The organism is Sphingobium trunci (assembly GCF_022664535.1).
Lineage (GTDB): Bacteria > Pseudomonadota > Alphaproteobacteria > Sphingomonadales > Sphingomonadaceae > Sphingobium.
In genome coordinates this window covers 1-44,798 of the sequence record NZ_JAKUJY010000030.1, presented here as the reverse complement: position 1 = coordinate 44,798, position 44,798 = coordinate 1, and the positions used below count along the sequence as shown (strand labels likewise).

41 protein-coding genes, 1 pseudogene and 1 riboswitch are annotated in these 44,798 nt (G+C 67.1%); of the genes and pseudogenes, 30 read left to right on the top strand and 12 right to left on the bottom strand.

All coding sequences use genetic code 11. The features are described 5' to 3' along the window. The coding region (locus MJ601_RS19190; RefSeq protein WP_242129396.1) for a transposase at positions 1 to 903 on the top strand (903 nt) is incomplete at its 5' end. Between the two features lie 97 nt (positions 904 to 1,000). On the opposite strand, the gene MJ601_RS19185 is transcribed toward MJ601_RS19190, so the two are convergent. The 3 genes from MJ601_RS19185 to MJ601_RS19175 form a co-directional block, all read right to left on the bottom strand. Next, positions 1,001 to 1,417 carry a RidA family protein gene (locus tag MJ601_RS19185; protein WP_242129394.1) on the bottom strand — a complete coding sequence of 139 codons (417 nt, stop codon included), beginning with the start codon at positions 1,415 to 1,417 and terminating at the stop codon, positions 1,001 to 1,003. Between the two features lie 72 nt (positions 1,418 to 1,489). Continuing rightward, positions 1,490 to 4,114 (bottom strand): TonB-dependent receptor plug domain-containing protein, encoded by a 2,625-nt coding sequence (locus MJ601_RS19180; protein ID WP_242129392.1) that lies wholly within the window; start codon positions 4,112 to 4,114, stop codon positions 1,490 to 1,492. Between the two features lie 284 nt (positions 4,115 to 4,398). Beyond that, entirely contained in the window at positions 4,399 to 4,980 is a 582-nt protein-coding gene (locus tag MJ601_RS19175) for a TlpA family protein disulfide reductase (protein ID WP_242129390.1), read from the bottom strand. Positions 4,981 to 5,038: 58 nt separating this feature from the next. Between MJ601_RS19175 and argH the strand changes: the two genes are divergently transcribed. From argH to MJ601_RS19150, 5 genes are read left to right on the top strand one after another with little or no spacing between them, the layout of a single operon-like run. Continuing rightward, positions 5,039 to 6,403, top strand: a complete 1,365-nt coding sequence (argH, locus tag MJ601_RS19170; RefSeq protein ID WP_242129388.1) for an argininosuccinate lyase — start codon at positions 5,039 to 5,041, stop codon at positions 6,401 to 6,403. Next, a complete protein-coding gene (locus MJ601_RS19165; RefSeq protein WP_242129407.1) occupies positions 6,403 to 6,666 on the top strand; it encodes a hypothetical protein in 264 nt (87 codons plus the stop codon). The genes argH and MJ601_RS19165 overlap by 1 nt, the downstream gene beginning before the upstream one ends. A gap of 21 nt (positions 6,667 to 6,687) precedes the next feature. Beyond that, positions 6,688 to 7,968 (top strand): diaminopimelate decarboxylase, encoded by a 1,281-nt coding sequence (gene lysA / locus MJ601_RS19160; protein WP_242129386.1) that lies wholly within the window; start codon positions 6,688 to 6,690, stop codon positions 7,966 to 7,968. Next, complete coding sequence (locus MJ601_RS19155) at positions 7,968 to 8,726, top strand: precorrin-2 dehydrogenase/sirohydrochlorin ferrochelatase family protein (RefSeq protein WP_242129384.1); 759 nt, start codon at positions 7,968 to 7,970, stop codon at positions 8,724 to 8,726. Before lysA ends, MJ601_RS19155 begins: the two co-directional genes overlap by 1 nt. Next, positions 8,723 to 9,676: a zinc transporter ZntB gene (locus MJ601_RS19150; protein ID WP_348635605.1), complete on the top strand. Its 954-nt coding sequence runs from the start codon at positions 8,723 to 8,725 to the stop codon at positions 9,674 to 9,676. The genes MJ601_RS19155 and MJ601_RS19150 overlap by 4 nt, the downstream gene beginning before the upstream one ends. A gap of 18 nt (positions 9,677 to 9,694) precedes the next feature. On the opposite strand, the gene MJ601_RS19145 is transcribed toward MJ601_RS19150, so the two are convergent. Beyond that, complete coding sequence (locus MJ601_RS19145; RefSeq protein ID WP_491572937.1) at positions 9,695 to 10,318, bottom strand: response regulator transcription factor; 624 nt, start codon at positions 10,316 to 10,318, stop codon at positions 9,695 to 9,697. 54 nt (positions 10,319 to 10,372) lie between these two features. After that, a complete protein-coding gene (locus MJ601_RS19140) occupies positions 10,373 to 11,026 on the bottom strand; it encodes a TetR/AcrR family transcriptional regulator (protein ID WP_242129380.1) in 654 nt (217 codons plus the stop codon). An 89-nt stretch (positions 11,027 to 11,115) separates the two neighbouring features. Here MJ601_RS19140 and MJ601_RS19135 point away from each other — a divergent pair, with 89 nt between their 5' ends. The 10 genes from MJ601_RS19135 to cobA all read left to right on the top strand — a co-directional run bounded on the left by MJ601_RS19135 (position 11,116) and on the right by cobA (position 25,322). Further along, entirely contained in the window at positions 11,116 to 12,648 is a 1,533-nt protein-coding gene (locus MJ601_RS19135; protein ID WP_491572936.1) for an efflux transporter outer membrane subunit, read from the top strand. Continuing rightward, the gene (locus tag MJ601_RS19130; protein ID WP_242129377.1) at positions 12,641 to 13,795 is read left to right on the top strand and encodes an EmrA/EmrK family multidrug efflux transporter periplasmic adaptor subunit; all 1,155 of its coding nucleotides are present in this window, start codon (positions 12,641 to 12,643) and stop codon (positions 13,793 to 13,795) included. The genes MJ601_RS19135 and MJ601_RS19130 overlap by 8 nt, the downstream gene beginning before the upstream one ends. Positions 13,796 to 13,805: 10 nt before the next feature. Further along, positions 13,806 to 15,329, top strand: a complete 1,524-nt coding sequence (locus MJ601_RS19125) for a DHA2 family efflux MFS transporter permease subunit (RefSeq protein ID WP_242129375.1) — start codon at positions 13,806 to 13,808, stop codon at positions 15,327 to 15,329. A gap of 55 nt (positions 15,330 to 15,384) precedes the next feature. Continuing rightward, the gene (locus MJ601_RS19120) at positions 15,385 to 15,966 is read left to right on the top strand and encodes an ANTAR domain-containing response regulator (protein ID WP_242129373.1); all 582 of its coding nucleotides are present in this window, start codon (positions 15,385 to 15,387) and stop codon (positions 15,964 to 15,966) included. Further along, the gene (locus MJ601_RS19115) at positions 15,963 to 17,162 is read left to right on the top strand and encodes an ABC transporter substrate-binding protein (RefSeq protein ID WP_242129371.1); all 1,200 of its coding nucleotides are present in this window, start codon (positions 15,963 to 15,965) and stop codon (positions 17,160 to 17,162) included. The genes MJ601_RS19120 and MJ601_RS19115 overlap by 4 nt, the downstream gene beginning before the upstream one ends. A gap of 246 nt (positions 17,163 to 17,408) precedes the next feature. Continuing rightward, positions 17,409 to 18,653, top strand: a complete 1,245-nt coding sequence (locus MJ601_RS19110) for a nitrate/nitrite transporter (RefSeq protein ID WP_242129369.1) — start codon at positions 17,409 to 17,411, stop codon at positions 18,651 to 18,653. A 305-nt stretch (positions 18,654 to 18,958) separates the two neighbouring features. Next, a complete protein-coding gene (gene nirB / locus MJ601_RS19105; protein WP_242129367.1) occupies positions 18,959 to 21,475 on the top strand; it encodes a nitrite reductase large subunit NirB in 2,517 nt (838 codons plus the stop codon). Between the two features lie 5 nt (positions 21,476 to 21,480). Next, the gene (gene nirD / locus MJ601_RS19100) at positions 21,481 to 21,831 is read left to right on the top strand and encodes a nitrite reductase small subunit NirD (RefSeq protein WP_242129365.1); all 351 of its coding nucleotides are present in this window, start codon (positions 21,481 to 21,483) and stop codon (positions 21,829 to 21,831) included. Positions 21,832 to 21,940: 109 nt separating this feature from the next. After that, entirely contained in the window at positions 21,941 to 24,553 is a 2,613-nt protein-coding gene (locus tag MJ601_RS19095) for a nitrate reductase (protein WP_242129363.1), read from the top strand. After that, positions 24,540 to 25,322 carry a uroporphyrinogen-III C-methyltransferase gene (cobA, locus tag MJ601_RS19090; protein WP_242129361.1) on the top strand — a complete coding sequence of 261 codons (783 nt, stop codon included), beginning with the start codon at positions 24,540 to 24,542 and terminating at the stop codon, positions 25,320 to 25,322. The genes MJ601_RS19095 and cobA overlap by 14 nt, the downstream gene beginning before the upstream one ends. Before the next feature lie 3 nt (positions 25,323 to 25,325). On the opposite strand, the gene mobA is transcribed toward cobA, so the two are convergent. Beyond that, positions 25,326 to 25,847, bottom strand: a complete 522-nt coding sequence (gene mobA, locus MJ601_RS19085; RefSeq protein WP_242129404.1) for a molybdenum cofactor guanylyltransferase — start codon at positions 25,845 to 25,847, stop codon at positions 25,326 to 25,328. Beyond that, positions 25,847 to 26,836 carry a threonine ammonia-lyase gene (locus tag MJ601_RS19080; protein ID WP_242129359.1) on the bottom strand — a complete coding sequence of 330 codons (990 nt, stop codon included), beginning with the start codon at positions 26,834 to 26,836 and terminating at the stop codon, positions 25,847 to 25,849. Before MJ601_RS19080 ends, mobA begins: the two co-directional genes overlap by 1 nt. A 127-nt stretch (positions 26,837 to 26,963) precedes the next feature. Beyond that, a riboswitch (cobalamin riboswitch) is annotated at positions 26,964 to 27,160 on the top strand. 173 nt (positions 27,161 to 27,333) lie between these two features. On the opposite strand from MJ601_RS19080, the pseudogene MJ601_RS19075 reads away from it, so the two are divergent. After that, a pseudogene (locus tag MJ601_RS19075) lies at positions 27,334 to 29,189 on the top strand (TonB-dependent receptor plug domain-containing protein). A 4-nt stretch (positions 29,190 to 29,193) separates the two neighbouring features. On the opposite strand, the gene MJ601_RS19070 reads toward MJ601_RS19075, so the two are convergent. Further along, positions 29,194 to 30,009 (bottom strand): ABC transporter substrate-binding protein, encoded by an 816-nt coding sequence (locus MJ601_RS19070; RefSeq protein WP_242129357.1) that lies wholly within the window; start codon positions 30,007 to 30,009, stop codon positions 29,194 to 29,196. Positions 30,010 to 30,113: 104 nt separating this feature from the next. Between MJ601_RS19070 and MJ601_RS19065 the strand changes: the two genes are divergently transcribed. Both MJ601_RS19065 and MJ601_RS19060 read left to right on the top strand, forming a co-directional pair. Beyond that, the gene (locus tag MJ601_RS19065) at positions 30,114 to 31,109 is read left to right on the top strand and encodes a FecCD family ABC transporter permease (RefSeq protein ID WP_242129355.1); all 996 of its coding nucleotides are present in this window, start codon (positions 30,114 to 30,116) and stop codon (positions 31,107 to 31,109) included. Continuing rightward, positions 31,103 to 31,882, top strand: coding sequence for an ABC transporter ATP-binding protein (locus MJ601_RS19060; RefSeq protein WP_242129353.1), 780 nt, complete (start codon positions 31,103 to 31,105; stop codon positions 31,880 to 31,882). The genes MJ601_RS19065 and MJ601_RS19060 overlap by 7 nt, the downstream gene beginning before the upstream one ends. Before the next feature lie 5 nt (positions 31,883 to 31,887). On the opposite strand, the gene MJ601_RS19055 is transcribed toward MJ601_RS19060, so the two are convergent. Next, on the bottom strand, positions 31,888 to 33,090 hold the full coding sequence (locus MJ601_RS19055) for a penicillin-binding protein activator (RefSeq protein ID WP_491572935.1): 1,203 nt from the start codon (positions 33,088 to 33,090) through the stop codon (positions 31,888 to 31,890). Between the two features lie 11 nt (positions 33,091 to 33,101). On the opposite strand from MJ601_RS19055, the gene rsmI reads away from it, so the two are divergent. Genes rsmI through MJ601_RS19035 form a run of 4 tightly spaced genes read left to right on the top strand, consistent with a single transcriptional unit; the run spans position 33,102 to position 35,920 of the window. Then, on the top strand, positions 33,102 to 33,944 hold the full coding sequence (gene rsmI / locus MJ601_RS19050) for a 16S rRNA (cytidine(1402)-2'-O)-methyltransferase (RefSeq protein ID WP_242129352.1): 843 nt from the start codon (positions 33,102 to 33,104) through the stop codon (positions 33,942 to 33,944). After that, entirely contained in the window at positions 33,941 to 34,294 is a 354-nt protein-coding gene (locus tag MJ601_RS19045; RefSeq protein WP_242129350.1) for a YraN family protein, read from the top strand. The genes rsmI and MJ601_RS19045 overlap by 4 nt, the downstream gene beginning before the upstream one ends. A 35-nt stretch (positions 34,295 to 34,329) precedes the next feature. After that, positions 34,330 to 35,304, top strand: coding sequence for a glutathione synthase (gene gshB / locus MJ601_RS19040; protein ID WP_242129348.1), 975 nt, complete (start codon positions 34,330 to 34,332; stop codon positions 35,302 to 35,304). Positions 35,305 to 35,320: 16 nt separating this feature from the next. Then, positions 35,321 to 35,920: a DedA family protein gene (locus tag MJ601_RS19035; RefSeq protein WP_242129346.1), complete on the top strand. Its 600-nt coding sequence runs from the start codon at positions 35,321 to 35,323 to the stop codon at positions 35,918 to 35,920. Here the strand turns inward: MJ601_RS19035 and MJ601_RS19030 are convergent. Beyond that, positions 35,917 to 36,813 (bottom strand): tyrosine recombinase XerC, encoded by an 897-nt coding sequence (locus MJ601_RS19030; RefSeq protein ID WP_242129400.1) that lies wholly within the window; start codon positions 36,811 to 36,813, stop codon positions 35,917 to 35,919. The two genes, MJ601_RS19035 and MJ601_RS19030, sit on opposite strands and share 4 nt — an antisense overlap. A 62-nt stretch (positions 36,814 to 36,875) precedes the next feature. Between MJ601_RS19030 and MJ601_RS19025 the strand changes: the two genes are divergently transcribed. The 5 genes from MJ601_RS19025 to MJ601_RS19005 are packed head-to-tail and all read left to right on the top strand — an operon-like array spanning position 36,876 to position 41,103. Further along, a complete protein-coding gene (locus tag MJ601_RS19025) occupies positions 36,876 to 37,754 on the top strand; it encodes an MBL fold metallo-hydrolase (RefSeq protein ID WP_491572934.1) in 879 nt (292 codons plus the stop codon). Beyond that, entirely contained in the window at positions 37,739 to 38,440 is a 702-nt protein-coding gene (locus MJ601_RS19020; RefSeq protein ID WP_242129342.1) for a DUF4230 domain-containing protein, read from the top strand. Before MJ601_RS19025 ends, MJ601_RS19020 begins: the two co-directional genes overlap by 16 nt. A gap of 33 nt (positions 38,441 to 38,473) precedes the next feature. Beyond that, positions 38,474 to 39,460, top strand: a complete 987-nt coding sequence (nadA, locus tag MJ601_RS19015; protein WP_242129341.1) for a quinolinate synthase NadA — start codon at positions 38,474 to 38,476, stop codon at positions 39,458 to 39,460. Positions 39,461 to 39,464: 4 nt separating this feature from the next. Then, entirely contained in the window at positions 39,465 to 40,313 is an 849-nt protein-coding gene (nadC, locus tag MJ601_RS19010) for a carboxylating nicotinate-nucleotide diphosphorylase (RefSeq protein WP_242129339.1), read from the top strand. Beyond that, positions 40,306 to 41,103, top strand: coding sequence for a ribonuclease T2 family protein (locus tag MJ601_RS19005; RefSeq protein WP_242129337.1), 798 nt, complete (start codon positions 40,306 to 40,308; stop codon positions 41,101 to 41,103). Before nadC ends, MJ601_RS19005 begins: the two co-directional genes overlap by 8 nt. Here the strand turns inward: MJ601_RS19005 and MJ601_RS19000 are convergent. Continuing rightward, positions 41,100 to 41,522, bottom strand: a complete 423-nt coding sequence (locus tag MJ601_RS19000) for a DUF4112 domain-containing protein (protein WP_242129335.1) — start codon at positions 41,520 to 41,522, stop codon at positions 41,100 to 41,102. The two genes, MJ601_RS19005 and MJ601_RS19000, sit on opposite strands and share 4 nt — an antisense overlap. Before the next feature lie 18 nt (positions 41,523 to 41,540). Further along, positions 41,541 to 43,031 carry an ABC transporter substrate-binding protein gene (locus MJ601_RS18995; protein WP_242129333.1) on the bottom strand — a complete coding sequence of 497 codons (1,491 nt, stop codon included), beginning with the start codon at positions 43,029 to 43,031 and terminating at the stop codon, positions 41,541 to 41,543. 179 nt (positions 43,032 to 43,210) lie between these two features. Between MJ601_RS18995 and MJ601_RS18990 the strand changes: the two genes are divergently transcribed. Next, entirely contained in the window at positions 43,211 to 44,149 is a 939-nt protein-coding gene (locus MJ601_RS18990; protein ID WP_242129398.1) for a right-handed parallel beta-helix repeat-containing protein, read from the top strand. 182 nt (positions 44,150 to 44,331) lie between these two features. Next, on the top strand, positions 44,332 to 44,769 hold the full coding sequence (locus MJ601_RS18985) for a hypothetical protein (RefSeq protein ID WP_242129331.1): 438 nt from the start codon (positions 44,332 to 44,334) through the stop codon (positions 44,767 to 44,769). Positions 44,770 to 44,798: the final 29 nt, after the last annotated feature.

Here is a 44,798-nt window from a genome sequence, read left to right as displayed (position 1 = left end):
GGCGTCCCTGGCGATGAAGGGCTGCCACCGGACATCGTCAATCATGCTGCCCGGGAGTATCTGGAGGTCCTTGACGAAGCAGCTTTCGGCGCAGCTTCGCCCGTCACGCCCAAATATCTGTCGCCTGCCGATCCTGCTGCCCGCTGGACCGGCGCCCATGGCGGGCAAGCCTTCTTCGCCTATAGCACCAACTATCTCATTGATCTGGCTCATGCCGTGATCGTCGATGTGGAGGCCAGCACCGCTATCCGTCAGGCCGAGGTGACGGCGCAGCGAACGATGATCGACAGGACGCAGGAACGCTTCGGCATCTGGCCCCAGCGGTTGGCGGCCGACACAGGCTATGGCGATGCGGCCAATCTTGCCTGGCTCGTCCATGAGCGGGGCATCGAGCCGCATATTCCCGTCTTCGACCATGCGGGTCGCCGCACCGATAGCTTCCATCGCACAGCGTTCCGCTATGACCATCAGCGCGACGTCTATATCTGCCCCGGCGGCAAGCAGTTGGTGCAGCATCGCCGGAACTATGCCGACCCCAGACCAAGCGTCGATAAGGACGGCTTCATGCGCTATCGCGCCAGCAAGCATGACTGTGACGCCTGCACCCTCAAGCCCCAATGCTGCCCGGGACAGCCCATGCGCAAGGTCGCACGGTCAATCCATGAAGGCGCGCGAGACCTGGCAAGGGATCTGTCCCAGACCGACGCCTATGTCACATCCCGGCGCGAACGAAAGAAGGTCGAAATGCTCTTCGCCCATCTCAAGCGTATCCTGAAGCTTGATCGCTTGCGCCTACGAGGACCAAATGGCGCAAAAGATGAGTTCCACCTCGCAGCCACAGCCCAGAACCTACGCAAGCTCGCGAAACTCATTCCGATCCAGTCGGCTATTGCCCCAGCGTGACACGGGGAGCCGACTTCGCCCCAACGTTAGAGACTGACAATTACGGACTTCTTCAACACTATCGGCCGATTCCCGACGACTCAACCAAGCCGCGGCATCATCGGAAGCTGGCGATGCATTCGATCTCCAGCGGAGCGCCCATCGCCAGCCCGTCCGCGCCGAAGGCGCTGCGGGCGGGGAGCCGCTGGCCTTCGAAATAGCGCAGGTACCGGCCGTTGAAGCGCGGCCAGTCGGCCATGTCGTCCAGCATCACCGTGCATTTGACGACATGGCCGAAGTCCAGCCCATTATCCTTCAATATCCTGCCGATGCTGCCCATCGCGCCGTCGACGGCGGCATCGAAGCCCTCCTTGTGCGGGTCCATGCCCGCCGGAACCTGTCCGATCTGGCCGGAGATGAAGAGCAGATCGCCCGCGCGCACCGCAGGAGAGAAGGGGAGCCGGGCGGGCGCGGGCGACTGGGCGAGAGCGGGGGCGGCGCTCAGGAGCAGGGCGAGGACGGCAGCTTTCTTCATGGGGCCACTCCGGCAGTTCAGACATGGAAAAGGGCCGGTCCCTTGCAGAACCGGCCCTTCCTTCGTGACGCTTCAGAACTTGAAGTCGAGGCGGGCGTAATAATAGCCGCCCGAAGTGCCGTAGGGACCATGCCCATAATAGGCGTTATAGGCGCCCGCCCCGTTGACATAGGGCGAGACGCCCGCCGCCGGTGTGACGCCCTGCATCAGCGCGGGCACCTCCGGCCGCTTGTTGAACAGGTTGTTCGCCCCCACGGAGAAGGTCACTGCATCGGTGAACTCGTAGCCCAACTCCAGATCGGTCAGCGCGGTCGCCTTAACCACGCCGTTGAAATAGAGCTGGTTGGCATTCACACCGTTCACGAGGGCGCCGTCCGCGATCAGGAAGCCGCCGTTCGGAATGAAGCCACCGGCGGGCGTGAAGGCGGGACGGACCAGAACGCTGGTCTTGCCGTAGAAGGTTTCACGCAGGTTGAGCGAGAATTTCCCGCTCTTGAACAGCGCACCCGCGACGATCTTGTAATCCGGGTTGGACCGTTCGATATTGCTTTCGGACGCTGCGTTGAAGATCGGATAGCCGACCTTGTTGTTGGTGATCTTGGTCTTGTTGTAATTCGCGGTCAGCGACAGGTTCAGCACACCGAAGTCCAGCGCGACCGGATAGCTCGCCGAAAAGTCGATGCCCCAGGTGCGGGTATCGATGCCGTTGGTGAAGCTCGACACCCCGATCGTGCCGTTAGTGAACAGCGCGCTGTCCAGCACGATGCCCGCCGCGTTCAGGGCGTTCAATATGTCGGCGCCGCCCGGCTGCGCAACGCCGTTGAGAACGGCATTGCGCGCGGCCGTGCCGGTGATGCGGTCCTTGATCTTGATGATATAGCCATCGATCGTGATTGCGAGCTTGGGTACGGGCCGCAGTACGACACCGGCGGAGAAGTTCTTCGACTTTTCAGGCTTCAGCGCGTTGAAACCCAGCAATGCCGCGGCGGGCGTGCCGGCGGGAAGCTGCGCGATGGCACTGGTCGGGCCGACGTTGATGGTCGAATATTTCTGTTCCGCCAGCGTCGGCGCGCGGAAACCGGTGCTGACGGTGCCGCGCAGCGCGAAGGCGTCGCTGAAGTCGTAGCGGGTCGTGATCTTGCCGATGGTCGTGTCGCCGAAGTCGGTATAATCCTCGTAACGGCCCGCAAGGTCGATGGACCAATGTTCGACCGGCTCCGCGATCAGGTTGATATAACCGGCGCGCGAACTGCGGCGGAACTTGCCCGCGTCGGTCGCTTTGTAGCCGGGGAAGGACTGAACGCCGGTCTTGTAGGTCGAATAATAATCGCCCGCGACGATCTCATAGGTGTCCCGCCGATACTCGCCGCCAAAGGCGAAGGTGAGCGGGCCGGCCAGGCCCATTTCGAATTCTTTGCGGACGTCGGCGGTGACGGTGGTCTGGCTCAGGCGGAAACCGCCGTCATAGGCCTTGTCCACCGTGTTGGGCTGGCCGATGCCGCGCAGCGACGCGGCATAGCTTTCCTGCCAGACCTCGCGATGGGCCGACGATTCCGTCCAGATCTCGTCCTTCTGATAGCCATAGGTGGTGCTCAGGTCATAGTTCCAGCCTGACACTTCGCCCTTGGCGCCGACGGTGAAGCTGTATTCGTCCTCGATCACATGCTGCAGCGGCACCATGCCCCAGGTACCGGTGTTGCCGTAGCAGATATTGGGATCATAGGCGGCGGGGGTGATGGCGCCGCCCAGATTGCCGGTTTCGTAACAGATGCGCTTGGGATGGCGGTAGCCCTGCTTGGCATAGCCGATGCGGCGAGCATAATCGCCGAAGCTGTAGAGTTCGACCCCGCCGAAATCATAGCCCATATTGTAGAAGGCTTCGGTCAGATAGGTCTTGGGCTGGCCGCCATTGATGCCTGATAGCGCGTCTCCCGCCAGGTTCGACCATTGGGCGGGCGTGTTGGGCTGCAACGTGCCGTCCGGCCTGGTGATCTGGACCTGGCCGGTGCCGACCGTGGTGTAATCCTGACGGCGATGGAACAGGCTCAGATTGAAGAAGCCGTCCTCGCCCAGCTTGAAGCCCATATTGCCGGAGACCGAGAAGAGTTCGCCCTCGCTGTCATAATATTGGCCGCCGGTGACCTTGAAGCTGCCGCCTTCATTCTGGTCCTTGAGGATGAAGTTGATGACGCCCGCGATCGCGTCCGTGCCGTAAACGGCGGCCGCGCCCTCCTGGAACACTTCGACGCGGGCGATGGCGTCGGGCGGAATAAGGTCGATGCTGGGCGCCGCCGAACCCTGGAACGCGCCGGAAATGACCTGAAGGATGCCGTTGCCATGGCGGCGCTTGCCGTTGACCAGCACCAGTGTGTGGTTGGGGCTGAGGCCGCGCAGGCGGGCGGAGAGGGAGAAGCTGGAAAGGTCGGTGCCCTGCGTCTGGGCGGTGAAGCTGGGAACGATCTGGGTCAGCACCTGGTTGAGGTTCGGCTGGCCGACATGGCTGATCGCTTCCTGGCTCAATACCTGGATCGGCGCCGCGCTTTCGGCGGCCTGCATGCCGACGGCGCGGGTGCCGGTGACGATGATGGCGCCGCCCTCATCGGACTGCGGTGCCTGGGCGGCGTCCTGCGCCATGGCGCAGGCGGACCATGATGAAGCCAATATAAGTGAAAGGCGAAGAGCGGATAATCTTGTCATTCCATGCCCCCTGTTTGCATTTTACATGACAGGGGGATCAACGAGCTTGCGGAACAAAACCTCCATTGCATTGCACAAAAATTAAAGAAAAATGCAATGTTTCTATTTCATTTCCACGTGGAATCGAACTCTTCTGTTATGTTGCGGAGCACCCTGCTGCTGGAATGTACCGGAAATTGCCGGACGCATTTTGCAACCATTGGGGGATGGCGGATTTCTGGTCTCATTTCGTCTTGGCAGGCCGGTCCGGCGAAAGGGTCGATGCCCGGTTGCCGCGCAGCCCCTCAACTCGCCAGCGCCGCGCCGATCAGCGCCCGGCCTTCCTTGCTGGTCCAGTCCATCGCGCCGATCACCCGCACCATTTCCTTGCCCTGCGCGTCATAGATCACCGTCGTCGGCAACATGCCGCTCTTATAGTGGAAGCCGAACTGGTTTTCCGGATCGATCCAGCCCTTGAGATGGGGCAGGGGGTGCTTCTCGAAAAAGGGTTTGATGACCTGCTCGCCCTGGCTGTCCTGCGATATGGTGAGGACGGCGAGGCCCTTCTTCCCATAGTCCGCCGCCATCGCGTCCAGGGTCGGCATCTCCGCCACGCAGGGCGCGCACCATGTCGCCCACAGATTGACCAGCATCGGCTTGCCCGCAAAGTCGCTGAGTTTCGCGTCGCTGCCGTCCGGATTCTGGAAGGTGAAGTCCGGCGCCGGGCTTCCCGCCTTCGACCTGTCGAGCGTATAGCTGAACTCTCCCCCCTTGCCGGCGCCGCTCCGGGATGGCCCGGTCGCCTCCTCGCTGGCGTTCGGACCTTGCCCAGAGGGCGGCGATTGCTTATCGCACGCGCCAAGGCCAGCCAGCAGGAGCAGTGACATTACGCAGGGCAAGGAAGATCGGAACGGGGAAGATCTCACGGGGGTAGGCTCCAACAGCATGTGGGGCGGACGCTTCGCGGCCGGTCCGGCTTCGGTCATGCGGGAGATAAATGCCTCCATCCCCTTCGACAAGCGTCTGTGGAAACAGGATATCGCCGGATCGAAGGCGCATGTCGCGATGCTCGCCAGCCAGGGCATCGTGGCGCAGGCCGATGCTGACGCGATTTCCACCGGTCTGGACCGGATCGCCGCTGAATATGAGGCGAACGGCGTTCCGGTGAATCTCGACCTGGAAGATATCCATATGGTCACGGAATCGCGGCTGGCCGAACTGATCGGTCCGGCGGCGGGGCGGCTGCACACGGCGCGCTCGCGCAACGATCAGGTGGCGACCGATTTCCGCCTCTGGGTGCGCGACGCCATCGATGAGGTACAGGCCGGGCTTTCCGGCCTGCAGGCGATGCTGCTGACCCGCGCGGAAGAACATGCCGATGCGGTGATGCCGGGCTTCACCCATCTCCAGTCGGCGCAGCCGGTGACGCTGGGCCATCACCTCATGGCCTATCATGAGATGATCCGCCGCGACCGCAGCCGCTTTGCCGATGCGCGCGACCGGCTCAACGAATGCCCGCTGGGCGCGGCGGCGCTCGCAGGCACGGGTTTCCCGATCGATCGCCACGCGACGGCGGCGGCACTGGGTTTCGCCAAGCCGACCGACAACAGCCTCGACAGCGTGTCGGATCGCGACTTCGCGCTCGACTATCTGATGGCGGCGACCCAGGTCGCGCTCCACCTCTCGCGCCTTGCCGAAGAGTTCATCATCTGGGCCAGCCAGCCCTTCGGCTTCGTGAAGCTGCCGGACGCCTATTCGACCGGCAGCTCGATCATGCCGCAGAAGCGCAATCCCGACGCCGCCGAGCTGGTGCGCGGCCATGCCGGGCGGATCATGGGCTGCATGAACGCGCTCTGCGTCACGATGAAGGGCCTGCCGCTCGCCTATTCGAAGGACATGCAGGACGACAAGCCGCCGGTGTTCGAGGCGCATGACCTGCTCGGCCTCTCCATCGCGGCGATGACGGGGATGATCGAGACCGTCACCTTCCGCACCGACCGGATGCGTGGGCTGGCGGAGAGCGGCTTCGCAACCGCGACGGACCTTGCCGACTGGCTGGTGCGGGAGGGCAATATCCCCTTCCGGGAGGCGCATCATATCACCGGGCGCGCGGTCGCGGCGGCGGAAGCGGCTGGCGTGCAACTGGCCGATCTGCCGATCGAGACGTTGAAGGCCATTGATGCGCGGATCGATGATCGTATCTATGCAGTGCTGACGGTCGATGCCTCGGTCGCCAGCCGCAGGAGCCACGGCGGCACCGCGCCCGATCAGGTGCGGGCGCGGATCGCCGAGGCGAGGGAGAAGCAATGATGAGGGCACGGATCGCCAGGGGACTTGCACTCGCCGCGCTGGCGCTGGCGCTGGCGTCCTGCGGCGGCCGTCAGCCGCTCAAGCCGGTGCAGGGCCAGCGCCTGCCTGCCGTGCCGGTGGGCGCGGCGACGGCGCCGACGGCGGCGCAACTGACCACGCCCTCGATCCAGGCGCGGCCGGAACGCAATGTCGAACTGCTGACCCAGTCGAAGGTGCGCGGCGACGACCAGTTCGACCTGCCGCCCGAGAGCGACCCCCAATAAGATTCTCTAGGACATAAAGCCTTGGACCATTTCACCTATGTCGACGGCGCCATGCTGGTGGAGCAGGTGCCGGTCGCGGACATCGCGGCCCAGGTCGGCACGCCCGTCTATATCTATTCGACCGCGACCCTGACCCGGCATGTCGGCGTGTTCCGCGATGGCCTGTCGCAACTCGACGATCCGCTGATCGCCTTTGCGGTGAAGGCCAATCCCAATGCCGCCGTGCTGGCGACGCTGGCCAGGCTGGGCCTTGGCGCTGACGTCGTGTCGGCGGGCGAATTGCTGCGCGCCATCGCGGCGGGCATTCCGGCCGACCGCATCGTCTTTTCCGGCGTCGGCAAGACGGCGGATGAAATGCGGATCGCGCTGGAACGGGGCATCTACCAGTTCAATCTGGAAAGCGAGCCGGAAGCGGAAATGCTCTCCCAAGTGGCGCTGTCCATGGGGAAGAAGGCCCCGGTCGCCTACCGCATCAATCCCGATGTCGATGCGGGCACCCATGCCAAGATCTCGACCGGCAAGTCGGAAAACAAGTTCGGCATTCCCTATGACCGGGCGCTGGCCAGCTATGCCGCCGCCCGCGACCTGCCCGGCCTCGACGTGCAGGGCGTGGCGGTGCATATCGGCAGCCAGCTCACCGACCTCAAGCCCCTGGAAGCCGCCTTCATCAAGGTCGGTGCCCTGATCGGGAAGCTGCGCGGCGAAGGCCATGACATTCGCACCGCCGACCTCGGCGGCGGGCTGGGCGTGCCCTATGATCCCTCCCAGCCCTTGCCGCCCAGCCCCGCCGACTATGGCGCGATGGTGACGCGGGTGACGCAGGGCTGGAATGTCCGCCTGATGTTCGAGCCGGGCCGTCTGATCGTCGGCAATGCGGGCGTGCTGCTGTCGCAGGTGGTGCGGGTGAAGCAGGGCGCGCAGGCGCCGTTCGTGATCGTCGACGCGGCGATGAACGACCTGCTGCGGCCCAGCCTCTACGATGCCTGGCACGATATCCGCGCCGTCCATCCCAGCGGCGACCGCGCCCCCGCCAATGTCGTCGGCCCGGTCTGCGAGACCGGCGACACCTTCGCCATGCACCGCGACATGGACGTGGTCGGTGCGGGCGATCTGGTCGCCTTCATGACCGCGGGTGCCTATGGCGCGACCATGGCGAGCACCTATAACAGCCGCGCACTGACCCCCGAGGTGCTGGTGTCGGGCGACAAATGGGCCGTGGTCCGCGCCCGCCCGCCGATCGAGGCGCTGATCCAGGGCGACAGCATTCCGGCCTGGATCGCGTCTGAGGGCGTGCAGGACTGATGCAGAGCCTGCCCGTCTTTCTGCGGTTGCAAGGGCGGGCCGTCATCCTGACCGGCGGGGGCGAGGCGGCGGACGCCAAGCGGCGCCTGCTCGAACGGGCGGGCGCGCGGATCGTCGGCGAATCCGAAGCCGCCGCGCTCGCCATCGTCTCCGACGGCGACGAGGCGACCGTGGCGCGGCTTCAGGCACGCGGCATATGGGTGAACGCCACCGACAGGCCCGACCTTTGCGACTTCACCCTGCCCGCCATCGTCGATCGTGAGCCGGTGCTGATCGCCATCGGCACGGGCGGCGCGTCGGCCGGGCTGGCCAAGGCGCTCCGGCAACGGATCGAGGTGTTGCTGCCCGCGCGATTGGGCGCGCTGGCGAGGGCGCTGCACGATGCGCGGAGCGCGATCCGCGCACGCTGGCCCGATGCGGCGGCGCGGCGGCGCGCGATCGATGCCGGGCTGATGGCGGGCGGGACGATCGATCCGCTGTCGGACAAGGCGGCCGATGCGGTGCCGGACTGGCTGGCGGAAGGCGCCGATGGGGCGACGAACCGGCTGGAAGTGATCCGGCTGCTCTCCGCCGATCCCGACGATCTGACGTTGCGCGCCGCCCGGCTGCTGGGCGAGGCGGATCGCCTCTACCATGCACCGGACGTGCCCGCCGCGATCCTCGACCGGGCAAGGGCCGATGCCGTGCGCATCGCGGCGGCTTCGCTCCCCCAGGAACCGGGCGAGGGGCTGTCGCTCTGGCTGGAGATGGTCCGATAAGCCGGGTGTTCCTCTTCGACGGCGGCCAGGCGCAGCAAGTCTCGCTCGACGCCTTTTGCGAGCGGACGAGCGATGCGCCGTTCAGCTGGGTTCATGCCGATGGCTGGCGGGAGGATGCCCGCGCCGTCGCCTCCCGCTGCGACCATATGCCCGAAGCGGCGCTCTCGGCCCTGCTGGCCCAGGAAACCCGGCCCCGCTGCACGCTGATGGCGCATGGTGCGCTGGTCAATCTGCGCGGCCTGGGCGCGACCGATGACGGCATTGGCGATCCTCTGGTGTCGATCCGCCTCTGGGCGGAGGAGGCGCGCGTGATTTCCGTCAGCTATCGCCCGCTCGCGGCGATGGAGCCGGTCGTGGCGCAGATGCTGGCGGGCAGGATTCGCGATCCCGGCGACCTGATCGCCGCCTTCGCGCAGCAGATCACCGAGGCGCTGGACCCGGAAGTCGCTGACCTCGGCGACGGGCTGGATGAGATCGAAAGCGCGCTCACCGAGCATGGGCCCGCCGAAGCGCGGCGCCGCGTGTCGGAAATCCGCGCGACGGCGATCAGCTATCGCCGCTTCATCGCGCCGCAGCGGCAGGCGCTGGAGCGGCTGTCGGCGGCGGATGCCCCCTGGCTCGAGCCCGACGACCGGCTGCATCTGCAGGAAGCCGCCGACCGCTGCGCCCGCATGGCGGAGGAGCTGGAGGCGGTGCGCGAACGCTCTGCGCTGGCGCATGAGGAACTCACCGACCTGCGCGCCGAACAGATGAACCGGCAGGCGCTGATCATTTCCGTCGTCGCATTGGTGTTCCTGCCGCTGACCTTCCTGACCGGCCTGCTCGGCATGAATGTCGACGGCATTCCCTTCGCCCATGCGCCCTGGGCCTTCTGGGGCGTGGTCGGCGTCTGCATCGCCATGGCGGCGGGGATCAGTGGCTGGTTCGCCGCGACGCAATGGCTGAAATAGGCGGCGGAAGCGACCGGGTCAGTGGCGCGCGGCGTTGAGCCGCGCAATCTCGTCATGCAGCGCCTGGATCGAGGAGACGAGCCGCGCCCGGTCGGCCTGCATTTCCGCCAGCGCGTCGCGCGTTTCCCCCAGTTCCAGCGCACGGCGGGCAATGCGGGCGTCCAGTTCCGCATTGTGGCGGGTCAATGTGCCCAGTTGCTCGGCGCGCGCGCACAGATGGCGCAGCCGCGCATCGAGAATCTCGAAATCATAGGGCTTCACGATATGGTCGTCGGCACCGGCCTCCAGCGCCTCGACGGCGGAAACCGCATCATTGCGTCCGCCGATCATCACGAAACAGGCATTGTCGGCCAGGCCCGCCGCCCTGATCTTGCGCATGGTGGCGATGCCGGGAAGCAGGGTCAGCGCCATGTCGATCAGGATGACGTCCACCGGCCGGGCCACCAGCATGGTGAGCGCGGTAAAGCCATTTTCCGTCAGCGCCACATCATAGCCCATATGCGACAGGCGCCGGGCGATCACGGCACGCGCGGTGGCATCCTCATCGATCAGCAGCACGCGCAAGCGCCGCGCCGTTCGTCCGGCCTCCGGCATCTGCTCGCTCGGGAACAGGCGACTCGCATTGCGCTTCCAAAATGACATGGCGTCCCACCTTCAGGTCTCCCGCAAGCCTAGGATCGTCGCGCAAAGAAATGGTTAACGCGCCCCGTGCGGCTCAGGCGCATAGGCATGCAGGAAGCAATCGAGCGCAAAGGTCACGTCCTTCTCGATCTGATCCGGTGTCGGCCGGTCGACCTGCCCCATCAGCATCAGCTGGTGACAGCCCGACATCATCAGCGTCATGAAGGTTCGGGCGGCCAGTTCCGGATCGGCCCGGCGCAACAGCCCCCGATCCATCGCCTGTTCCAGGAAGGCGGCTATCATCAGGCGCGTGTGACGCGGCGCATGTTCGAAGAAGATCGCGCCCATTTCCGGGAATCGGCCTGCTTCGGCCACGACCAGCCGGTGCAGCGCGATGGCCGGGGGAGAGGTGACCTTCTCCAGCAGGTTCATCCCCAGCCGGAACAGCGTAGCCGCCAGATCGTCGCCTGAATCCAGCATTTCCGCCAGTTGCTCGCGATAGGCCGTCGTCCGGTGGTCCAGACAGGCGGAGAACAATTCCTCCTTGGAGGGGAAATAGCTCCACAGCGTCCCCTTCGATCCGCCCATCTTCGCGGCGATGGCCGACATGGTCGTGGCGGCATAGCCATTTTCCAGAAAATACTGGCCCGCCACCTCCAGAATCGCCCTCCGCCGGTCGCGCCGCCGCGCTTCCCGGCGGGTGAGAGGAGGGGAATCGATCGCTGTCATAAAATCGTACCATATAGTACGCTATTTCTGTTGACAAGGATTCGCATCGGGCGCAAAGGCCAATTTCATACTCTTTGGTACGGTTTGTTATGTCCGTGAGTCGCTTGCTGATTCGGCCTCCCGCAAAGTTTCGCGCCGGGACGTTCATGACGTCCATCATGCTGCTGTCCGCCTGCGCGGCGGTCCCCGATCTCGGGCCCAAGCCGGTCGTGCGCGCGCCCGCCAGCATCGACGCGCAGCAAAGCCTCCAGGCCGCCAATGCCGACTGGCCGTCCGAAGGCTGGTGGAAAATATATGGCGACCCCCAGCTCGACGCGTTGATCGAGGAGGGGCTGAAGGGCTCGCCCGATGTGGCCGCCGCCGTCGCCCGCTTTCGCCAGGCCAGCGCCGCCGCGCAGCAGGCCGGCGCGCCGCTGCTGCCCTCGGTGGACCTGAACGCCAGGGGCGGAGCGACCAAATCCAGCTATAATATGGGCATGCCCAAGGAATTCGTGCCCAAGGGCTGGCTGGGCACCGGTCAGGTCGCGCTGGACTTCGGCTTCGACCTTGACCTGTGGGGCCGGAACCGCGCCGCGCTGGCGGCGGCGACATCCGATGCGCAGGCGGCCGAGATCGACGCGCGGCAGGCCCGGCTGGCGCTCGCGACGGGCGTGGCCGACGCCTATGCCGATCTGGCCAGGCTCTATGCCGACCGCGAGATTCTGGCGCGCGCGCTGGAAATCCGGACCGCCAGCCAGAAGCTGGTCTCCCAAAGGCGCGCCAACGGCCTCGAGACCCGCGGCAGCGAGCGGCAGGCCGACGCCACCGTATCGTCCGCCCGCGCCCAACTGGCCGCCGCCGATCAGGCCATCGCCATCCGCCAGCATCAGATCGCGGCGCTGATCGGCGCGGGGCCGGATCGCGGCCTTGCCATCGCCCGGCCGAAGCTGGGCGCGCTGACGCCGCTGGGGCTGCCCGCCGATGTCACCACCAATCTGGTCGCGCGCCGCCCGGATATCGCGGCCGCGCTGGCGCGGACGGAGGCGGCGGCGAAGCGGATCAAGGTCGCCCGCGCCGATTTCTTCCCCGCCATCCGCCTCAGCGCGATGATCGGCGTGCAGTCGCTGGGCTATAATACGCTGTTCAATACCGCCACGGGCGCCTTTTCCGGCGGGCCCAGCCCCTTCACGGACACTTTGTTCAAGAAGGATTCGCTGTTCGGCAATGTGGGACCGGCGGTCAGCCTGCCGATCTTCCACGGCGGCGCATTGAGCGGCCAGTATCGCGGCGTGCGCGCCGCCTATGACGAGGCGGTGGCGAATTATGACCGGACCGTGCTCGGCGCCTATCAGCAGGTGGCCGATGCGGTGACGGGGCGCCGCGCGCTCGACCAGCGGCTGGCCGATGCCCGATCGGCGCTGGCCGCGTCGGAGGAGGCCTATGCCATTGTCCGCCAGCGCTATGAAGGCGGTCTCAACACCTATCTTGACGTGCTGAATGTCGAGGACCAGCTATTGGCCGCGCGTCAGTCCGTCGCGGAGCTGGAGGCCAGCGGCTTCACGCTCGACATTGCCCTGATTCGCGCGCTGGGCGGCGGTTTCGCCGCCAGCGATGCCATCGCTAAGGAACTGCCCCATGGCTGACGCCACGCCCGAATTTTCCGCCGAGACCGGCAAGGCCGACGATCTCGCCGCGCAGCGCCAGGAAACGCGCAAGAAATGGCTGGTGCGGCTGGCGCTGGCCGTCCTGGTGGCCGCCGGTCTCTACGGCATCTGGTATCTGCTGGTCGGGCGCAACCATGTCAGCACCGACAATGCCTATGTGAATGCGGAGATCGCGCAGGTGACGCCGCTGATTTCCGCGCAGGCGGTCGAGGTGCTGGTGAGCGACACCCAGGCGGTGAAGCGCGGCGACATATTGGTGAAGCTCGATCCCACCAACGCCCGTATCGCCTTCGCCCAGGCGGAAGCGGACCTGGCCGAGGCGAAGCGCCGGTTCCGCCAGGCGGTCGCGACCAACAGTTCGCTCGCCGCGCAGGTGGACGCCCGCGGCGCCGATATCAGCCAGGCCCGCGCCCGGCTGGCGACTGCGCAGGCGGATTTCGACCGGGCACGCATCGACCTCAAGCGCCGCGAGGCGCTGGCCCCCAACGGCGCCGTGTCGGGTGAGGAACTGACCAGCGCGCGCACCGCCTATGCATCGGCGCAGGCGGCGCTGGAACAGGCGAAGGCCGGCGTGGCCACGGCGGAGGCCACGCGCGGCGCCGCCAGCGGGCAGCTGGCCGCCAACGATGCGCTGGTGCGCGGATCGACCATCGATACCGACCCCGCCGTGCTGGCCGCCAAGGCAAGGCTCGACAATGCGCGGCTCGATCTCGACCGCAGCATCATCCGCGCGCCGATCGACGGGGTGGTGACGCGGCGGCAGGTGCAGGTGGGCCAGCGCGTGGCGCAGGGTACGCCGATCATGAGCATAGTTCCGCTCGCCCAGGTCTATGTCGATGCCAATTTCAAGGAGCGCCAGCTTGGCCGGGTGAAGGTGGGCATGCCCGCGAAGGTCGTTTCCGACCTCTATGGCGGCGATGTCGTCTATCACGGCAAGGTCGTCGGCTTTTCCGGCGGCACCGGCTCGTCCATGGCGCTGATCCCGGCACAGAACGCCACCGGCAACTGGATCAAGGTGGTGCAGCGCCTGCCGGTGCGCATCGCGCTCAATCCGAAGGAACTGGCGGCGCATCCGCTGCGGGTCGGGCTTTCGATGGAAGCCGAGATCGACCTGTCCGGCAAATAAGGCGCGATCCTTGACCCAAGCGGCCGAAACCTTTCCCCTGACCCCCCGCCAGCGCTTTCTGGCGGGGCTGGTGCTGGCGATGAGCAATTTCATGGTCGTGCTGGACCTGACCATCGCCAATGTTTCGGTCCCGCATATCGCCGGCAATCTGGGCATTTCGCCCGACCAGGGCACCTGGATCATCACATCCTATGCCGTGGCGGAGGCGATCTGCGTGCCGCTCACCGGATGGCTGGCGCAGCGCTTCGGGGCGGTGCGGGTCTTCACCTACGGCATGGCTGGCTTCGGCCTTTTCTCCATGCTCTGCGGCATGTCGATGACGCTGGGCATGCTGGTCGCCTGCCGTATCGGCCAGGGGCTGTGCGGCGGCCCGCTCATGCCCATGTCGCAGACCCTGCTGATGCGCATCTTCCCGCCCGAAACGCGGGGACGGGTGATGGGCGTGTGGGCGATGACCACGCTTGCCGGGCCAGCGGTGGGACCGATCGTCGGCGGCTATATCAGCGACAATTGGAGCTGGCACTGGATCTTCTTCATCAATCTGCCGATCGCGGTGGTCTGCGTCTTCTCGGCGCTGGTGCTGCTGCGCCCGGTGGAAACCGAACGGCACAAGCTGCCCATCGATTTCATCGGCCTGGGGCTTCTGGTCTTCTGGATCGGCTGCATGCAGATCATGCTGGATATCGGCCGCGATCATGACTGGTTCGCCGATCCGATGATCGTGATGCTGGCGGTGCTGGCGGTGATCGGCTTCAGTGCTTTCGTCATCTGGGAACTGACCGAGGAACATCCGATCGTCAATCTCAGGGTGTTCCGCCATGTCGGCTTCACCTCCGGCGTCATCACCCTGTCGCTCTGCTTCGGGGCCTATTTCGCGGGAATCGTGATCATTCCCCAGTGGCTGCAGATGTCGATGGGCTATACGGCCCAGGCGGCGGGCTATGTGACGTCCTTCACCGCCATGACCGCCATCTTCGCCGCGCCCCTGGCAGGACGGGCCATCGGCAAGGTCGACGTGCGCGTGATGATTTCGGGTGCGGTGGTATGGATGGGCTTCGTCACGCTGTGGCGCGCCAACTGGACCAGCACGGCCGATTTCTGGACCCTGTCGCTGCCGCAGGTGGTGCAGGGCTTCGCCATGCCCTTCTTCATGATTCCGCTGACGACGCTGACGCTGGGATCGGTCCGGCCGGAAGAAACGGCCTCGGCCGCGGGCCTGCAGAATTTCCTGCGCACGCTCGCGGTCGCGATCTCGACCTCCCTCGTCCTCACCGGCTGGGGCAATGGCCAGCGCGTCGCGCGCAACGAAATGGTGTCCTCGCTTGATCCGGGCGTCGGCAGCAGATTGGCCGGCAGCGGCTTTACCCCGGCCCAGACGCCGCAGGTGCTGGCCGATCTGGTAGAGCAGCAGGCGGCGGTCATTTCGATGAACCATGTCTTCTTCACGGCGGCCCTGATCCTGTTCCTGGCGGGCGCGCTGGTCTGGTTCGCGCCGCGTCCCACGGGCAGGGTGGACACTTCGGCAACCCACTGACCCAGATTGACGCGACGCAGCATCCCGGCCACTGAGGGACGAAAAGGCGGGGTGCATGCGAATCGTCATCATCGACGACAGCGGGTTGCGGGCGACGGTCCTGGAGGAAGGACTGCGCGAGGCGGGCTATGACGACATCCATATCGTGCCCCCGCGCGGTGGTTTCGTCGCGCGCCTGGAACGCATGGCGCCCGACGTCGTGCTGATGGATCTGGGCAGCCCCAGCCGCGACACGCTGGAGGAAATGCTGTCGGTCAGCCGCGCGCTGGCCCGGCCGATCGCCATGTTCGTAGACCAGTCGGACGAAAGCATGATCGGCGCGGCCATCGATGCGGGCGTATCCGCCTATGTCGTCGACGGGCTGCGCAAGGAAAGGGTGAAGCCGGTGCTGGAACTGGCGGTGCGGCGCTTCAACGCCTTCGCCCGGCTCCAGACCGAACTGGACGAGGCGCGCACGGCGCTGTCCGACCGCAAGATCATCGACCGCGCCAAGTCGATCCTGATGAGCCAGCGCGGCCTCCCGGAACCCGACGCCTATGCGCTGCTGCGGTCGAGCGCGATGAATCAGGGGAAGAAGATCGTGGACGTCGCTCAGGCCCTCATCACCGCCAGCGACCTGTTGGGAGGGGGGCTTTGACCGACCTGCGTATCGCATTTCTGCCGCTGACCGATGCCGCCGTGCTGGCGGTCGCGCGCGAAAAGGGCTTTGCGGAAGAGGAAGGGCTGAAACTCGATCTCGTCCGCACCACCAGCTGGGCGACCTTGCGGGACCGGCTGATCTTTGGACAGGTGCAGGCCGCGCACATGCTGGCGCCGCTCGCCGTCGCCGTGACATTGGGATTGAGCCAGCAGGCCGCGCCGCTCTCCGCGCCCTACAAGCTGAACGTCAACGGCAACATGCTGGTGATGGCGAGCGAATTCGCCCAGGCGCTGGACCCGGACATTGTCGCCCGGCTCGACGATCCGCTCGGCACCGCGCATGATTTCGCCGCCGCTATCGGGCTTTGGAAGCGCAAGCCGGTGATCGGCGTCGTCCATCGCTTTTCCAGCCATGCGATCATGCTGCGCTACTGGCTGGCGAGCGCGGGGGTCGACCCGGACCGCGACGTGATGCTGCGCGTCGTGCCCCCCTCGCTCACGGTGGAGGCGATGCGCGCGGGCGAGATTGACGGTTTCATCGCGGGCGAACCCTGGGGCAGCGGGGCGGTCGACGCGGGCCTGGCCGAAGCGGTGGCGATCGGCGAGCGCATCTGGCGGCGCGGCGTCGAAAAGGTGCTGGCCTTCCGCACCCCCTGGCTGGAGGAGAATCCCGACGGCGTAGACCGGCTGATCCGCGCGCTGGCGCGGGCTGCGGCCTGGTGCGACGATGCGGGCAATCATGAACCGCTCGCGCATCTTCTCTCCAGTCCGCGCTATGTCGATCAGCCCGCGGAGGTGATCCTGCGCGGCCTGTCGGGCGCAATCGTGCCGCGCGTCGACATGGCGCCGCTGACGATGCCCGATTTCATGCTCTTTTCGCGGGAGGCGACGCCCTTTCCGTGGCGCAGCCAGGCGCTCTGGATCTATTCGCAGCTCGTCCGCTGGAAGATGGTCGACCATAGTGCCGACAATGCCGCCCGGGCCGCCGCCGTGTTCCGGCCCGACATTTTCCGCCGGGCGCTGGCGGACAGCGACGTGCCGTTGCCGGGGGCGAGCATGAAGCTGGAAGGCGCGGTCGCCTCCCCGCTCGCGGTGGGGTCGAAGCGGGGCGAACTGACGCTGGGGCCGGACCGCTTCTTCGACGGCCGGGTGTTCGATCCGGAAAGGATAGAGGATTTCCTCGCCGGCTTCTGAAACATCTCCGCGTCGCCGCAAGGGCGCCTCTGCCCCGCGCCCATTTTGTGCCTTGCAACATGATGCGAATCACGAGATAAGATAGGAGTCGCGCGACGAAGCGCGTTTTCAGGATGAGCCTTCCCAAGGCCGGGATATCGCTCTCCTCCAGATCCGACAGCAAAGCCGCTGGCCAGATTCCGTGGATGACGGGGTCTGGAAGCGGCTTTTTTCGTGTTCAGTTCACAAGGATTGAAGGACCTCATCATGGCAACTGCTTATTGGGATGGCCCGGAAGAGGGCGCAGCAAGGGGAGTCCAGACCAGCTTCTGGAAGGCCGGCCACACGCCGACCCTGATCGCCGCTTTCCTCTATTTCGACCTTGCCTTCATGGTGTGGGTCCTGCTGGGTCCGCTGGCGCCCTCCATTTCCAAGGCGCTGGCGCTGACCCCGGCGGAAAAGGGGCTGATGGTCGCGGTGCCGACGCTGGCTGGAGCGATCTTGCGCGTCGTCAACGGCCTGCTGGTCGACCGCATCGGCTGCAAGCAGGCGGGCGCGATCAGCCAGCTGATCGTCATCCTCGGCCTGTTCACGGCCTGGTTGATGGGGGTCAACAGCTTCGGCGGCACGCTGGCGCTGGGCGTGATCCTGGGCTTTGCCGGGGCGAGCTTCGCCATCGCGCTGCCGCTCGCCAGCCGCTGGTATCCGGCCGAGCATCAGGGCAAGGCCATGGGCCTCGCGGGCATGGGCAATTCGGGCACGGTGCTCGCCTCCCTGTTCGCGCCGATGCTGGCCAAGGCATTCGGCTGGAACGCGGTGCTGGGCCTCGCCTGCATTCCGCTCGCCATCGTCTTCATCCTCTACATGATCATGGCGAAAAACTCGCCGAACGCGCCCGCGCCCAAGAAGCTGGTGGACTATTTCCACCCGCTGAAAAGCGCCGACGCCTGGTGGCTGATGGGCTTCTATGCGGTGACGTTCGGCGGCTTCGTGGGGCTTGCCGCTTCGCTGCCCATCTATTTCACCGACCAGTTCGGCCTGACCCCGGTCGTCGCGGGCTACTGCACCGCGGGCTGCGTGTTCGCAGGTTCCCTGGTCCGTCCGATGGGCGGCGCGCTGGCTGACCGGATCGGCGGCGTCAAGGCGCTGATGATGGTCTATATCGCCGCCGCTCTGGCACTGGCGGGCGTGGCCTATGCGCCGACGCTGTTCTCGGCCCTCGGCCTGTTCGTCGCGGCGATGCTGGCGCTGGGCGTCGGCAATGGCTCGGTGTTCCAGCTGGTGCCGCAGCGCTTCAGGGAAGAGATCGGCGTCATGACCGGCCTGGTCGGCATGGCGGGCGGCATCGGCGGCTTCTATCTCGCCTCGTCGCTGGGCATCGCCAAGCAGTTCACCGGCAGCTTCGCGCCCGGTTTCCTGATCTTCGCGGCGCTTGCTCTGGTGGCTTTCCTGGGCCTCTCGATGGTCCGTGTCCGCTGGCGCACGACCTGGAGCACGGCCGCCCGCATCTGACTATCCCCGGTTACCGGACAGGAGGGGGGAGCGGCGGCCCGCGAAAGGCCGCCGCCCTTTTTGCGCTTGCGATAGGCTCAGGCGCCCCCAATCGCAAAATACATCGCGATACGAGGAATCGCTTGACGCGAATCGTCAAACCAATATGCTGCAATGCAAAGGACAGGGTTGTCCTTCTTCCATAGCTGCGGTGGTCCAGGGACGGGTCATCAAGGCGCATATGATGGCAAGGCCGCCATCCAGACCTTTGGGTTCAAAGCCCAGGGGTCCGGATGGCGGCCTTTTTCTTTTTCTGGAGTCGAGGGATGGATTTTCAGAACAACGGACCGGAAACGGCGAACGAGGAGCCACTCTTCGTACCGTCCGAAGATGTTCGGGAACATCTGGTGGTCGTGGGCAACGGCATGGCCGGTTGCCGCGCGGTCGAGGAACTGCTGGCGCGCGACAAGGATCGCTATCGCGTCACCATCTTCGGCGCAGAGCCTTATGTGAATTACAACCGCATCATGCTCTCACCGGTCCTGGCCGGGGAAAAGAGCTTCGATGATATCGTCATCAACAGCCGCGAATGGTATTCGGACAACGATATCGAACTGATCGCGGGTGATCCGGTGACGGCCATAGACCGCGCCGCAAAGACCGTCACGAGCCATTCGGGTCGCACCGTCGGCTATGACAAGCTGCTGATCGCCACCGGGTCGGACCCCTTCATCATCCCGGTTCCGGGGAAGGACCTGCCCGGCGTCATCAGCTTCCGCGACATGAAGGATGTCGACACCATGCTGGAAGCCGCTGGAAAGGGCGGCGACGCGGTGGTGATCGGCGGCGGCCTGCTTGGTCTCGAAGCCGCGCATGGTCTGACCCTGCGCGGCATGAAGGTCACGGTCATCCACCTCATGGACACGCTGATGGAACGGCAGCTCGACGAAGCGGCGGGCTGGCTGCTGAAATCCGCGCTCGAAGGACGTGGCCAGACCATCCTGACCGGCGCCAACACCGAGGCGATCTACGGCGACGGCAGGGTCGAGGGCGTCCGCCTCAAGGACGGCCGCGAAATCCCGGCCAGCCTGGTGGTCATGGCGGTGGGCATTCGTCCCTCGACCGCTCTCGCCCGCGAAGCGGGGCTTGAGGTCAATCGCGGCATCAAGGTCGACGATCATATGGTGACCAGCGACCCCGATGTCCTCGCGGTCGGCGAATGCGTCGAGCATGACGGCAATGTCTACGGCCTCGTCGCGCCGCTCTGGGACATGTGCCGCAGCCTCGCCGATGGTCTGACCGATCAGCATACGGGCTACAAGGGTTCGGTGACGTCCACCAAGCTGAAGGTCGCCGGTCTCGACGTCTTCTCGGCCGGTGACTTTTCGGGCGGCGAGGGTTGCGAGGACATCGTCCTGCGTGACGCCTCGCGCGGCGTCTACAAGCGCGTCATCGTCAAGGACGACAGGATCGTCGGCGCCGTGCTCTATGGCGATACCGTCGATGGCGGCTGGTATTTCGACCTTCTCCGGAAGGGCGAGGACGTCGCCGACATTCGCGACCTGCTGATCTTCGGTCAGGCCTTCGCCTCGGGAGGAGGCGCGCTGGACCCTAAGGCGGCCGTTGCGGCGCTCTCGGACGATGCCGAGATTTGCGGCTGCAACGGCGTCAGCAAGGGCCAGGTGGTCGCCTGCATTTCGGCGGGCAATGGCAGCCTCGATGCCGTGCGCGCCACCTGCAAGGCGTCGGCCAGCTGCGGCAGCTGCACCGGCCTGGTCGAAAATCTGCTGGCGGTCGTGCTGGGCGACGACGTCAAGTCCGGCCCCAAGACGATGTGCAAATGCACCAGCTTCACCCATGACGACGTCCGTCGCGAGATCGTGGCGCAGAATATGCGCTCGATCCCGGAAGTCATGCAACTGCTGCACTGGTCGACGCCGGACGGTTGCTCCTCCTGCCGCCCCGCGCTCAACTATTATCTGCTCTGCGCGCTGCCGGGCGAATATCAGGACGACCAGCAGAGCCGCTTCGTCAACGAGCGCATGCACGCCAACATCCAGAAGGATGGCACTTATTCCGTGGTACCGCGCATGTGGGGCGGCCTCACCAACCCCACCGAACTGCGCGCCATCGCCGATGTGGTCGAGAAATATAACGCCCCGATGGTGAAGGTCACGGGCGGCCAGCGGCTCGATATTTTTGGCATCAGGAAGGAAGACCTGCCCGCCGTCTGGGCCGACCTCAATGCCGCGGGCATGGTGTCGGGTCATGCCTATGGCAAGTCGCTGCGCACGGTGAAGACCTGCGTCGGGTCGGAATGGTGCCGCTTCGGCACGCAGGACTCGACCGGCCTTGGCGTCAAGATCGAGCGGATGACCTGGGGATCGTGGATGCCCCACAAGTTCAAGATCGCGGCGTCGGGCTGCCCCCGCAATTGCGCGGAGGCGACGATCAAGGACTTTGGCGTGGTCTGCGTGGACTCAGGCTATGAACTGCATGTCGGCGGCAATGGCGGCATCCATGTCCGCGCCACCGACCTGTTGTGCAAGGTTTCGACCGAGCAGGAGGCGCTCGACTATTGCGCCGCCTTCATCCAGCTCTACCGCGAGGAAGCGCGCTATCTGGAGCGCACCGCGCCGTGGATCGAGCGCGTCGGCGTGGAGTATGTGAAGGGCCGAATCGTGGAAGACGAGACAGGCCGTGAAGCCCTGCGCGCCCGCTTCCTCTATTCGCAGAGCTTCTCTCAGGATGATCCCTGGGCGGAACGCGCAGCCGGCGCGAATGCAGAACTGCACCAGCCGCTTGAACCCCGAATGCCCTTTGGCGTCATCGCTGCGGAGTGAACGACATGACCGATTGGATCGACATCGGAACGCTGGCCGACATTCCCCAGCGCGGCGCCCGCACAATTCGTTTCGGGGATGGGCAAATCGCCGGGGCAAAGGAAATCGCGGTGTTCCGCACCGGCGACGACCATGTCTTCGCTCTGGTCAACGAATGCCCGCACAAGAAAGGCCCGCTCAGTCAGGGCATCGTCCACGGCCACAGCGTCGCCTGCCCGCTGCACAACTGGAATATCGCCCTGAAGACGGGCGAGGCGCAGGGCGCGGACGAGGGCTGCACGCCGACCATCGCGGTGAAACAGGAGGGCGGTCGCATCCTGATTGCCCGTCCGGCTTCGCTGAAGGCGGCTGCATGAGCCATATGGTCCCCACTTTCAGCGGGGACCGGGGTGGAGGGGGCATGCTGGCCATCCCTTGCGGCACGCACCTCCACCCAATTACCCAATCGGATCAAGAGGTATCGGTATGAACCAGGCCATCCGCACTACCTGCGCCTATTGCGGCGTCGGCTGCGGCATCTCGGCCACGCCGACCGGGGACCGGTCGGTTACGATCAGGGGCGATGAGGCGCACCCGGCCAATGGCGGCCGCCTCTGCTCCAAGGGCACGCATCTGGGTGAGACGGTGGGGCTTCAGGGCCGCCTGCTCCATCCCATGATCGGCAGCAAGCGCGCCAGCTGGGACAAGGCGCTGGACCTTGTGGCCAGGAAATTCCGCGAAACCGTCGAGCGTCATGGTCCCGACAGCGTCGCCTTCTACGTCTCCGGCCAGCTGATGACCGAAGATTATTATGTCGCCAACAAGCTGATGAAGGGCTTTATCGGCTCGGCGAACATCGACACCAATTCGCGCCTCTGCATGTCGAGCGCGGTTGCCGGGCATAACCGGGCGTTCGGTGAAGATGTCGTGCCCGCCAGCTATGACGATCTGGACGAAGCCGACCTGATCGTGCTGGTCGGCTCCAACACCGCCTGGTGCCACCCCATCGTCTATCAGCGCATCCAGGCCGCCCGCGCCGCGCGCGGCACCAAGCTGGTGGTCATCGACCCGCGCCGCACCGAAAGCTGCGAAGGCGCCGACCTGCATCTGGCGGTTAAGCCCGGCACCGACGTCGCGCTGATGAACGGCCTTCTTGCATGGTGTGATCGGGAAGGGATCACCGACCCCGATTTCCTGGGCGATCATGTCAGCGCACCCGAAGGTTTCTGGGACCATATCCGCACCGGCCACGATCTCTGGACCACGGCAAAGACCTGCGACATCGCGCCCGTGCTGCTGGAACAATTCTACAGGCTGTTTGCCGCGACCCCGCGCACGGTGACGATATTCAGCCAGGGCATCAACCAGTCGATCCGCGGCACCGATCAGGTGAATGCGATCATCAACGTCCACCTCGCCACCGGCCGCATCGGCAAGCCGGGCGCGGCGCCCTTCTCGATCACCGGCCAGCCCAATGCGATGGGAGGGCGAGAGGTCGGCGGGCTGGCTTCGACGCTGGCGGCGCACATGGACTTCACCCCCGAAAATGTCGAACGGGTGGGCCGCTTCTGGGCCGCGCCGGCCATGGCGACCAGGCCGGGCCTCAAGGCCGTGGACCTGTTCCGCGCCGTCAATGAAGGCCGGATCAAGGCGCTGTGGATCATGGCGACCAATCCCGCCGTCTCGCTGCCCGATGCGGGCCGCGTGCGCGAGGCGCTGGAGGCGGTGCCCTTCCTCGTCGTGTCGGACATCATGGCCGACATCGACAGCTCCGCCCACGCCCATGTCCGCCTGCCCGCCGCGGGCTGGGGCGAAAAGGACGGCACCGTCACCAATTCGGACCGCACCGTCAGCCGCCAGCGCCCCTTTCTTTCCCTGCCCGGCGAGGCGAAGCCCGACTGGTGGATCGTCAAGGAAGTCGGCCGCCGCATGGGCTGGCGCAACGCCTTCGCCTATGACCGGCCCGCCGACATCTGGCGCGAACATGCGCGCCTCACCGCCTATCGGAATGACGGCCAGCGCCTGCTCAACCTGCGGGCACAGGCCACCATCGGCAATGATGCCTATGACGCCATGGAACCGTTCCGCTGGGGCGGCGAAACGCCCTTCTCCGAAGGCCGCTTCCCGACGCCGGACGGCCGGGCGCGGCTGGTGCTGACCAGGCAGATAGAGATCCAGGAGCCGCTCGCGCAATGGCCGATGACGCTCAACACTGGCCGCTATCGCGACCAGTGGCACACGATGAGCCGTACCGGGCTTTCGTCGAAACTCGCCCGCCATCGCGAGGAACCGCTGGTCGAAATCCACCCGCAAGACGCCGAACGGCTGGGCCTGTCCGACCGCGATCTCGCCCGCGTCTCGACAGCGCAGGGCAACAGCATCTTCCGCGTGGCGATCAGTGGCGGCCAGCGCCCCAGTGAAATCTTCACCCCGATCCACTGGACCGACCAGATGTCGACCGGCGGCCGCACCGGCCTGCTCCCCCGTCCGCTGGTCGATCCCCATTCGGGCCAGCCCGGCTTCAAGTCTACCCCCGCCAGCGTCGAGAAGGTCGCCACCGAATGGAGGGGCTTCCTGATCCTGCGTGGTGACGAGCCGGTAAAGCTGCCCTGCCTCTGGTCGACGCGGATCACCGTGCCGGGCGGCGCGCTCTATGAGATTGCGGGCAATGGCGATCCGGCACGGCTCGACGCCTTCCTGCCGAAGGGCGACCGGGTGGAAGCCATGGACGCCTCGCGCGGCACCCGCCGCATCGCCACCATCAGCGAAGGCCGATTGAACGGCGTGCTGTTCATGACACGCACCGGCCTGCTGCCCTCGCGCGACTGGCTGATCCGCCAGCTCGAGGCCGAGGGGGTGGGCGGTTCCGTCCTCGCCGCGCGCGGCCCCGGCAGCCGGCCGGAGAAGGGTGCAACCATCTGCGTCTGCTTCGACATTGGTTTGAACCAGATCGTCGCCGCCGTCCGCGAACAGCAGCTGGTCGATGTCGCCGCCATCGGCAAGGCGCTCGGCGCCGGGACCAATTGCGGCTCCTGCCGCCCCGCCATCGCCAATATCCTCGCCCAAGCCATGCAGGAGACGCTCCATGCAGCCGAATGAACTCATCGCCCCCAGTCAGGTCTGGCTGGTCGGCGCAGGCCCCGGCGACCCGGATCTCCTGACCCGCAAGGCGGAAAGGCTGATCGCGGCGGCCGAGATCGTCTTCTACGACGCGCTGGTGGGGCCGGGCGTGCTCGACCTGATCCCGCAAGGCGTGGAACGGGTCAGCGTCGGCAAGCGCTCCGGCCGCCATTCGAAGGCACAGGAAAGCATCAACGACCTGTTGCTCGCTGCGGCCAAAGCGGGCAAGCGTGTCGTGCGCCTGAAGGGCGGCGACCCGTCGGTCTTCGGCCGCTCGGCGGAGGAAATGGAGCATCTGGCCGCCCACGGCATCTCCTTCCGCATCTGCCCCGGCATCACCACGGCCAGCGCGGCGGCGGCGAGCGGCAGCGCGTCGCTTACCCTGCGCGGCGTGGCGCGGGGCCTGACGCTGGTGACGGCGCATCTGAAGGCTGGCGAACCGCTGAAGCTGGACTGGGATATGCTCGCCAGCGCGGGCAGCACGCTCGGCATCTATATGGGCCGCGCGGCAGCGGGCGAGATCAGCCGCAATCTGATCGCCGCCGGGCGCGATCCCGAAACGCCGGTCATGGTCGCGGTCAATGTCTCGCTGCCCCATGAGCGGCTGATCCGGGGCAAGCTCTCCGCGCTCGCTTTCCTGGTGCGGACGATCAGCGACGAGGACCCGACCCTGCTGCTGATCGGCGAAGCGGTCGCGGGCACGCATGTCCCGGCGGACATGGTGGCCGGCGTCGCCATCAGGGCCTGAGGATCAGGGCTTGAGGATCAGTCCGGCCAGATCCTCCGGCCGGTTGATATTGGGCAGCACCCATTCCGGCCGATCGACGAACCGCGCACCGATCCGCTCCAGCCAGCCAAGGATGGAGCGGTTATTGTCCCCGGCCAGATGCGCGTCGAGCAGCGGGGCGAGCGAAGCGGGCCAATAGCCCAGCAATGGCTGCCCCTTGAGCACAGCCGGGCCTGCTCCCAGCAGCGCCTGCGCCAGCGCCACCGGATAGACCGGCATGTCGCATCCGGTGGTCAGCACGGCATCGAAACCCTGTTCCGCCGCATGGTGCAGCGCGGCGTTCAACCCGCCCAAAGGCCCCATGTCCGGCGCCGGCCGATCCGCCAGCCCACCTTCACGCCCGCAGATCACCACCGTCTCGACATGGGGCGCCAGCGACGCCACGGCATGCTCCAGCAGCGTTCGCCCCCGCCACATGGCCAGCGCCTTGTCGCTGCCGAACCGGCTGGATCGCCCCCCGGCCAGCACCGCGCCCAGCAGCCGCATCATGCCCCACCCGCGATGATCCGGGCATAGCTGCCGGGATCGACGTTGCTGCCCGAAATCACGACCACGCTCGCCCCCTCGGCCTGCGGCGCCTTTCCGGCCAGCATTGCCGCCAGCGCCACGGCGCCCCCCGGCTCGGCCACCAGCTTCAGGGCGGAGAAGGCAAAACGCATCGCCTCGCGCACCGCCTCGTCGCTGACCACCAGCCCGCCCGCCAGCAGCGCCTGGTTGATCGGAAAGGTCAGCGCGCCCGGCGACGGCGACAGCAGGGCGTCGCAGATCGACCGCGCTTCGGGCGACACGCTTTCCCGCCTGCCGCTTTTGAGCGATCGGGCCGTATCGTCGAACCCTTCCGGCTCGACCGCATGGACGGCGACGCCGGGGCGCCGCGCCTTCACCGCCGTGGCGATCCCCGACACCATGCCGCCGCCGCCGCAATTGACCAATATCTGGCCGATCGCGACGCCTATCTCTTCGGCCTGCTGCAGGATCTCCAGGCCGATCGTCCCTTGCCCCGCCATGATGAACGGATCGTCGAAGGAGGGCACCAGCACCGCCCCGCGCGCGGCCGCCAGCGCCGTGGCGATCTCCTCCCGGCTTTCGGTCAAGCGGTCATAGGCCACCACCTCCGCGCCCAGCGCGCGCGTATTGGCGGTCTTGATGGCGGGCGCGTCGGCGGGCATCACGATGGTCGCGGGGATGCCCAGCAGCTGCGCGGCAAAGGCCACCCCCTGCGCATGATTGCCCGACGACCAGGCGACCACGCCCGCCTCGCGCTGCCCCGCGTCCAGCCGCGCCAGCCGGTTGTAGGCGCCGCGGAACTTGAACGATCCGCCATGCTGCGCGCCCTCAAACTTCACCAGCACGCGACGGCCGCAGCGCTCGTTCAGCACCGCATTTTCAAGGAGCGGCGTGCGCACGGCGGCAGGCGCGATGACCCGTGCGGCGTCCTCCACGTCGGCGGCGGTGATGGCGAAGTGATCGGACATGCGGCCTCCCTGACAGCCGCCCCATAAAGACCGGGCGGGGCCTCCGCGCAAGGGGCCGCTCCGCTCCCCTTGGCATGGCCGGTGCTTTCCCCTATGGCGCGCGGCGTGGGCGGGGACAGATTCCGCCCGCGAAGAAGATCGCGCCGGTGCTCGATAGGGCTGAAAATGGGAATGGGGTGCAAATCCCCTGCTGTCCCTGCAACTGTAAGCGGCGAGCGCGATGCACGGGGGCTTGGCCCGGCCACTGGACGATCGGGTCCGGGAAGGCGTGCATCGCCGCATGGACCCGCGAGCCAGGAGACCTGCCGGCGTCTGGTCGCTCTTGCCCTGGCCCAGGGGTCGGCCATGGCACGGTGTCTTCCGTCTGAGCGACATGGGGGCGGCGCAGGGCCGCACCGGTGCGGGGGGAGGGCACTGGCGTCTTGCCTTTCCCCTGTCCGGCCGCGTCGCGCGGAAGCCCTGGGCCAAGTCGCAATGGCGCTCAGGAAACAGACAGAATGTTGAAAACCACCATCTCCATCGCCGCGCTGCTGGCGGCGACCCCCGCCCTGGCGCAGGCGGGCGATGACATCATCGTCACCGCGCTCGGCATCGAACAGCCGCGCGACGAGGTGGGCCAGGCCGTCACCGTCATCGACGCCGACACCATCCGCACCCGCCAGACGGTGGAGGTCGCCGACCTGCTGGCGACGACCCCCGGAATCCGCGTCAACCGCGCGGGCAGCCTGGGCGGCGTCACGGGCGTATCGGTGCGCGGCGCGGAAACGACCCAGACGCTGGTGCTGCTCGACGGGGTGAAGGTGAATGATCCCAGCGGCATCGGCGACATGTATGATTTCGGCAATCTGCTGACCGGCAATATCCGCCGGATCGAGATATTGCGCGGTTCCAACTCGGTCGCCTATGGCAGCCAGGCGATCGGCGGCGTGGTCAACATCATGACCGGCACGCCTGCGGAAGGGTTCGCGGGCAATGCCTCGGTCGACTATGGCTATGCCGACACGCTCAATGCCAAGGCCGATATTTCGGGCAGCCGCGGCATCGCGTCGGGCGGCGTCGGGGTCGCCTATCTGAAGACGGACGGCATTTCGGCGGTTTCGCCCGAATTCGGCGCGACCGAAAAGGACGGGCTCAGCAATATCGCGGCCAATGCCCGGCTGAAGCTCGGCTTCACCGACACGTTGAGCCTCGACCTGCGCGGCTATTATATCCGTTCCGACCTGGACTATGACAGCTTCTTCGGCGCCCCCATGGACAGCCCGAACGTCAGCAGGACGGACCAGTATGTCGGCTATGCGGGCGTCAACCTCGCCCTGTTCGACGGCCGGCTGACCAACCGCGCCGCCGTCACCTGGCTGCGCAACGACCGCGATTATTATCCCCGGCGCGGCGCCGATCCGTCCTTCGGCTATTCGGGCACCAATCTGCGCTTCGAATATGCGGGCGTCTACCAGCCCATGGACCAGGCCAAGCTGGTCTTCGGCTATGAACATGAACGCCCGGACTATGCATTTTACGGCTTCGGTTCGCAGGAAAGCCACCGCGCCGATATCGACAGCGTCCATCTCCTCGCCGTCGTGAAGCCCCTTGCCGGCCTGTCGGTGACGGGCGGGGTGCGGCATGACGACCACAGCCAGTTCGGCGGCGCGACCACCTTCGGCGCCAACGCCAACTACACCCCCAATGACGGCACGACCAATATCCGCGCCAGCTATGGGGAGGGCTTCAAGGCGCCGTCCCTCTACCAGCTCTTCGACACCTATAGCGGCAATCGCGCCCTGAAGCCGGAACGGTCGAAAAGCTACGACATCGGTTTCGACCAGCGGCTGGACGGCGGACGGGCGGTGCTGTCCGTCACCGCCTTCCGCCGCGACACGCGCAACCAGATCGACTTCGACAATGCGACCTTCGTCTACGGCAATCTCGACCGCACCCGCGCCCGGGGGTGGAGGCGATGCTGACGCTGAAGCCGGTCGAGGCGCTGACCGTCACCGCGGCCTACAGCTATATCGACGCGCGCGACCGCAACACCGATCTGCGCCTGCCGCGCCGTGCCGCCAATGTGGTCAGCGTATCGGCGGACTATGTCTGGCCGTTCGGCCTGTCGACCGGCGCGACGCTGACGATGGTGGGGGACAGCGTCGACATCATCGCCGATCCGCTGACCTTCGACCCGGTGCGGGTCCAGCTCGACGGCTATGCGCTGGCCAATATCCGCGCGTCCTTCCCGATCATGCGGAATCTGGAAATTTACGGCCGCATCGACAATCTGACCGATGCGCGATACGCCACGGCCTATGGCTATGGCACCTATGGCCGCTCGGCCTATGGCGGCGTGCGTGTCCGCTTCTGACCGTCTACCGGCGTGGCGCAGCGTTGATCTGCGCCATGATGCTGCGCGCGGCCTCGACATAGGCGGGGCCGCCGCACACGGTCCACGCCTGCGGCACGCGGATGCGGGGGATGGCGCGCAATATGGGGTGGTGCAGCATCTCCGTCCCCTGATCGACGACCTTCTCGCTGCCGCTCTCGACGATCAGCCAGTCGGGCCGGGCGGCGATCATCTCTTCCAAGGAGAGCTGCGACAGCGACGGCTTGCCCAGCTTGCCCGCCAGGTTGACGAGGCCCACCCGCTTCATCAGGTCGTCGACCAGCGTGCCGGTCCCGGTCATGTAGCCGCGCCGCTGATAATAGGCCGCAACGCCGCCGCGCCGGGCGCGGGGCAGGGCGGCGAGATCCCGGTCCATCGCCCGGATCAGCGCCTCCCCGCGCTCGACATGCCCGACCGCCGCCGCCACCTGCCGGATCTGCATCAGGATCATCGCATAGCTGTCCGCGCTCGCCAGACCCAGGGTCCGCCACTGCCCGGGCGGCGCGCCCGCCACGCTGCCGCCCATCGGAAAGCCGATCAGCAGGTCGGGCCGGATCGCCAGCACTTCCTCGGCGGGCCGCCTGAGCGTGCGATGCGCCCGCGCCTTGCCGACCGCCGCCGACAGTTCGGGATCATGGCCATAGGGGCTGAGCGCCGCGATCTGCCCCGGATCGGCCAGCGCCAGCACATATTGATCGGCGCAGGTGTTGAGCGAGACGATATGCCGGGGCGGCGCGGGCGCTGGCGCGGCAGCGGTGAGGGCGAGGGCGCAGAGGGCCGTGAGGATTTTTCCATGCCGCATCGGGTCGCTTGTTCTCGCCTTCTTGAACCACCATGCTCCCGCCTTGGCAGGAGCATGATGTGTGCGGGGCACGGGTTTAGCGAGACAGGACGGGTTCGCAAGCCATGACGGCACGCCGGCACCCCCTGCTCCTCCCTGCGCTCGTCGCCCTCGCCGCGCTCGCCGCGCTCGGTTCCCTGACCCTCGGCGCGGTGCCGCTGTCCCCGGCGCGCATCATCGCCGTCCTCACCGGCGGCGGCGATGATGTCGCCCGCGCCATCCTCCTGGACCTGCGCCTGCCGCGCATGCTGCTGGGCCTGATCGTCGGTGCCATGCTCGGCCTGTCGGGCGCCGCGTTGCAGGGCTATCTGCGCAACCCGCTGGCCGAACCCTCGGTGCTGGGCGCGTCCAATGCGGCGGCGCTGGGGGCCGTGGGCGCGCTCTATTTCGGGCTGGCCCAGATGCACCCGCTGCTCCTTCCCGCGCTCGCCATATCGACCGGCCTGATCGGCATCGGCGCGCTGTTCCTGCTTGCCGGGCCTGCCGAAAGCCCGCTTACCCTGATCCTTGCCGGGATCGCCATCGCGACGCTCGCGGGCGCGGGGATCAGCCTGTCGCTCAATCTCTCGCCCAATCCCTTCGCGGCGATGGAGATCATGAGCTGGCTGATGGGAAGCCTGGAAAACCGCAGCTATGGCCATGTCTGGATCGCGCTGCCCTGCGTGACCGTCGGCGCGGCGCTGCTGATCGCGGACGGCCGGACGCTGGACGCGCTGACATTGGGCGAGGATGGCGCGCAGGCGCTGGGCATCGATCTTCGCCACGCCCGCCTGCGCATGATGCTGGGCGTCGCCATCGGCGTGGGCGGCGCGGTGGCGGTGTCGGGCGCGATCGGCTTCGTCGGCCTGATCGTGCCGCATCTGGTGCGGCCGTTCACCGACCGCTCGCCCTCGGCGATCCTGCTACCCTCGATGCTGGGCGGCGCGGTGCTGCTGACGCTGGCGGACATCGGCGTGCGGCTGATCCCGACCAGCAGCGAACTCAAGCTGGGGGTGCTGACGGCCCTGCTCGGCGTTCCGGTCTTTCTGATCCACCTGATGCGGGAGCGGCGGCTATGGTGACGATCCGCACGCAGGGCCTGTCCGTCCGCCTCGGCCGCTATCGGGCGGTACGCGGCATCGACCTCGCGCTGGAGCCGGGCCGGCTGGTCGGCATCATCGGTCCCAACGGCGCGGGCAAGTCCACCCTGATCCGCGCCCTGCTGGGCCTTGTGAAACGGGACGGCGGCACCGTCCTGATCGACGGCGTCGACAGCGGGCAATTCACCCGGCGCGGGATCGCCCGGCGCATCGCCTATCTGCCGCAGGGCCAGACGCTGCACTGGCCGCTCGCGGTCGAGCGGCTGGTGGCGCTGGGCCGGATGCCGCATCTGGGGCCGCTGTCCCGCCTGTCCGCGGAGGACGAGGCGCAGGTCGATGCGGCCCTCGCCCGTGCCGACGTCCTGCACCTCAGGGGGCGGGTGGCCACCGAACTGTCCGGCGGCGAGCGCGCCCGCGTCCTGCTCGCCCGCGCCCTGGCGGTGGGCGCGCCCGCGCTGATCGCGGACGAACCGCTGGCGGCGCTCGATCCGGGACATCAGATCGATGTGATGGACTTGCTCAAGGCCGAGGCCCGCGCCGGATCGCTTGTCGTCACCGTCCTGCACGACCTCGGCATGGCGGCGCGCTATTGCGACCGGCTGGTGCTGATGGATCGCGGCGCGCTGGTCGCCGACGGCGCGCCGCTCGATGTGCTGACGGAGGCGAGCCTCGCCAGCGTCTACGGCATTTCCGCCTGTATCGAACCCGGCGGCGACTGGCCCCTGATCCTGCCGACGGGACGGATCAAGGGCTGACCCGCTTACTCGGCAAAGGCGCGCGGTGCCGGGGCTACGACGGTGAACGTCCCCGCGCCGATCTCGGACACTTCCAGCGCCCGCTCGGCAATCCCGTCGCGCCCGAAGCGGAACGCCCCGTCGATCCCGGCAAAGCCGCCCGCATCGCGCAGCCGCGCCGCCGGGAAGGTCGTGCCCGGCTTCCAGTCTCGCGCGATCCGCACGGTCAGCAGCACCGCGTCATAGCCCAGCGCCGACAGCCGAAACGGCGCATTGCCGTACCGCGCGCGATATTTGGTCGCGAGCTGGCGGTAGAGGCCGTCCGAAACGCTGGCGAACCAGGCCCCGCGCAGCACCGGGCTGGCGGCGATGGCGCTGTCGGTATTCCACAATTCCGTGCCCAGCAGCCGCGCCGTCGCGCCGCCATTCTTCCGCACGATCGGCGCGACCTGCATCGCCACCCGGCCGCTGTCCGCGATCAGCAGCGCGTCATAGCTGGACGACGCCTGCAACTTCCTGACCGCCGCCGTGATCGAGGCCGGGGTCCGGTCGAAGGTCTGCATCGACACGACCGTCCCGCCCGCGCCCTCGACCGCGTGCAGCAGCGAAGTGCCCGACCGCTCGCCATAGGTGCCCTTGGGCACCAGGGCGGCGAATTTCGACAGGCCCTTGCCCCTGGCGAATTCCACCACCCGCTCGATCGACTGGCTGGGATTGTAGCCCATGATGTAGATGCCGTTCCCGGCCACGCTGGTGTCGTTGGAGAAGCTGATGACCGGCACATTGGCCCGCGCCGCGATCGGTCCCACGATCCGGGCGTCCTCCGCCAGCAGCGGCCCCAGGATCAGCTTGTTGCCGTCCGCCAGCGCCTTGTTCACCGCCGCCGCGGCACCGATGCCGGTGTCGTAGGTGGTGATCCGCACCTTGTCGGCCTTGGTATCCAGCAGGGCGAGCGTGGTCGCATTGGCGATCGACTGGCCGACCCCGGCATTGGGTCCGCTCATCGGCACCAGCAGCGCGACGCGGTGGCGCAGCGTGTCGGTGGGCAGGCCTTCGGTGACTTCCGGCCCGGTCTGGGCCGGCCCGGCGGGCTGGGCCGGACCCGGTCCCTTGGGCACGATCGACTGACAGGCGGCGACCAGCAGCGCGGTGGCCGCGAACACAATCCGCCCGGCGCGTTTCATGGAAGCGAACAAGTCCGCTTGCCGGGGGGCATCCGTCTCTGTCATCTGGCGTCCTTATGGAAACTGAAACTTCTAGGCTTGAGGCAGGGCTTTACATCGTTGCAGGGCCGATCGGCAACCTTGGAGACCTAACCCCCCGCGCGGCGCAAGTCCTGCGGCTGGCCGACGTGGTCGCCGTGGAAGATACACGGGTCAGCGCACGTTTGCTGCGCCATGCCGGGTCGGACCGGCCGATGGTCCCCTATCACGACCACAGTGCCGAAGGGGTGCGCGCGCGCCTGGTCGAGCGGATGGCGGGCGAATCGGTGGCGCTGCTGTCCGACGCGGGAACGCCGCTCATCTCCGATCCGGGCTACAAGCTGGTACGCGACGCCCGCGCGGCGGGGCGCCGGATCACGACGCTGCCCGGCCCCAGCGCCGCCATCGCCGCGCTCACGCTTTCGGGCCTGCCGACCGACCGTTTCCTGTTCATGGGTTTCCTGCCGTCGAAGCAGAAGGCGCGCGGCGATGCCCTTGCCGAGGTCGCGGCCCTGCGCGCCACGCTGGTCTTCTACGAAAGCGGCCCGCGCCTCTCGGAAAGCCTCGCCGCCATGGCCGGTCATCTGGGCGACCGCGAAGCCGCCGTCAGCCGCGAGATCAGCAAGGCATTCGAGGAAACGGCGACCGGCACGCTCAGCCAGCTGTCCGCCCGCTACGCCGACGCCCCGCCGAAGGGCGAGATCGTCGTCATCGTCGGCCCTCCCGGCGAGGCGCCCCCCGCCAGCGCAGAGGATGCCGACGCCGCCCTGCTCGAAGCGATGGAACGCCTCCCCGTCTCCAAGGCGGCGGGCGAAGTCGCGAAGAAGCTCGGCCTCGACCGCCGCGCCCTTTACGACCGCGCGCTGGAACTCAAGGGGTGAGACGGCCAGCAGCCGAAAAGCGCGGCCGGCAGGCCGAACGCATCGCGGGCTGGTGGCTGCGCTTGAAGGGCTGGCAGATCGTCGGCCGCCGGATGCGCACCCCTGCTGGAGAGGTCGATCTGGTCGCCCGGCGCGGCAGCATGCTCGCCTTCGTCGAGGTGAAGGCGCGGGCCACCGGCGCCGGGCTGGACCTCGCCATAGACGAACGCCGCCTGTCCCGCGTCGCGGCGGCGGCGGAAATCCTGTTCCACGACCTCGCAAAGCCGGGCGACGACATGCGAATCGACGTGATGCTCCTTGCGCCCGGCCGCCCGCCGCGCCATCTGGCCAACGTCTGGCATGGGGGCTAAGGGCCTTCCTGCACTGGAAGGGAATGTAAAGGCCAATGACCCAGCTCAACCCGCTCACCGTCGCCGTGCAGATGGACCCGATGGAGGGCATCAACATCCGGGGCGATTCGACCTTCCACATCATGCTGGCGGGGCAGGCGAGGGGGCATCGGCTCTATCATTATCTCGCGCCCGACCTTACTTATCGCGACGGCCGCGTGCTGGCGAAGGCGCGCCCGGTCAAGGTGCAGAAGGTCGACGGCGACCATTTCGCCTTCGGTGCGCCGGAGCTTCTCGACCTCGGCCGCGACGTCGACGTCGTGCTGATGCGGCAGGACCCGCCCTTCGACCTCAGCTACATCACCGCCACCCACCTGCTCGAACGGGTGCAGGAAGAGACGCTGGTGGTGAACGACCCCGCCTCCGTCCGCAACGCGCCGGAAAAGCTGTTCGTGCTCGACTATGCCCGCTTCATGCCGCCGACGATGATCACCCGCGACCTCGACGAAGTGCGCAGCTTCCTCAGCCAGCATGGCGAGGTCGTGGTGAAGCCGCTCTACGGTAATGCGGGCAACGCCGTCTTCCATGTCGGGCAGTCCGGCGCGAATCTCTCCGCGCTGGTGGAACTGTTCAAGGCCTCCTGGGTCGAGCCTTTCATGGTCCAGGCCTTCATTCCCGGCGTCGCGCAGGGCGACAAGCGCATCGTCCTCATCGACGGCGAGGTGGCGGGCGCGATCAACCGCATCCCCGGCGCGGGCGAGATTCGCTCGAACCTCGCCGTGGGCGGCTCGGCGGCCAAGACCGAACTCACCGACCGGGAACTGGAAATCTGCGCCGCCATGGGGCCGGAACTCAAGCGGCGCGGCCTGCTGTTCGTGGGCATCGACGTGATCGGCGGCGAATGGCTCACGGAAATCAACGTGACGTCCCCGACCGGCATCGTCTCGATCGACGCCTTCAACGGCACCGATACGGGCGGCATGATCTGGGACGCGATCGACGCTCGCCTCGCGGCGAGGGCGGCCGCCTGAGCTATAGCGCCCAATCATGACCGACTGGGTACTGCGCCTGATCGACGCGGGCGGCTATTGGGGCGTGTTCGCCCTGATGGTCATCGAAAACGTCTTTCCGCCCATCCCCTCCGAACTCATCATGGGGATAGGCGGCATCCGCGTCGGCCAGGGGCGGATGGACATGGGCTGGCTACTGTTCGCGGGCACGGTGGGCACCACCGTCGGCAATTATTTCTGGTATCTGATCGGCCATGTGCTGGGCTTCGGCCGCCTCAAGCCGATCGTCGACCGCTACGGCCGCTGGGCGACGCTGGAATGGAGGGATGTCGAGGCGCTCGATCATATCTTCGGCAAATATGGCCAGATCGTCGTCTTCGTGTTCCGCTTCATGCCCGCCTTCCGCACCATGATCTCGCTGCCCGCAGGGCTGTTCCGCATGGGCCATGTGCGCTTCCTGCTCTGGACGGCGGGCGGCGCCCTGGTCTGGAACATCATCCTCGCCTATGCTGGCTATTTCCTCGGCCAGAATTTCCGCGACATCGACAAATATGTCGGCCCCGTCGCCACCGCCTGCGTGATCGGCGCGGTGCTCTTCTATCTCTGGCGCCTCGTCACCTGGAAACCGAGAGGTTAGGCGCGCGGATGGGCGTTGCGATAGACGTCCAGCAGATGCGCGGCATCCACCTGCGTGTAGATTTGCGTCGAGGACAGGCTGGCATGGCCCAATAATTCCTGCAGCGACCGCAGATCCGCGCCGCGCCCCAGCAGATGCGTCGCGAAACTGTGCCGCAGCGCGTGGGGCGTCGTCCGCTCCGCCAGCCCCAGCCGCCCGCGCGCGCCCTGCACCGCCCGCCGGATCAGCGCTGGCGACAGCGGCCCGCCCCGCGCCCCCCGGAACAGCGGCGCCTCCCGCTCCATGCCGAACGGGCAGAGCGCGACATAGCTTTCCAATGCCTGCCGCACCTGCGGCAACAGCGGCACGATCCGGGTCTTGCCCCGCTTGCCCATCACCCGCAGCGTCTCGCCCAGCGGCAGCACCGCCCCGGTCAGGCCCATCGCCTCGCCGATGCGCAGCCCCGCGCCATAGAGCAGCAGCAGCACCGCCCAGTCCCGCGCGCCGATCCATTCCGCCCGCGCCGTTTCGGCAATATCCTCCGCCAGCGCCACCGCCTCGTCGGGCGACACCGGCCGGGGCAGCCCCCGCTTCACCCGCGGCCCTTTCAGCAGCGGCACCCGCGCCTCCTCGCCACCCATGAACTTCAGGAAGCCGCGCACCGCCGACAATTCCCGCGCCGCCGACGCATTGCCGATCCCGTCCATCCGCCGCGCCGTCAGAAAGGCGCGCAGGTCGGCCTGGCCGACGCCCGCCAGCATCGCCGCCGTCGCCGCTTCGCCGCGATGCTCCTCCAGGAAGGCGAGCAGCCGCTCCGCCGTCGCCACATAGGCGCGCACCGTGTGCGCCGAACGCCGCCGGTCGAGCATCAGATGCCGCCGCCAGCCTTCGCAAAGATCGCCCGAAGCCGTCATGGCGCCATGATAGGATCGGGAATCGCCCTTGAAAACCACCCCCAAATGGGCACATGGGGAATATGGCTACCTCCTTCGATCCGGCCGATCTCCCGACCGGGGCGCTCATGCAGCTTTCCCCGCTGGTGGGGCGCGTTCTCGCCCCCAATCCCTCGGCCTTCACCTATACGGGCACGCAGACCTATCTGGTCGGCACGCGGGAACTGGCCGTCATCGATCCCGGCCCGGACGATCCGGCGCATATCGCCGCGCTGATGGCGGCGATCGGCGGCCGTCCGGTGCGGGCGATCCTGTGCACCCACACCCATCGCGACCACAGCCCGGCCGCCGCGCCGCTCAGTGCCGCGACCGGCGCGCCGGTCATCGGCTGCGCGCCGCTGACGCTGGACGATGACGGCCCGCGCGCCGACGCCGCCTTCGACGCGGCCTACCGCCCCGACCGGGTGCTGAAGGACGGCGAGCGGCTCTCCGGCACGGACTGGACGCTGGAGGCGGTCGCGACCCCTGGCCACACCTCCAACCATCTCTGCTTCGCGCTGGTGGAGGAAGGCGCGCTCTTCACCGGCGATCATGTCATGGGCTGGTCGACCAGCATCGTCTCGCCCCCCGATGGCGACATGGCCGCCTATATGGCCTCGATGCAGCGGCTGCTGGACCGGCCGGACGCCGTCTATTACCCCGCCCATGGCGACCCGGTGGAAAATCCGCAGCGGCTGGTGCGCGGCATGATGGGCCACCGCAAGCAGCGCGAGGGGCAGATAGTGCGCTTCCTGGAGCGGCACGGCGCGTCGGAAATCCCGACCATGGTCGCGGACATGTACAAGGGCGTCGATCCGCGCCTGCACGGCGCCGCGGGCCGGTCGGTCCTCGCCCATCTCATCGACCTCGACGGGCGCGGCATCGCCGCCGCGACGGGGGATGGACGATGGCAGTTGCGCTGAAACGCCTTGCCGTTCCCCTGCTGGCCGTGGGCGCGGCGATGCTGGCCGGCTGGCAACGCCATCAGCGCGACTATGTGGTCAGCGTCGAGGATGACGGATCGGCCGTGACCAGGGTCATCGCCCAGCGTTTCGCAGGCGCCTCCAGCCTCAAGGTGTCGGAACTGTCCGGCACGATCCAGAGCACCGCGCAGGATGTGCGCGGCTTTGGCTGGCTGAAATCGGATCAGGTCGTGAAGATGCCCTTCTCGGTCGATTATTTCATCGACTTGAGGGGCATCGATGCCAGCGACCTCGAATGGGATGCAAGGACCCGCACGCTCATCGTCAACGCGCCCGACGTGCAGCCGGGCCGGCCCAATATCGACGAGAGCCGCCGCACGCTGGTCCAGACCAACGGCCTGTTCGTCACGCGAAAGGCGGGCGAGGAGCTCAGCCGCCGGACTTCGGCCCATGCCACGGGACGGGCGGAGAAGGAGGCGCGCTCGCCCGAACGCATGGCGCAGGCGCGCGATTACGGCCGCGCGGCGCTGGGCAGGCTGCTCGGCGCGCCGCTGGGGGCGCTGGGCTATGGCGATGCGCGGGTGATCGTCACCTTCCCGCCGGAACGGGCGGATCGGAATCGCGAAAGATGGGACGTCACCACGCCGATCAACGAGGTACTGGCCAACAGGCGACAGGCCCGCTAGGGGCGCGCATGGAGGCCGAGAGGAGTGAGGCACATGACTGCGATGACCACCATTCCGCAGGGGATCGACCTGCGCGCGGAGATCGACCGGCTGCGCAAGGAACGCAATGCCGTCATCCTCGGCCATTATTATCAGAAGCCCGAAATCCAGGACCTGTCCGATTTCGTTGGCGACAGCCTCGAACTCTCGCGCAAGGCGGCGGAGACGGACGCCGACGTCATCGCCTTCTGCGGCGTGCGCTTCATGGCGGAAACGGCGAAGATCCTCTCCCCTGAAAAGATCGTGGTGCTGCCCGACATGGACGCGGGCTGCAGCCTGGAGGACAGCTGCCCTCCCACGCAGTTCAAGGCGTTCCGCGAGGCGCATCCCGACCATATCGCGCTGAGCTACATCAATTGCTCGGCGGAGGTGAAGGCTCTCAGCGACATCATCGTCACCTCCTCCTCGGCGGAAAAGATCCTCGCGCAGATCCCGAAGGACCAGAAGATCATCTTCGGGCCCGACAAGCATCTGGGCGGCTATCTCAAGCGCAAGCTCGGCCGCGACATGCTGCTCTGGCCGGGCGTCTGCATCGTGCATGAGGCGTTCAGCGAAACCGAGTTGCTGAAACTCAAGGCCCAGCATCCCGACGCGCCGATCGCCGCGCATCCGGAATGCCCGCCCTATATCGTCGACCATGCCGATTATGTCGGCTCGACCAGCGGCATATTGGAATTTTCCAAGACCATGCCCGGCGACACGCTGATCGTCGCCACCGAACCGCATATCATCCACCAGATGCAGAAGGCGGTGCCGGAAAAGACCTTCATCGGCGCGCCCGGCGCGGACGGCAACTGCAACTGCAATATCTGCCCCTATATGGCGCTCAACACGATGGAAAAGCTCTATCTGGCGCTGCGCGACCTCCAGCCGCGCATCGAGATGGACGAGCAGCTGCGCCTGGGCGCCAAGAAAAGCCTCGACCGCATGCTCGCAATGGCGAGCGGCACGGTGGGGCAGGGCGATCTGGGCGCGCGCTGAGGCCATGAGCTTCCATCTTCCCGGCTTCGATCTGGACGCCTTCATCGCCTCCACCCTGGCGGAGGATCTCGGCCCGGATGGCCGCGACGTCACCAGCGAGGCGGTGATCCCGGCCGGTGAGGTCTTCGAGGGGGTGATGGACAGCCGCGACGCGGTGACGCTGGCGGGCCTGCCGATCGCCGCCGCCTTCTTCCGCGCGCTCGATCCCGATGTGGAGATCGAGCTGCTGAAACAGGATGGCGACCGGGTCGCCGCGGGCACCGACATCATGCGCATCCGCGGCAGCGCGCGCGCCATGCTCACCGCCGAACGGTCCGCGCTCAACACCGTCCAGCACCTGACCGGCATCGCCACCATGACCCGCGCCTATGTCGATGCGATCCTGGGCACCGGCGCGATCCTGCTCGATACGCGCAAGACCATTCCCGGCCTGCGCGTGCTGGAAAAATATGCGACCCGGATGGGCGGGGCGACCAATCACCGCATGGGCCTGTGGGACGCGGCGATGATCAAGGACAATCATGTCGCCGTCGCCGGATCGGTGGAGGAGGCGGTCCGCCGCGCCGTCGCCGCCGGGATCGAGCGCATCATCGTGGAGGTCGACCGGGTCGACCAGATCGAACCCGCGCTGGCCGCCGGGGCGACCCATCTGCTGCTCGACAATATGGACGCGCCTACCCTGCGCGGCGCCGTCACGCTGGTGGGCGGCCGGGTGCCCACCGAAAGCTCCGGCGGCGTGACGCTCGACACCATCCGCGCCAAGGCGGAAACCGGCGTCACCTATATCAGCGTCGGCCGCCTCACCCAGTCGGCCCCGGCCGCCGATATCGGACTGGATTTCGCCTTTGCCTAAGGCCCTGCTCCTGGCGCTCGCCCTGGCCGCTCCGGTCCCCGCCCTGGCGCAGGCGGCCCAATGCACCGTCCCGGCGCAGCCGCCGCGCCCCCGGCCCGACCTGCCCGGCGATGCCCAGCCGCGCCGCCTGCTGCCGATCGGCGGCTACACGCTGGCGCTGACCTGGTCGCCGCAATATTGCACGGATGCGAAGGGCCCGGACGATGCGTTCCAGTGCGGCGGCGGCAACGGGCGCTTCGGCTTCACCCTGCACGGCCTCTGGCCCGACGGCGTGGGCAAGGACTGGCCGCAATATTGCCGCTCGGCGGATCTGCTGCCCCGCGCCGTGATCGCGCAGAATCTCTGCAACACGCCCTCCGCCCAACTGCTCCAGCATGAATGGGCCAAGCATGGCAGTTGCATGACGACCAGGCCGGAGCGGTATTTCAACCTCTCCCGCACCTTGTACCAGTCGCTCCGCTATCCCGACATGGCGGCGCTGGCCCGCCGTAAGGCGCTGACCGCCGGCCAGTTCGCACAGGCTTTCGCCGCCGCCAACAAGGACCTGCGCGCCGACATGCTGCGCGTCACCACCACGCCCGGCCATCGACTGAACGAGGTCTGGCTGTGCATGGACAAGAGCCTGGAATTCGCCCGCTGCCCCGCGCATCAGGGCGGCGCGCCCACCAACGCCAGCCTGCGCATCACCCCCGGACCCCACATCCCCAACCCCCGCCGCACCCCGCCGGTGCGCAGGCCGGACCTGCCCCTCGACGTCGATCCGACGAACGCCGGCAGGCCCGGGGATTAACCCTCGACAGTCACGGTCGAGGGATGATGCCTGTCCATATGCTTGCGGATGATCCGCAGATTCTTCGTGTTGGACTTGTAGAAAAAGTCGAAAACATCCCCGGCAAAGGGAATGGCGCCGATCACCGTGTCGAAGCCGACATTGGCCGCCATCCGCGTCAGCTGCCATTTCGACATGCCCAGGTTGCGCGCTTCCCACACGATCCACGCACCCATGGCCGCGGTCGCCAGGTCGCCCACCACCGGGATCAGACCGACCAGACTGTCCAGGCCCACGCGCCGGTTGGTGCCGGGAATGACGAACAGCCCTTCCAGCACCGCTTCCATCGCCTCGATCCGCCGCCGCACGGAGGCCGGGTCGCGCCCGAAGCCCGGCATGTCGCGCACGATCCGGTCGAACTGGTCCTGAGAAATCGCCATCATCATCCTCCAGAAGCCCTAGTTGGTGCTCCTGAATAGATGGTTCAATGGGTGCCGCGCGCGCGGCGACGCCGTGAAGCCGGTCAGCCGCCGCGCCACCAGCGACCAGCGCACCGGCGCGCCCAGCGCGATGAAGCCGTTATGCGCCTGCATCAGCGCCTCGGCCTGCGCCACCCGCGCCCTCCGCTCGTCCAGGCTGCTGGCCAGGCTCGCCGCCTGCAACGCGGCCTCGGCCTCGGCCGAACAATGCACCTTGCGCGCACAGCCGATCCGCCCCAGATACCAGAGCGCGCTGTCATAGGCGGCGACCTCGTCGACCAGCCGCAGCTCGGCCTCCTGCTCCATCCCGACCCGCTCGACCGCCAGCCCGATCTGCCCCAGATCGTGCCGCACCAGCCCGAACAGCATGGTCGCCCCCGGACCCTGCGGCAAAGCCACGCGCAGCACCGGCGGATCGCCATTGTCGCTGCGCCAGCGGGTCATCACCGCCTGTCCCTGCGCCCAGCGATCCTCCATCGCCAGCCCGCTCCAGTCCGGCGCGGCGGGCGGTCCCGGCAGGTCGAGCTGCCCCGGCACGATCTGCTCGGTCGTGGCCCATCCGCCGACCGGGAACATCGCCGGCAACTGGCTGCGGTCGATCGCCATGTTGATCGCGCGCCGCACCCCGTCATCGTCCAGCAGCCTGCCCTGCCCGGTGATCGCCAGCCCCAGCAGCCCCTGCACCGGATCGATCCGCACATCGTCGCGGTCGACCCCGGCGGGCACCAGCATCGGCAGGTCGGAAAAGCGCCCGCCCAGCACCAGCGCCGCCCGGCCCTGCTGGAACCGCACGATGGCCAGCGCCGCCCGCTCCGCGCGCAGGATGCGCGTCTGCCAGGCCGGCACCGGCAGCTCGTCGCCGGACTCGTTCGTCGCCCGCTCCACCGGCGTCAGCACCAGCACCTTGCCGTGCGCCCTGCCGCGATAGGGGCCGGTCCCGCCGTCGCGCGACAGGATCGCCATCTGCGGCTGGGCCAGCATCTGCAGCACATAGGGGCGCGGCGCCGCCAGCCGGATCTCGATCACCTCGCCGGTCATCGCCACCACATCGCGGATCGCATCCAGCGGCCCGTCGGGGTCCAGCCGCCGCAACGCCTCGATCCGCGCCGTCAGCAGCCGCGCGACATCCTTCGCCGTCACCCTGCTGCCATCGGGCCAGACGGCGCGGCGCAGGCGGAAGATATAGCTGCGCCCGTCATCCTCGACGATCCAGCGCTGCGCGAGCGCGGGCAATATCTCCCCCCCGGCGTCGAAGGCGACCAGCCCCTGCGCCGTCGCCTCCAGGAACAGCTTCGATCCCGGATCGGGCAGATTGTCGAGCGGCCTGGCGAAATCGGCGGCCGTGCCGATGACGCTCACCGTCACCGGCCCGCTGCCCTCGTCCGAACAGCCCGCCAGCATCATGCTCGCAAGCGCGACGCCTCCGAAGGCAAGGCGGGCGAAGGGCAGGCGGGGAGGAGCGAAAGCCATGGTCCCCGACAGGCTTAACCCGCAACCCGCCCGCCGCCAACCGCCTTTGCAACCGCCCGCCGGCACGCCGCGACCGGGGCGAGGGGAGGCCATGAAAGGCCTGTCCCATAGCGGAACAACTTTTCGTTAACCATGACTCCGCATTGGCCGCTCCCCCGCATATCTCTATGACTTTCGATATGCGCTTCTTCTCGACCCTCCTGCTGGTGTCCGCCGCCGTGACGGCGAGCGCGCTTGCGCAGGGCGTCGCGTCCCCCTTCACCGTGGCCGAAAGCGGGCGCGGCTATGCGACCCTGCGCGATGCCATGGCGGCGATCGGCAACGGCAGGGGCACGGTTCTGGTCGCGCCGGGCCGCTATGCCCAATGCGCGGTGCAGCAGGGCGGCGACGTCACGCTCCGCGCGCAGCAGCCGGGCACGGTGATCCTCGACGGCGTGACCTGCGAACGGAAGGCCGCGCTGGTGCTGCGCGGCCGGTCGAGCACGATCGACGGCATCATCTTCCAGAATCTGCGCGTGCCCGACGGCAATGGCGCGGGCATTCGCCTCGAAAGCGGCAACCTTACCGTCACCAACAGCCTGTTCCGCAACAGCGAGGAAGGCATATTGACCGGCGACGCGCCCGGCAACGCCATCAGCATCGACCGGTCGACCTTCCGCCATCTGGGCCGCTGCGACCGCGACCTGGCCTGCGCGCACGGCATCTATGCGGGCCGCTACGGCAGCCTGACGGTCACCCGCTCGCGCTTCGACCTGGGCGACGGCGGCCATTATCTCAAGACCCGCACGCCGCGCGTCACCATCACCGGCAACAGCTTCGACGACAGCGGCGGCCGCCTGACCAACTATATGATCGACCTCTCCAACGGCGCGAGCGGCACGATCAGCGGCAATGAGATGGTGCAGGGCCGGGACAAGGACAATTACAGCGCCTTCATCACCGTCGCGCCCGAGGGCCGCGAACAGGACAGCAGCAACCTCTCCATCGCGGGCAACAGCGCCTCCTTCGTGCCGGGCCTGCAACGCACCAGCAGCTTCGTTGCGAATTTCACCGGCGACGCGGTGAAGATCGGCCAGAACCGTCTGGCCAGCGGCATCAGAATCACCGACCGCCGCTGACCGGCGCCGCCCGGAACCGAACGCTCAATCAGCCGTCACCCCGGACCTGATCGGGGTCCCGCTTCTTCATTGACTGCCCATGGGATGGAAAGCGGGATGCCGGGTCAAGCCCGGCACGACGAAGGGGGACTGGCGTAAAACGACCATTTGTTGCCGTCCGGGGTTCTTGCTACTGATCCCGTATGACGACCTTGAAATCGGGATGGCTATCGACGCTATTGAGGCGTCAGCAACGTGCGGCTGCTGCCCCAGCTATTATTAAAGCATGGTCGCTCGCGGGATTTATTGCTTCTGCGCTATCTCAAGATGTCCACGATGAACTGGTCGAGAGGCTGAGGGCCAAATCTGGCTCGCGCAGGAATGGAAGCAAGCCTCTAACCGACGCCCTCGCGAACTTAGAAAATGTGAGCGATATGGTAGCCGTCGTGGGTTGGAACGTAGATATCGAACCGGGCATATTGCTATCTGGAAAGGCACTTCGTCAGCCCGAGGACTGCTGGCGCCGGATATATCCAGATGGATTTGTGGTTTGCGACCAACCGCTGTCTCAATTCCTAATTGTGGATTTTGATGATGTTGGTTGCGTTATTGATGAGCTTCGTCTCAGTAACGGTGATTGACGGCAGGTTTACGCGTTCAAACACCTCAA

Coding starts and splice junctions, on each gene's coding strand:
- MJ601_RS19035 (WP_242129346.1), top strand. CDS start 35,321: ATGACCGACTGGGTACTGCGCCTGATCGACGCGGGCGGCTATTGGGGC.
- MJ601_RS19055 (WP_491572935.1), bottom strand. CDS start 33,090: ATGACAGAGACGGATGCCCCCCGGCAAGCGGACTTGTTCGCTTCCATG.
- MJ601_RS19175 (WP_242129390.1), bottom strand. CDS start 4,980: ATGTCACTGCTCCTGCTGGCTGGCCTTGGCGCGTGCGATAAGCAATCG.
- MJ601_RS19000 (WP_242129335.1), bottom strand. CDS start 41,522: ATGGCGATTTCTCAGGACCAGTTCGACCGGATCGTGCGCGACATGCCG.
- MJ601_RS19065 (WP_242129355.1), top strand. CDS start 30,114: ATGACGGCACGCCGGCACCCCCTGCTCCTCCCTGCGCTCGTCGCCCTC.
- MJ601_RS19070 (WP_242129357.1), bottom strand. CDS start 30,009: ATGCGGCATGGAAAAATCCTCACGGCCCTCTGCGCCCTCGCCCTCACC.
- MJ601_RS19020 (WP_242129342.1), top strand. CDS start 37,739: ATGGCAGTTGCGCTGAAACGCCTTGCCGTTCCCCTGCTGGCCGTGGGC.
- MJ601_RS19130 (WP_242129377.1), top strand. CDS start 12,641: ATGGCTGACGCCACGCCCGAATTTTCCGCCGAGACCGGCAAGGCCGAC.
- MJ601_RS19135 (WP_491572936.1), top strand. CDS start 11,116: ATGTCCGTGAGTCGCTTGCTGATTCGGCCTCCCGCAAAGTTTCGCGCC.
- MJ601_RS19095 (WP_242129363.1), top strand. CDS start 21,941: ATGAACCAGGCCATCCGCACTACCTGCGCCTATTGCGGCGTCGGCTGC.
- MJ601_RS19025 (WP_491572934.1), top strand. CDS start 36,876: ATGGCTACCTCCTTCGATCCGGCCGATCTCCCGACCGGGGCGCTCATG.
- MJ601_RS19155 (WP_242129384.1), top strand. CDS start 7,968: ATGCAGAGCCTGCCCGTCTTTCTGCGGTTGCAAGGGCGGGCCGTCATC.
- nirB (WP_242129367.1), top strand. CDS start 18,959: ATGGATTTTCAGAACAACGGACCGGAAACGGCGAACGAGGAGCCACTC.
- nirD (WP_242129365.1), top strand. CDS start 21,481: ATGACCGATTGGATCGACATCGGAACGCTGGCCGACATTCCCCAGCGC.
- MJ601_RS18995 (WP_242129333.1), bottom strand. CDS start 43,031: ATGGCTTTCGCTCCTCCCCGCCTGCCCTTCGCCCGCCTTGCCTTCGGA.
- nadA (WP_242129341.1), top strand. CDS start 38,474: ATGACTGCGATGACCACCATTCCGCAGGGGATCGACCTGCGCGCGGAG.
- MJ601_RS19140 (WP_242129380.1), bottom strand. CDS start 11,026: ATGACAGCGATCGATTCCCCTCCTCTCACCCGCCGGGAAGCGCGGCGG.
- MJ601_RS19060 (WP_242129353.1), top strand. CDS start 31,103: ATGGTGACGATCCGCACGCAGGGCCTGTCCGTCCGCCTCGGCCGCTAT.
- cobA (WP_242129361.1), top strand. CDS start 24,540: ATGCAGCCGAATGAACTCATCGCCCCCAGTCAGGTCTGGCTGGTCGGC.
- MJ601_RS19030 (WP_242129400.1), bottom strand. CDS start 36,813: ATGACGGCTTCGGGCGATCTTTGCGAAGGCTGGCGGCGGCATCTGATG.
- gshB (WP_242129348.1), top strand. CDS start 34,330: ATGACCCAGCTCAACCCGCTCACCGTCGCCGTGCAGATGGACCCGATG.
- MJ601_RS19180 (WP_242129392.1), bottom strand. CDS start 4,114: ATGACAAGATTATCCGCTCTTCGCCTTTCACTTATATTGGCTTCATCA.
- MJ601_RS19120 (WP_242129373.1), top strand. CDS start 15,385: ATGCGAATCGTCATCATCGACGACAGCGGGTTGCGGGCGACGGTCCTG.
- MJ601_RS19110 (WP_242129369.1), top strand. CDS start 17,409: ATGGCAACTGCTTATTGGGATGGCCCGGAAGAGGGCGCAGCAAGGGGA.
- mobA (WP_242129404.1), bottom strand. CDS start 25,847: ATGCGGCTGCTGGGCGCGGTGCTGGCCGGGGGGCGATCCAGCCGGTTC.
- MJ601_RS18985 (WP_242129331.1), top strand. CDS start 44,332: ATGACGACCTTGAAATCGGGATGGCTATCGACGCTATTGAGGCGTCAG.
- nadC (WP_242129339.1), top strand. CDS start 39,465: ATGAGCTTCCATCTTCCCGGCTTCGATCTGGACGCCTTCATCGCCTCC.
- rsmI (WP_242129352.1), top strand. CDS start 33,102: ATGGAAACTGAAACTTCTAGGCTTGAGGCAGGGCTTTACATCGTTGCA.
- MJ601_RS19185 (WP_242129394.1), bottom strand. CDS start 1,417: ATGAAGAAAGCTGCCGTCCTCGCCCTGCTCCTGAGCGCCGCCCCCGCT.
- MJ601_RS19145 (WP_491572937.1), bottom strand. CDS start 10,318: ATGTCATTTTGGAAGCGCAATGCGAGTCGCCTGTTCCCGAGCGAGCAG.
- argH (WP_242129388.1), top strand. CDS start 5,039: ATGTGGGGCGGACGCTTCGCGGCCGGTCCGGCTTCGGTCATGCGGGAG.
- MJ601_RS19165 (WP_242129407.1), top strand. CDS start 6,403: ATGAGGGCACGGATCGCCAGGGGACTTGCACTCGCCGCGCTGGCGCTG.
- MJ601_RS19080 (WP_242129359.1), bottom strand. CDS start 26,836: ATGTCCGATCACTTCGCCATCACCGCCGCCGACGTGGAGGACGCCGCA.
- MJ601_RS18990 (WP_242129398.1), top strand. CDS start 43,211: ATGCGCTTCTTCTCGACCCTCCTGCTGGTGTCCGCCGCCGTGACGGCG.